The organism is Streptomyces sp. NPDC050164 (assembly GCF_044459945.1).
Taxonomy (GTDB): Bacteria; Actinomycetota; Actinomycetes; order Streptomycetales; family Streptomycetaceae; genus Streptomyces; species Streptomyces coeruleorubidus_A.
Window position 1 is genome coordinate 282,550 of sequence record NZ_JBITJK010000004.1, and the last position, 53,286, is coordinate 335,835.

Below are 53,286 nucleotides of genomic sequence, written 5' to 3' on the forward strand. Positions count from 1 at the left end.
AGCGCTCCTGGATCTTCTTCATCTCGGGCTGGAGCGTCTGCATGGCCCGGGTCGCCTTGATCTGCTTCACGAAGAGCGGGATCAGGCAGATACGGATCAGGATCACCAGGGACACGATCGACAGGCCCCAGGCCCACCCGGTGTCAGGCCCGAAGAGGGCGCCGTACACCGAGTGGAACTGGACGATGACCCAGGAGACGGGTGTGGTGATGAAGCTGAAGAGGCTGGCAATCGTGTCCACTAATCATGCTCCTTGGGCATGGGACGGTGTCTCTGCGGCCGGGCTCGAAGGACTGGTCCGACTTGTGGGAGAAGTCTGTCCCTCGGTGGCCGGGACGGCGACGGAGGGCCCGCCCTTGCGTGCACGCCACGCGTTACGCAGCATTTCGTGCCACCGCGGGCGCTTGCGCGGCGGGACATGGTCCACACCGCCCAGCGACCACGGATTGCAGCGAAGGATGCGCCAGGCCGTGAGTGCCGTTCCCTTGATGGCACCGTGCCGGTCGATGGCCGTGAAGCCGTAGTGGGAGCACGACGGGTAGTACTTGCAGACCGGCCCGAGCAGCGGACTGATCGTCCACTGGTAGAGCTTGATCAGAGCAAGCAGCGGGTACTTCATCGCGCGCCCCCTCCCAGCAGCCGCTGGAGGGCGGCATCCAGGTCTCGGGCCAGCTGTGCATGGTCGGCGTCGCCCGCACCGGGCAGCGCTCGTACCACTACCAGGCTACCGGGGGGCAGCTGGGCGACTCGGTCGCGCATCAGGTGGCGAAGCCTGCGCTTCACTTTGTTGCGTACGACCGCACCGCCCACGGCTTTGCTCACGACGAAACCCGCACGCGTCGGGGGAGCGCTCTCCCCAGGCGCATGCGGGTCCGTGGCACCGCTTCGAAGGTGGACGACGAGGTACGGGCGTCCTGCCCGGCGTCCTCGCCGTACCGCGGTCGCGAAGTCCTCGCGCCGCCTCAGCCGGTTCTGGGTGGGCAGCACGATGTCATGACCTGACCGGGATCAGGCGGACAGACGGGCGCGACCCTTGCTACGGCGGGACGCGAGAATCGCGCGGCCGGCACGGGTGCGCATACGCAGCCGGAAGCCGTGGGTCTTCGCGCGACGACGGTTGTTCGGCTGGAAGGTGCGCTTGCTCACTCGGGGGCTCCAGAAAATCGGTAGTTGCGGGGTGCCGTCCTGGCTGTCACCGTGCGCCCACGAGTAGCTCGCGGTTACGCCCGAGTGCACCGCTTACCGATCACCCAAATGATCTGTGCCCATCGGAGGCAGGCGGCAGCAGCCATCGACAACTCGACCTGGTTACGGTACGCGCGGCTACGCCATCCGGTCAAACCAGCAGCGGCCCGGAGACACTTGTCCACAGGCTGGGGACAACAACTTGAACCGCAGCCACCGCCCTGACTACCGTGACGGAACTCCGATTCGTTCCCTTATCCCTGCCCCACCCGATTTACATCCCGAGCCGTCCCAGAACCACACGTTCGTGGGACCTGTGAGAGAGCGTGCCCTGTGGCTGACGTACCTGCCGATCTTGCCGCAGTGTGGCCACGCGTATTGGAGCAGCTCCTCGGGGAGGGCCGCGGCCAGGGTGTCGAGGCGAAGGACGAGCACTGGATCCGGCGCTGTCAGCCGCTCGCGCTGGTCGCGGACACCGCCCTGCTCGCCGTACCGAACGAATTCGCGAAGGGCGTACTCGAGGGCCGCCTGGCGCCCGTCGTCAGCGAGACCCTGAGCCGCGAGTGCGGCCGCCCGATCCGGATCGCGATCACCGTCGACGACTCCGCGGGCGAACCCACGCCGGCGCCCCCGGCCCGTCCCCAGTCGCGTTACGAGGAGCCCGAGCTGCCGGCCGCGCGCCAGGACCGCGACGGTTATGAGGGGTACGGCCGTCACCGCGCCGACCATCTGCCGGGAACGGCCGGCGACCAGCCGCCGCCTGCGCGCGGAGATCAACTTCCCACCGCGCGTCCCGCGTACCCCTCCGAGTACCAGCGCCCCGAGCCCGGCTCCTGGCCGCGGCCGGCGCAGGACGAGTACAGCTGGCAGCAACAGCGCCTCGGCTTCCCCGAGCGTGACCCGTACGCGTCACCGAACCAGGACACCTACGGCACCCAGGACTCGTACGGATCCCATGGGTCGTCGCAGGACTCGTACGGAACGCAGGGATCACACAGATCACATGGGTCGCAGGACTCGTATGGATCGCGCGGTTCGCAGGATTCGTACGGCTCGTCCCCCCAGGACGCCTACGGCTCCCCGTCCCAGGACTACCGCCCGCAGTCCATGGAGCGCGCCTCCTACGAGTCGCCGCGCTCCGACTACGACACGTCACGCCCCGACTACGACCAGCGCGACCCGGTCCGCCGGGAGCTGCCCGAGCCGCCGGCCGGCTCGGGGCACGTGCACCGCGGCGGCCCCGTCGGCCCGAACCTGCCCACGACCGGTGCGCCCGGCCCGCTGGCCGCGCAACCCGCGCCGGCAACCGGCCCGGGCGAGCCCACCGCGCGTCTGAACCCGAAGTACCTCTTCGACACGTTCGTCATCGGCGCCTCCAACCGCTTCGCGCACGCCGCCGCGGTCGCCGTCGCCGAGGCACCGGCGAAGGCGTACAACCCGTTGTTCATCTACGGGGAGTCCGGGCTCGGCAAGACGCACCTGCTGCACGCGATCGGGCACTACGCGCGCAGCCTCTACCCGGGCACGCGGGTGCGGTACGTGAGCTCGGAGGAGTTCACCAACGAGTTCATCAACTCCATCCGCGACGGCAAGGGCGACAGCTTCCGCAAGCGCTACCGCGAGATGGACATCCTGCTCGTCGACGACATCCAGTTCCTGGCGGACAAGGAGTCGACGCAGGAGGAGTTCTTCCACACCTTCAACACCCTCCACAACGCCAACAAGCAGATCGTGCTGTCCTCCGACCGGCCGCCCAAGCAGCTGGTGACGCTGGAGGACCGGCTGCGGAACCGTTTCGAGTGGGGTCTGATCACCGACGTGCAGCCGCCCGAGCTGGAGACGCGGATCGCGATCCTCCGCAAGAAGGCGGTGCAGGAGCAGCTGAACGCACCGCCGGAGGTGCTGGAGTTCATCGCGTCCCGGATCTCGCGCAACATCCGCGAGCTGGAGGGCGCGCTGATCCGGGTCACGGCGTTCGCCTCGCTCAACCGGCAGCCGGTGGACCTGGGCCTGACGGAGATCGTCCTCAAGGACCTGATCCCCGGCGGCGAGGACTCGGCCCCCGAGATCACGTCCACGGCCATCATGGGCGCGACGGCGGACTACTTCGGGCTGACCGTCGAGGACCTGTGCGGCACCTCGCGCGGCCGCGCCCTCGTCACCGCCCGGCAGATCGCCATGTACCTGTGCCGCGAGCTCACGGACCTGTCACTGCCGAAGATCGGCGCACTGTTCGGCGGCCGCGACCACACGACGGTCATGCACGCGGACCGCAAGATCCGCAATCTGATGGCCGAGCGCCGCTCGATCTACAACCAGGTCACCGAGCTGACCAACCGCATCAAGAACGGCTGACAGCGCCGGCCGTACGACGCCGAGGGCGCCCCTGGAGCGGATTTCCGGGGGCGCCCTTCGTCATGTCGCGGCCACCGGCTGTTCGAATTACCTGCCGGGTTACGGCCCCTCTCCACAGATTCGGCGACTTTCTCCCGTCCACACCCTGGGGACTGTGAAGTTGTCCAGACTGTGTCCACAGAGGTCTCTGTTGAAGGACCATCAGACCAGGTCACCTGCGTGTGGATTCGTGGACGAACGATCTCCACAGGCTGTGGACAACGAGAGCGTCCACAGGCTGTGCATCGAGTTGTCCACCGGCAACCCACAGGCTGGGGCCGGTTGTCCCCAGCGATCCCCAGTTTCTCCACATCGCTGTCCACTGTTCGGCAACGCGACGCGCCTCATCACCGCGTCGAGTGAAAGGCGTCACACGAAGGTGCCGGGTTGGGCTGTGGGAAAGGTGGGTAAACCTGGGGACGGCACTGGGGAGAACTCGCCTCACCCTGTGCACGGGGTGTGCAGAACTTTCCGTTCTCCACAGAAACCTCTGGTTGTCCACTGCCGTCACCCACAGGACCGGTGGACAAAATTCCCGCTCTGAGCTGGGCAAACGGGGTTATCCACGGTATCCACAGGCCCTACTACTACTCCCGACTAGAGAGAGCTGGGAATTCGTTTCGAAGCGGGCCCTGTGCACAACTCGCCCTCCGGCGCCCGACCGCCCCTCGTCACGACTTGACCCCGAGAGGCACCTACTGTCAGTGCGGTGCGTCAGACTGGTCCCCGGTGTCCTCCCCATCCCGGGGACCGTCGACACCGAGACAGACGACGAGGGCCAGGCAGAGCGAGAAGCGCCGGCAACAGCAGGAGGCGGCAACAGTGAAGATCCGGGTGGAACGCGACGTACTCGCGGAGGCAGTGGCCTGGGCGGCACGCAGCCTCCCGGCCCGTCCGCCGGCGCCTGTCCTCGCCGGCCTGCTGCTGAAGGCCGAGGACGGCCAGCTGAGCCTGTCCAGCTTCGACTACGAGGTCTCCGCGCGCGTGTCCGTGGAGGCCGAGGTCGACGAGGAGGGCACGGTGCTCGTCTCCGGCCGTCTCCTCGCGGACATCTGCCGCGCCCTCCCCAACCGACCGGTGGAGATCTCCACAGACGGTGTACGGGCGACGGTGGTGTGCGGCTCCTCCCGGTTCACACTCCACACCCTGCCTGTGGAGGAGTACCCGGCGCTGCCGCAGATGCCGAACGCGACGGGCACGGTCCCCGGCGAGGTCTTCGCCTCCGCGGCCGCCCAAGTGGCCATCGCCGCCGGCCGTGACGACACGCTGCCCGTCCTCACGGGCGTCCGCATCGAGATCGAGGGCGACACGGTCACGCTGGCGTCCACCGACCGTTACCGCTTCGCGGTCCGTGAGTTCCTGTGGAAGCCGGAGAACCCGGAGGCCTCCGCGGTCGCCCTGGTGCCCGCCAAGACGCTCCTGGACACCGCCAAGGCTCTTACGAGCGGCGACCAGGTGATCCTGGCGCTGTCCGGCTCGGGCTCGGGCGAGGGCCTGATCGGCTTCGAGGGTGCCGGCCGCCGTACGACGACCCGCCTGCTGGAGGGCGACCTCCCGAAGTACCGCTCGCTGTTCCCGACCGAGTTCAACAGCGTCGCCGTGATCGAGACCGCCCCCTTCGTGGAGGCCGTCAAGCGCGTGGCCCTGGTCGCCGAGCGCAACACTCCGGTGCGGCTCAGCTTCGAGCAGGGCGTGCTCATCCTGGAGGCCGGCTCCAGCGACGACGCACAGGCTGTGGAGCGGGTCGACGCCCAGCTGGAGGGCGACGACGTGTCGATCGCCTTCAACCCGACCTTCCTGCTGGACGGCCTGAGCGCCATCGACTCCCCGGTCGCGCAGCTGTCCTTCACGACGTCCACGAAGCCCGCGCTGCTCAGCGGCAAGCCGGCGCTGGACGCCGAGGCGGACGAGGCCTACAAGTACCTGATCATGCCGGTGCGCCTCAGCGGCTGAGCTCCGAGGGTTGTCCACAGGCTGGGGGCAAACCCGCAGGTGGGGGCGTACGACTGAGCGCGTATGCCCACAGATGTGCGCGAGCGTCCGGGTTTAGGCTCGGACGCGGGTACGAAAGTGCCGCAACGCCACGTCGGACACCTGCAAACCTAAGGAACACAACTGATGGAGCTCGGTCTCGTCGGCCTCGGCAAGATGGGCGGCAACATGCGCGAGCGGATCCGCCGCGCGGGCCACACCGTCTTCGGATACGACCGCAACCCGGACCTCGCCGATGTCCACAGCCTGCCGGAGCTTGTGGGCAAGCTCAGCGGCCCGCGTGTGGTCTGGGTGATGGTTCCGGCGGGCGAGCCCACGCAGTCCACCATCGACGAGCTCGCCGAACTGCTGGAGCCCGGTGACGTCGTCGTGGACGGCGGCAACTCCCGCTGGACCGACGACGAGAAGCACGCCGAGGAGCTGGCCGCCAAGGGCATCGGCTTCGTCGACTGCGGTGTCTCCGGCGGCGTCTGGGGCCTGGAGAACGGCTACGCGCTGATGTACGGCGGCGACGCGGAGAACGTCGCGAAGGTACAGCCGGTCTTCGACGCGCTCAAGCCGGAGGGCGACTTCGGCTCGGTGCACGCCGGCAAGGTCGGCGCGGGCCACTTCGCGAAGATGGTCCACAACGGCATCGAGTACGCGATGATGCAGGCCTACGCCGAGGGCTGGGAGCTCCTGGAGAAGGTCGACTCCGTGACCGACGTCCGGGAGGTCTTCCGCTCCTGGCAGGAGGGCACGGTCATCCGCTCCTGGCTGCTGGACCTCGCGGTTAACGCGCTCGACGAGGACGAGCACCTGGACAAGCTCCGGGGTTATGCACAGGACTCCGGTGAGGGACGCTGGACTGTGGAAGCCGCCATCGACCACGCGGTGCCGCTGCCGGCGATCACGGCGTCGCTGTTCGCGCGGTTCGCCTCCCGTCAGGAGGACTCGCCCCAGATGAAGATGATCGCGGCGCTGCGGAACCAGTTCGGCGGCCACGCGGTCGAGACCAAGTAAGCAACACCCGACGGTTGGGGAGGTCGGCGAAACGACCATGCACGTCACGCATCTGTCGCTGGCCGACTTCCGCTCGTACCCCCGGGTCGAGGTCCCGCTCGACCCGGGAGTGACGGCCTTCGTCGGCCCGAACGGGCAGGGGAAGACCAATCTCGTCGAGGCCGTCGGCTATCTCGCCACGCTCGGCAGCCACCGGGTCTCCTCCGACGCCCCCCTGGTCCGCATGGGCGCCGAGCGCGCGATCATCCGGGCCCAGGTGCGGCAGGGCGACCGGCAGCAACTGGTCGAGCTGGAGCTGAACCCGGGGCGCGCCAACCGGGCCCGGATCAACCGGTCCTCGCAGGTCAAGCCTCGTGACGTGCTGGGGATCGTACGGACCGTGCTGTTCGCCCCCGAGGATCTCGCCCTGGTCAAGGGCGACCCCGGTGAGCGGCGCCGCTTCCTCGACGAGCTGATCACCGCCCGCTCCCCGCGCATGGCCGCGGTCCGCTCCGACTACGACCGGGTCCTCAAGCAGCGCAACACCCTCCTCAAGTCGGCCGCGCTCGCCCGCCGGCACGGTGGGCGCAGCATGGACATGTCCACGCTCGACATCTGGGACCAGCATCTCGCCCGCGCGGGCGCCGAGTTGCTCGCCCAGCGCCTGGACCTGATCGCCGCCGTCCAGCCGCTCGCCGACAAGGCGTACGAGCAGCTCGCCCCGGGCGGCGGGCCGATCGCGCTGGAGTACAAGCCGTCAGCGCCGGGCGAGGCACACACGCGCGATGACCTGTTCGAGCAACTGATGGCCGCGCTCGCCGAGGCCCGCAAGCAGGAGATCGAGCGGGGCGTCACCCTGGTCGGCCCGCACCGGGACGACCTGCTGCTCAAGCTCGGCCAGCTGCCCGCCAAGGGGTACGCCTCGCACGGCGAGTCCTGGTCGTACGCCCTGGCGCTGCGTCTCGCCTCGTACGACCTGCTGCGCGCGGAGGGCAACGAGCCGGTGCTGGTGCTCGACGACGTCTTTGCCGAACTGGACACCCGCCGCCGTGAGCGCCTCGCCGAGCTGGTCGCGCCCGGTGAGCAGGTCCTGGTGACGGCCGCGGTCGACGACGACGTGCCGCATGTGCTGTCCGGGGTGCGGTTCGCCGTGTCCGAGGGGACGGTGGAGCGCGTATGACGGAGAACACACCGGAGAGCACACCGGAGAATCCGTCCGGGAAAACACCCGGGCCCCGGTCGCCCGAGCCGTCCGGCGTCGACCTCGCGCGCGTGGCGCTGCGCGCCGCCAAGGATGCCGCACGCGCGCGTGGGGATGCGGCGCAGCAGAAGAAGCAGGCGCGCCGCGGCGGACTGCGCTCCGGCGCGCGCGCCGACGGCCGCGACCCCATGGCGCTCGGCTCCGCGATCAACCGGCTGATCACCGAGCGCGGCTGGGAGGCCCCGGCCGCGGTGGGCGGGGTGATGGGCCGCTGGCCGCAGATCGTCGGCGAGGACGTGGCCAAGCACTGTGTGCCGGAGAGGTACGACGAGGAGGAGCACGTCCTGTCCGTGCGCTGCGACTCGACGGCCTGGGCGACGAACCTCCGGCTGCTCGCCCCGACCCTGGTCGCGCGCCTCAACGAGGACCTGGGCCACGGCACGGTGAAGCTGATCAAGGTGCAGGGCCCGGGCGCCCCCAACCGCCGCTACGGCCCGCTGCGGGCTCCCGGCAGCACCGGTCCCGGCGACACCTACGGCTGACGGGAGCCCCTCCCCGGGGCTGTCCCAAGGCCCCGCGAGGGCCCGATCGGCGCCCGTTTCCCACCGGTCGGCAACAAGTGACTGACATCACAAAAGTGGGCGTCGGCGGCCCGCTCGGGGTCCCGGCGCCTGACTCTTCGCACCACCGCACGCGGTTGCGAATCGCGACCTGACTCCGAAGTAGCCAAGGGTTGACGGCCGGAAGCGCTGAGTGCCTCCGTGAGCCCCTTGGAGCCCCCATCCGCATATCGGGAGTCGGGCAAGACCCATCGAGGGCGGCACATGCGGACTCAGGTACCGGCAAACCCCCATCAGTGTCAGTGCTACCGGTAGACTGGAAGCAATCCCGCCCCAATCGTGGGGACCGTCCGGGAAAAGCTGAGCAACGCTGATCAAGGCTTACCAACGCAACATGCCGCAGCCGCTCCGGCAACCCGCCGACGAGCCTGGCTTGTGCTGTGCCAGAAAGGGCGCTTCGTGGCCGATTCCGGCAACCCCAACGAGAACATCCCGTCCACCGATGCAGGCGTGAACAGCGAGGCGATCACCTCCAACGGCGAGGTCACCGCCTCGTACGACGCCAGTGCCATCACAGTCCTCGAGGGTCTGGACGCGGTCCGCAAGCGACCCGGTATGTACATCGGCTCGACCGGTGAGCGCGGACTGCACCACCTCGTGTACGAGGTGGTCGACAACTCCGTCGACGAGGCGCTGGCGGGCCACGCGGACACCATCGAGGTGACGATCCTCGCCGACGGCGGCGTGCGCGTCGTCGACAACGGCCGTGGCATCCCGGTGGGCATCGTCCCCTCCGAGGGCAAGCCGGCGCTCGAGGTCGTGCTGACCGTGCTGCACGCGGGCGGCAAGTTCGGCGGCGGCGGCTACGCGGTCTCCGGTGGTCTGCACGGCGTGGGCGTCTCCGTGGTGAACGCGCTGTCGTCGAAGGTCGCCGTCGAGGTCAGGACGGACGGCCACCGGTGGACGCAGGACTACAAGATGGGCGTCCCCACGGCACCGCTCGCCCAGCACGAGGCCACCGAGGAGACCGGCACGTCGGTCACCTTCTGGGCCGACGGCGACATTTTCGAGACCACTGACTACTCCTTCGAGACGCTCTCGCGGCGCTTCCAGGAGATGGCGTTCCTCAACAAGGGTTTGACCATCAAACTCACTGACGAGCGCGAGTCGGCGAAGGCCACCTCGGGGGCGGACGAGGCCGGCGCGGACGAAACCGCCGAGGTCAAGACGGTCACCTACCACTACGAAGGCGGCATCGTCGACTTCGTGAAGTACCTCAACTCCCGCAAGGGAGAGGCGGTGCACCCGACGGTGATCGACCTCGAGGCCGAGGACAAGGACAAGGGCCTCTCCCTCGAAGTCGCGATGCAGTGGAACAGCGGTTACAGCGAGGGTGTGTACTCCTTCGCCAACATCATCCACACCCACGAGGGCGGTACGCACGAAGAGGGCTTCCGGGCCGCGCTGACCTCGCTCATCAACAAGTACGCCCGCGACAAGCGGCTGTTGCGCGAGAAGGACGACAACCTCACCGGTGACGACATCCGCGAGGGTCTGACCGCGATCATCTCGGTCAAGCTGGGCGAGCCCCAGTTCGAAGGCCAGACGAAGACGAAGCTGGGCAACACCGAGGCCAAGACCTTCGTCCAGAGGGTCGTCTACGAGCACCTGAACGACTGGCTGGACCGCAACCCCAACGAGGCCGCGGACATCATCCGCAAGGGCATCGCGGCGGCCACCGCGCGCGTGGCGGCCCGCAAGGCCCGCGACCTGACCCGCCGCAAGGGCCTGCTGGAGACCGCGTCCCTGCCGGGCAAGCTCTCCGACTGCCAGTCGAACGACCCGACCAAGTGCGAGATCTTCATCGTCGAGGGCGACTCCGCCGGCGGCTCGGCCAAGTCCGGCCGCAACCCGCAGTACCAGGCGATCCTCCCGATCCGCGGCAAGATCCTCAACGTCGAGAAGGCGCGCATCGACCGGATCCTGCAGAACCAGGAGATCCAGGCGATGATCTCCGCGTTCGGCACCGGTGTGCACGAGGACTTCGACATCGAGAAGCTCCGCTACCACAAGATCATCCTCATGGCGGACGCCGACGTCGACGGCCAGCACATCAACACCCTGCTGCTGACCTTCCTGTTCCGCTTCATGCGGCCCCTGGTCGAGGCCGGCCACGTGTACCTCTCCCGTCCGCCGCTCTACAAGATCAAGTGGGGCAAGGACGACTTCGAGTACGCGTACTCCGACCGCGAGCGCGACGCCCTGATCGAGATGGGCCGCAACGCCGGCAAGCGCATCCGCGAGGACTCGGTCCAGCGCTTCAAGGGCCTCGGCGAGATGAACGCCGAGGAGCTGCGCATCACGACCATGGACCAGGAGCACCGCGTCCTCGGCCAGGTCACGCTCGACGACGCCGCCCAGGCCGACGACCTGTTCTCGGTCCTCATGGGCGAGGACGTCGAGGCCCGCCGCGCGTTCATCCAGCGCAACGCCAAGGACGTCCGCTTCCTCGACATCTGAGTCGGTCTCAGCTGACCGCACCAGGAAGGACCTTCACCAGCAATGACCGACGAGAACACTCCCGTGACGACGCCCGAGGGTGACGCCCTGGCCATGCGCGTCGAGCCCGTCGGGCTCGAGACGGAGATGCAGCGCTCGTATCTCGACTACGCGATGTCCGTCATCGTCTCGCGTGCGCTGCCAGACGTCCGTGACGGCCTCAAGCCAGTCCACCGCCGCGTGCTGTACGCCATGTACGACGGCGGCTACCGCCCCGAGCGCGGCTTCTACAAGTGCGCCCGCGTCGTCGGCGACGTCATGGGCAACTACCACCCGCACGGCGACTCCTCCATCTACGACGCGCTCGTGCGTCTCGCCCAGTCGTGGTCGATGCGCATGCCGCTCGTCGACTCCAACGGCAACTTCGGCTCCCCGGGCAACGACCCGGCCGCGGCGATGCGGTACACCGAGTGCAAGATGGCGCCGCTGTCGATGGAGATGGTCCGTGACATCGACGAGGAGACCGTCGACTTCACGGACAACTACGACGGCCGCTCCCAGGAGCCGACCGTCCTGCCGGCCCGCTTCCCGAACCTGCTGATCAACGGCTCGGCCGGGATCGCGGTCGGCATGGCGACCAACATTCCGCCGCACAACCTGCGCGAGGTCGCGGCCGGTGCCCAGTGGTACCTGGAGAACCCCGAGGCCTCGCACGAGGAGCTCCTGGACGCTCTGATCGAGCGCATCAAGGGCCCCGACTTCCCGACCGGCGCCCTCGTCGTCGGCCGCAAGGGCATCGAGGAGGCGTACCGCACGGGTCGCGGCTCCATCACCATGCGTGCGGTCATCGAGGTCGAGGAGATCCAGAACCGCCAGTGCCTGGTGGTGACGGAATTGCCGTACCAGGTCAACCCGGACAACCTCGCCCAGAAGATCGCCGACCTGGTCAAGGACGGCAAGGTCGGCGGCATCGCGGACGTCCGCGACGAGACGTCCTCCCGCACCGGCCAGCGCCTGGTCATCGTGCTGAAGCGGGACGCGGTCGCCAAGGTCGTGCTGAACAACCTCTACAAGCACACCGACCTCCAGACGAACTTCGGCGCCAACATGCTGGCGCTGGTGGACGGCGTACCGCGCACGCTCTCGCTCGACGCGTTCATCCGCCACTGGGTGACCCACCAGATCGAGGTCATCGTCCGCCGCACGCGCTTCCGGCTGCGCAAGGCGGAGGAGCGCGCGCACATCCTGCGCGGTCTGCTGAAGGCCCTGGACGCCATCGACGAGGTCATCGCGCTGATCCGGCGCAGCGACACCGTCGAGATCGCGCGCGGGGGCCTGATGAGCCTCCTGGAGATCGACGAGATCCAGGCCAACGCCATCCTCGAGATGCAGCTGCGCCGACTGGCCGCCCTGGAGCGCCAGAAGATCGTCCAGGAGCACGACGAACTCCAGGCGAAGATCACCGAGTACAACGAGATCCTGGCCTCCCCGGTCCGTCAGCGGGGCATCGTCAGCGCGGAACTGGCCGCGATCGTCGAGAAGTACGGTGACGACCGCAAGACCAAGCTGATCCCGTACGAGGGCGACATGTCCATCGAGGACCTGATCGCCGAGGAGGACATCGTCGTCACGGTCACCCGGGGCGGCTACATCAAGCGCACCAAGACCGACGACTACCGCGCCCAGAAGCGCGGCGGCAAGGGCGTGCGCGGCACGAAGCTCAAGGAAGACGACATCGTCGACCACTTCTTCGTGTCCACGACGCACCACTGGCTGCTGTTCTTCACCAACAAGGGCCGCGTCTACCGCGTCAAGGGCTACGAGCTGCCCGACGCCGGCCGGGACGCGCGCGGTCAGCACGTGGCGAACCTGCTCGCCTTCCAGCCCGACGAGGCGATCGCCGAGATCCTGGCGATCCGCGACTACGAGGCGGTTCCGTACCTCGTCCTCGCCACCAAGGCCGGACTTGTGAAGAAGACGCCTCTGAAGGATTACGATTCGCCCCGTTCCGGCGGTGTGATCGCGATCAACCTTCGTTCCATGGAGGACGGTTCGGACGACGAACTGATCGGAGCCGAGCTGGTATCGGCCGACGATGATCTGCTTCTGATCAGCAAAAAGGCACAGTCGATCAGGTTCACCGCCTCGGACGAAACCCTGCGCCCCATGGGCCGTGCCACCTCGGGTGTCAAGGGCATGAGCTTCCGCGAGGGCGACGAGCTGCTCTCGATGAATGTTGTTCGACCCGGTACGTTCGTGTTCACTGCCACCGACGGCGGGTACGCGAAGCGGACCAACGTCGACGAGTACCGCGTCCAGGGCCGCGGCGGCCTCGGCATCAAGGCCGCCAAGATCGTGGAGGACCGTGGATCTCTCGTCGGCGCGCTGGTGGTCGAGGAGACCGACGAGATCCTCGCCATCACGCTGGGCGGTGGTGTGATTCGTACGCGAGTCAACGAGATCAGGGAAACCGGCCGTGACACCATGGGCGTCCAACTGATCAATCTGGGCAAGCGCGATGCCGTTGTCGGCGTCGCACGCAACGCCGAGGCGGGACGCGAGGCGGAGGAGGTCGACGGCGACGTGGTCGTCGACGAGACCGCCGAAGGTGCCGCGACCACCGGCACGGACGAGGGTGAGGTGCCCTCGGCCGAGTAGGCACGAGGAGTGAGTCAGCGTGAGCGGAGCCACGGGCGCCGGACCGAGGGGTACCTCGAAGGGTACGGACACGGACGACGGCGGCCGTGGCTCCGCCGCGCGTGCGGCGGACCCGCACACGACCAACCTGAAGGCGATCAAGTCCCCGGCCAAGGACTCGCCCTCGCCTGACACGCATGGATCACAGGGGAGAACTGTGACGGACACCAAGGGTCCGCAGACCCAGCAGCACACCGCTGGAGCGGGCCCGTCCGCATCCGGCGCCCAGCCGCAGCCGCAGCCCGAGCCGGCCGCGCAGGAGCAGGGCACCGCCGCGCAGACGGCCTCCCCCTTGCCGGGGGAACGGCAGGCACAGCAGCAGGCCGGGCCGTACCACCCGCCGCAGGCCTACCCGGCCCAGCCGGCGGCGGCCGGTGCCGGAGCCGGTACTGCCGCCGGTGCCGTACGGCGTCCCCGCACAGGCGCCCGCACCACGCCGCGTGTCCGCAAGGCCCGTCTGCGCGTGGCCAAGGCCGACCCGTGGTCGGTGATGAAGGTCAGCTTCCTGCTCTCCATCGCCCTGGGCGTCTGCACGATCGTGGCGTCCGCCGTGCTGTGGATGGTGATGGACGCGATGGGCGTCTTCTCCACGGTCGGCGGCACGATCTCCGAGGCGACCGGCTCGAACGAGTCGAACGGCTTCGACCTCCAGGCCTTCCTGTCGCTGCCCAACGTCCTGATGTTCACGTCGGTCATCGCGGTCATCGACGTCGTCCTGGCGACGGCCCTCGCGACGCTCGGTGCGTTCATCTACAACCTGTCCGCCGGCTTCGTGGGCGGTGTGGAGCTGACGCTCGCCGAGGACGAGTAGATCCCTCGAGGATCCGTCGCTGACGGCGGATGTCGGTGTCCCGACAACCGATTTTGGGACTGCCCATGTCGTGCGCTAATCTTCAGGAGTCAGCGCGCGGGACACACACCGCACAGCGCGGCGGGGCTATAGCTCAGTTGGTTAGAGCGCATCCCTGATAAGGATGAGGCCACAGGTTCAAATCCTGTTAGCCCCACAGCGGCAAAGTGCCAGGTGAGAAGCCCGGTAGGTCCTCAGGATCTACCGGGCTTCTACATGTGTTGATCTTGTTACCCCGCTACTACCCCGTAACCTCTCCGGCTTGAGCGGGCGTCAGCACTTCAGCGCCGATGTCGGACCCTCGGTCTACGCTTGCAGCGCACCCCCCTGCCGATTCACGCGGCAGGGGGGTGTCTGTCATCCAGCCGGGACCTCCCGTTCCCGACCGGAGTCTGCCCGGCAGTCTAATCGAACGTGCATCCGAATACGTGAGTCCCTGTACCTCGTGGTGCACGCCGACGGCGCTCCGCTCGAGAAAGAGGGCAACCGGTCGGATTTTTTGTCTTGATCTACTCGGTAGTAGCGGGTGCATAAATGCACAAGCCCGGTCGAACTCCCTGTGTAGAGCCGGTGCAACCGCTTCCTGCCGCCTGTAAAACCGGCCACGCGTGGGTAGAGTGCCCGCTGGGGAGACGGACGTGACAGTTCCGCCGTCTGACGCACAACCCCAGAACAGAGCCCGGTCGGAGAGCTCGGGAGGCCTCCGGCCGGAAGGGCGCCCCCTGCCGTCTTCATCGGCAGGGGGCGTCACGCGACACAGTAAACCGCCCCACCCTCCAAATGCGGAGAGTGGGGCGGCGGCGCTCAGCCATATTCGGCCAGCGCCCTGCGAGGGCAGCGGACGCACATCACACCGCCCCCGCGCTGAGGGGGCCCACAGAGAGAAGCGGGCCCGTCGTGCCATCCCGTCACAGACGTCGGCGAAGGCCGGTGACGAGGGTCAGCGCGCGTGGGGGGCGGCTGCTTAGTTCAGTTCCCGCCCTCACCAAGATCACGCAAATTAGGGTGGACCCTAATCCCTTTTGATCATGGCACCGAGACTGTGGACGGGTGCCCCGCCCCACCCCACCCACCGAACGGGTACTCACCCGCCGACGCGAGGTGGGCGAGCAGATCCGGCGCGTGCGCGAGGAGCTGAACCTGACGCAGCCGGACGTGTGCGGCCGGTCCGGCATCGACATCGCCACGTACAGCCGTATCGAGCAAGGCCACTCGTCTCCTCTGCTGGACACCCTCATCCGCATCGCCGACGCGATGGGCGTAGACCTCGCCGAGCTCGTACGCCGCCAGGCGGCCGCCCCCGACGGGGGATGACGAGGGCGGCCGCGGCAAGGAACCCGCTATCAGCGTCGGCGCCAGCCGATAGCGGGGGCTCGGGATCCGCTGGGCGCGGACTGGCGGAACTTGCTCTTGCAGTACACCGGGCACACGGGGATGTCGCCGCCGGCGTTGGAGGCTCCCGGGTTGCTGATGGTGTCGTAGGAGCCCTTGAGCGGCTTGTCGCAGCGGGCGCAGTTCACTTGGCGTCCCCTTCCGGGGCCCTCGCGGGCCCCAAGCGGATGCCGACGGCGATCGTCTCGTTGCCGGCCAGCCGCAGGATCGCCCGCAGCATGATCTGAAGCTGGCGCTCGTCCAAGGCCTGTACGGCCGCGACGGTGGTAAGTCCGATGCCGACCATCGACAGGACCAGGCCGAGGAAGGACTGCTGCGCCCTGTCGAGGCCGAGGCCGTACTGGTGGCCGCGCAGCCCTTCGAAGTGGACCATCTCACCGTCGTCGGTGTGGATGATCAGGGCGTGCCGTACGGCTGGCACCGACAGGATCGTCCGCTCCTCTACCAGTGTCTGGACAGCCAGCCGGTCCCGGGATGTCTTCGCCGTGCGCAGTAGCTGCTCGCCGAGGGCCTGGAGCTCATCTTCCTCGGTGGGGGCCTCGTCCTCGGGCTCGGCGGGGGTCACGCCGAGACCTCCGCAGGGTGGCGGCGAGCGAGTCGAGCCGCGGAGGCGCGGGCGAGTAGTGCACGGTACGCCTCGTACAGCCTGCTCTCCTCCTCGCAGGGGAGTCCGGCGTTCCAGCCCTTGTCGTCAACGGCCCGGCACGTCCGGCACTTCAGGCAGTGGTCCGCCAGGCGCACGAACGCCCTCTGCTCGGACGTCACTTCGATCCCCGCGCTGACGATCTCGTAGTGGTCGCACAGGGCGGCCAGGACTCGGGCGAGGCGTCGGGCGTACATGACGGTGCCGGCCAGCCGGGCGAAGCTGAGCGTGGGGGCTCGGAGCTTGCCTCCTGCCTCCTCGACGCAGGCGAGGGCGCTGTAGCGGGTGGGGCTGTTCTCCGACAGCAGCCCGGCCGCCTGCTCGACCTCGGGGGCCAGCAGCTCGATGTGGCCGCGCAGTGTCGCGGTGAGCGTGTCCAGCTCGTCACCGGCCGGCGGTACGGCATCCGGGGCGTTGTCCGGGCCGAGCACCCGGTGTGCCGTCTCGCGCATCGTCGCGAGGTCAGGTGGGTCTTCGACGACTGATGTCGGGGCTGTAGCGTTCATGGTGTCGACGCTCCTCGCAGCGTGGGCCACGCCCCGGGAGGCCTCCACCTCGCCGGGGTTTTGTCGTACTGCCAGACGCTAAGAGCGTGACGTGTGCCACTTCCATTGATGTTCACGAATGTTCACACCAAACGCCTACCTCGCGGCGGTCAGGTCACGGGCGTCTTGACCGTGAAGCTCTGGGGCCGGAGGGTGTGTACATCCGTGCACACGCTGAGCGCTGGAGGCCGCAGTGGCACTACGGTTCATCGGAATCGACCCGAACACCGGACAAGGCGAGAGCCCGACCGTGTGGGTCGACGAGACCAGAGGCGAAATCGTCATCCAAGGATGGAAGCCCGACGCGGCCACCGAGGCGGAGTGTGCCGCCTTCGAGGTGCCTGGCCACGCAGTCGGGATCCCCGAGCACGAGCAGGTAGTGCGGGTGCCGGCCCGCATGGTGTCGATCCTGAGGGAGGCGTGCGATGCAGCAGAAGCTGCCCAGCTTCGCTGAACTCCTGGACGATGCCACGGAGTCGGCCGTCCATCTGGAGATGCGGGACTCCTACGGCGTCGCAGCCGAGGCCGAGGCGTTCGCCCGCTGGAAGGAGACGGGCGAGGTCGACACCGACCCCGAGTCGGCGTACTGGCTGCCGTGGACCCAGCTGATCCGCCGCACGGTTGCCCGCGGTGTCCAGGTGCGACGGGCGCGCATCGTGTCCGAGCCGGTCAGCGACTACATCAGGTACGAGCACGCCGGGACCGTCGTCAACGTGACGGCCGGCGAGCAGGTGCGATGGCTCCCCCGTCGTCAGGCCAGCGACATCGCCCTGCCGGGCAACGACTTCTGGCTGATCGACGGGCGCCTCATCCGGTGGAACCACTTCACCGGGGACGGCGCCAGCGCGCCCGGAGAAATCAGCGAGGACGGGGCCGCGGCTCAGCTGTGCGTGGCAGCGTTCGAGGCCGTGTGGGCGCGAGCCATCCCGCACGACGACTACAAGATCCACTAACGCGAAGGGCCCGGCCGCACCACATGGCTACCTCCCCGTCCTCCTCGGCCCAGGAAGCGCGCGAACGCGTCGCGCGCCGCCTCCGAGACCTGCGCGCTGACGCAGGCCTCACTGGGACCGAGCTGGCCACGCGGTGCGGCTGGACCCACCCCAAGACCTCTCGCCTGGAGAACGCCCGTACCCCGCCCACTCCGGACGACATCCGCCGGTGGTGCGAGGCCTGCGGATTCCCCGAGCAGGCTCCCGACATCATCGCCCAGTCCAGAGACGCCGAGTCGGCCTATATGGAGTGGCAGAGGCAGGTCCGCGCAGGCCTGAAGCGACTCCAGGACAGTTACCTGGACCTGTACCGCAGCACGGAGCTCTTTCGGGTCTACTCACCCACCCTGGTACCTGGCCTCCTCCAGACCGAGGGATACGCCCGGGCCGTGCTGTCCGGGGTGGCCGAGTTGTTGGCCATCCCCAACGATGCCGACCAGGCCGCGGCCGCCCGGATGGAGCGCTCGAAGATCGTGCACGAACCCGGCCACCGGTTCGTGATGGTGATCGAGGAGAGCGTCCTCTACTACCAGCTGGGTGACGCCGACGCGATGGCCGCTCAGCTCGGCTACCTCCTCACAGCCGGCGCCCTGCCGTCCGTGTCCCTCGGCATCATCCCGAAGGGCGTGCGACGGACACTGTGGCCGCAGGAGGTGTTCCACGTCTACGACGACCGGCTGGTCTCCGTGGAACTCATGTCCGCCCGTGTCCGCGTCACTCAGCCGTCGGAAGTGGCTCTCTACGTGAAGGCCTTCGAGCAACTGCGTACCATGGCCGTGTACGGCAGCGACGCCCGCGCGCTGATCCTCCGCGCGATCGAAGCCCTGCACTGAGCCCGGCGACGACGAAGAGGCCCCCTCCCGCCCGAAGGCGAGAGGGGGCAAACCGGTTCAGCGGAGGAACAGAGCCACGGCGCCGGTCGCCGCGCCGGCAATGCCGGTCACAGCAGCGAGGGACGGCAGCGGCCAACGGCTCTTCTTCAGCGCTTCAACCTCGGCGCGCAGTTCGCCGAGCTCCTTGTCCGTGTCGGCCCGCAGCTGCTTCACGTCGGCGTCCGTGCGGTTGGTCCGTTCCACCAGGACAGCGAGCGTGCCCTTAATGTCGGCGAACCCCGTGTTGATCTCCCCTCGCAGCTGCGCCAGTTCGACCGCGACGGCCGTCGACTCCGGCGGGGTCACCGCAGCGTCCCGCCGCCCCGCTCCACGACACCAGCGACGTGGCGGGCGAGCTCGTCCGCGTCGAAGCTGAGCCGAACCTTGAGCGGGACCGTGGCCGGCTGCTCGTACTGCGGCGGCTTGGCCCAGCCCAGCAGCAGCCCCGCGAGCGTCCGCAGCGGCTCCCACCCGATCCGGTCGGCCAGTTCCTCCAAGGCGCGCCACAGCGCGTAGTACCCGGCGGTGAGCCCCGCGGTGACGTACGCGGCCGCGGTGGCGTCGTCGAGGTCCAGGCCGACGCGGGCCGCCAGACCGAGGACGAGGCCGGCCACGATCGGGACGACCGTGCGCATGAGAGAGGTGAACAGGTTCATGGACTACTCCGTGACGTCGAAGCCGCGGCGAGCGCCGAGCTTGGTGAGACTGGACTTGCCGGGGATGCCGTCGGCGTCGTCGCCGCGCCAGCCGCAGCGGCGCTGCCACGCCGCGTAGGCCGTAACGGTGGCCGTGCCGAAGTGGCCGTCCGCGAGCGAGCGCGCGAGCAAGCCCTCCTTCACCAGGGCGTCCTCGACGGTCTTCACGCCCGCGTACGACACGGGCGTGCCCTTCCTCGGCGGATCGGCCAGCGCGGCGGCGCGGACCTTCGAGCAGTCGACTACCGGCCGGGCTGGGGCGGAAGGCTTCGGGGCCGTCGGCTTCCCGCCGCCCGGGCGGGGCGCGCCCGCCTTCACCCAGGCGTACAGCGGGCCGCCCGGGCACGCGGTCGGATACCCGTCCTTGTGGCCCTTGGTCTCCGGGCCGGCGCCGTGCTCCTGGAGCTGCTCGATCGCGTCCCGGATCGCGTTGAGCAGCTCGTCGGTCGGCTCGGTCAGCCCGCCGGAGCCGATCAGCCCCAGCACGGCGTAGTGCGCCTTGTTCAGGGCCTGGTTGCCGTTGGCTCCGGTGCGGCGGCCGACGCCGCGGCCCTCCAGGACGTAGCCGTGCACGCAGGCCGCGTAGTTGTAGGCCACGTCCGAGTAGCCCTCGGCGACGTTGGCGAGGTGGGCGGCCCGGATGTCCCGCCACAGCTGGAGGCACCCGGAGTGGTCCTTCAGCAGGCTGGTCGGGACGTGGCCGCCGGTGTAGTGGACCTTGACGCCCTTCGCGGTGGGCTGGGTCGGCGCGGCCGAGGCGGGCCAACCCAGCTGCTTCCGGGTGATGAGGTGCATGGACCCTCCTGGGCATGAAAAAACCCCGGCCGGGCGGCGCGGGGCGTACGAGGGGGGAGCGGGGTCAGGGAGTCGGGGTCATCGACTCCGAGTACGAGTACGACCGAGTCGCGGACAGCAGCCGGAAGCGCGGCGAGGCCGCGAGCAGGTCGACGAACTGCTGGACGATCGCGGCCACACCAGGCGCGTCGGGGTTGTCGGTCGTCGCCGTCACGCTGAACGTCACCGGATAGTCGGCGACCGTCTCGACGCTGCTGACGGCCACCTGCCACTCACTCCGAGATGGTCCTTCAGGGGTGCCGAGGGGCACGAGCGCCTCCTAGTTGTCGATGATGAAGTCCACGTGCAACCGCAGGTTGCGGTTGTTCGTGATGTCGCTGGACGCGGTGCGCAGGGTGACGATGCCGTCCGTGCCGATGACGAACCCGCCCTCGCTGGAGCCGTCGTCCCAGTCCCCGTTGATGGTCCCGTTGGTGGGCCGCCACCCGGCCGGCACGGTGCAGACCTGGGTGTCGCCGATGTTGCCGGTGGTGGCGGTGATCGTGCCGCCCGTGCGGAGCATATAGATGTCCAGCACGATGTTCCGGCCGGTCCGGTAGCCGCGGAAGTCGTTCACCGCGAACCCCGCCGCCGCCACGAGACCGGCGTCCGTGGTGATCGTCGGCGGGCCGTCGTTCAGCCGCGTGTCCGTGATGATCATGCCGGGCTGGAACAGCGTCACAGAAGCCTCCTCACAGTGCCACGACGGCAGGTTGAGCGAGATTCACCAGCGTGCCCACGGAGTGGGCCTTGACGATCCCGTTGACGCTGCGTTCGACGATCCATCTCTGCGGAGTGCGCAGATGGAAGTTGTCATACCGCGTCTGCGGGTTGGTGTTGGTGTTCGCCGAGCTGAGGATCGATCGGACCCCGATCACTCCGGCGGCAGTCAGGTCGGTGTCGGTCGCTGTCACCTGCCAACCGGGCTCACCGGCACCAACGGCCCAGATCTTGGCGCGCAGTACACTGCCGGCCACCGCGAACCGCAGCCGCACGAAAGCCCCAGCGGCGTGCGTCAGCGCGGTGGTGACCTCCGCCAGTTCAGTCTCGGTGCCGCCCACGCGCTTGCGCAGGCTGAGGATGACCTGCTGGCTGGCACTGAACGCGAGCCGAGCGGTGTAGAGGTTGTTGCCGTCGGAGCACCGGGCCATCAGCCCGCCGGACTGGTAACCCCCCGTGGACAGCACGCTGGTGGCGATATCCACGCACAGGTCGACGTCGGCGGACGGCGCCGGGAGAGTGCAGCGCCTGCTGACGTTCACCGAGGTCATCGTGTGAGTGCCGGTGCCAGAGCTGACCGCGTAGTCAGAGGCACCGCCGCCGATCATCGTCCACGTTCCGCCCGCGTCCGCGCTGCCCCAGTCCCCCGAGGCAGTGCGGCCGAAGGTGTCCCACACGGCCGGTTCGATGCCCGTCGCCCGCACTACTTCGCCGCCCAGGCGGACGTCGAAGGGGAACTCGCTTGGGAGGTTGGGATAGCTGGCCGGGGCGCCGTTGGAGTAGATCCACGGCTGGCGCTCGACGATCTCCCCGTTGGGCGGGACGTGGGTGAGCAGCGTGGTCGCCGTGTCCGTCACGGCCGACACAAGCTCGGTGCGATCGCTATCGACGCGACCCAGCTGGTCGTCGCCCACCACCGCGACCGTCCAGGGCGCCCCCGGGGTGCAGTTGAAGACGATGTCCCACTGGAACTCACTGCTGAACGTCTCCTCGTAGCCCTGCACGATCAGCTCAATATCGCCCGGGGCCAGCCACGGTGGCGGGTTCCGGATGACGATCTTGTCGCCGACATCCACCGCGAGGATCTGGTCCGCGAGCTGCGGCGCCTGGTGCACCATTACGTGTACCTGCGGATAGCGGCGCCCCTCGTACGTCCCGTGATGCAGGCGCCAATACGCCTGGGGCTCGGTCTGGTCGTCGCTGTGCAGGTTCAGCGTCACCGACGTGTCGTACGGTCCCACGCCGTTCGGCGGGGCCTGCATGGACAGCGCCCCCTCCTCAAGCACCGCACGCGCCGAAGAGCCGCCCGTGCGGGACACCGTGACATCGTTCGCCGTGGCGTCATCGTCACCCGTGGGCTCCAGAGGCGGGGCCAGCCCGGGCGCCGTGTAGTCCAGCACCAGTGCGGGCGTCTGGTTGTACATGCTGGCCCGGTCGCGGTAGCGCAGCGCGGGCCGCTCGCGGTCCTCGTAGAGGATTCCGCCGTCGGCGTCGGCCGCGTCGTGGAGCAGGGTGAGCATGGCGTCCGGGCGTTGCGGGCCGACTAGTTCCTGCTCGGAGACGACACCGCACACGGTCAGCGGGAGGTTCTCCTCGGTGGCCAGGCGTTGCATGCGCTCGCCCGCGGTCTCACCCGTCCACGCCTCGATCGCTCCCTCGTAGGCGGTGGTGCCGTTGCCGCCGATCCACGGCGCCCAGGCGGAGATGTGCCCGAGTGCGAGGCCGTTGAGGTTCGGAGAGTAGCCATCCGGCGGTGAAGCGACAGCGGTGGGGCGGCCCACGGTCCCGGCGAAAGTGCCGTCAGCTTGGCCGGCATCGCCGCCGACGTCGGTGAACACCACCCTCCAGTCGACGTTGCTGCCGTCCTGGTTCACCTCGAAACGGACCTGGATCCACTGGCCGAACAGGTCCGGGCCGGTGGAGAAGCTGTTGGTGAAGACGGTGCCGCCGTCGTCGTCCTTGCCGATGATGCGGATCTCGGTATCGCGTTGCTGGATGTACCACTCGCGTACGGTGCCGGTGCTCAAGATCCTCATGTAGGTGTTGAGCGTGGTGTTGGCCTGGTCCAGGCGGTAAATCCACTGCACCTGCCACGACGTCTGCGTGGTGGCGGGGGCGGGGATCCGGCCGTACATCATGGGCAGCTTGCCCCCACCGGAGGCGAGCACGGGCAGCGGGTTCGACGAGGGCAGGCTGTCCGCGCTGGCCCAGTCCACGCGCGACAGGGACAGCGGCCGGACACCGGCGATCGGCGAAGCGGCCTGGGTGGCGGTTTGGCCGTCCTCGAGCGGCCAGTACGCCAGCGGCCCGTACGAGGGGATCCGGCGACGCAGCGTGGAGTCCAACGCCTTGGTGCCACGGCCCAGGCGGCGCAGGATTCCCGCAGTCTGCGCCTCCACCCACACGTGCGTGCCGGAGGGGTGCCAGCGAGTCGGGTAAGCGGCCAGCTCGTGCGACAGGCGCACGCGCCGGTTGCTGATCGACGCGGGGCTGCCCACCGTCCACGTCAGCCCCGCAGCGTCCACAAAGGAGGCTGCACCGACCGCCTGAGCGGTGAAGTCCGGGCTGGCCACGACCAGGCCGCCGATGCCGTTGCGGACCTCCGCCTTGTGGACACGGCCGATGGGCTGCGTGAAGTTGACGTCCGTCGCGCGGCCGATCCGCAGCGGCAGCGTGCTGTTGAAGATGCTGGTGGTCCCGGCCTGCACGACGGAGCCCGGCATCTGCGTCCAGGGCCCGGCCAGCGTCGGCGCCGTATAGAAGGTGATCGTCCGCCCGCCCGCGCCGTTGTTGACATCCAGCGTCGCCCGCAGCGCCATGCGGCCACTGGCCGGGACTGGCAGCGGCACCAGCGACGACGCCGATAGTGCAGCAGACCCGTCGGCCGACCACTCGAAGTAGGCGGACCCGTTCCGCGTTCCCAGGAACCAGCTCTTCGTGCCGGCCGCGAGGCCCAACTTGCCGATGAGCTGGGTGGTGTTGAGGCTCGTGTCGTAGGCCGTCCAGTTGCTGAGGGTCGCGTCCACCCGGACGTCAATGTCGCCGGTGATGTCCAGGGCCGCAGTGTCCGGGGTGGAGGCCAGGGCGTTGACGGAGCCGGGCAAGTCGAGCGCCGGTGACCCGGCCCCGATCGACAGGCGGAACGGGGTGTTGCGCCCGAACTGGCCGTAGTACGGGCCCATCGGATTGTCCGGGCTGAACTGGCCGTTCGTGTTGTTCAGCAGCGGCTGGCAGGAGGAGGGGTCCACGCGGGCGCCCTGGTCCTGGCGCCCGCGCGTGTGCGTGAGGGCCTGCCGCTGGAGCAGGTTGCCGGTCGCGTCCACCCACACGCCACCGATCTGGAGCTCACCACGCAGGTCCAGTTCCACGACTCCTCCTATCCACGTCCTCGCCCGTAGGTCCTCTGCACGGAGCCGCCGCCCTTGACCGCGACCGTTTCCCGGATGATGTGCGTGAGCAGCGCCTCGACCCTGCCGCTCGAACCGGGGCGCACTTCCAGCACGATCGGCTCCCGCCGCGGCGTCCCGCCCGGCGCGTAACCGCCCGGCACTGCGCCGAGGCCCGGGCCAGCCAGGTCCGGCACGGTCGGGGCCGGCAGGGTGTCCATGACCTTGCGCAGGTACGGCAGCTGGTCCGTGATGCCGCGGCCGAAGTCCGTCGCCAGGGCCCGGCCGGAGTGCAGGGTGTAGCCCTTGCCCGAGAACGGGCCCTCCTTCGCCGGGCTGAACGGGAAGAAGTTACGGGCCGCGGACACGACGCTGCTGGCCGCGTTCTTCACGCTGCCGATCATCGACTTGATGCCGTTGATGAAGCCCTGGATCAGCGCCCGTCCAGCCCCGGCCAGCATGCCGGCGAGGTTGCCGAGCGCCGAGCGTGCCCGTCCGGGCATGCCCCGCACCAGGGAGACGAACGCGAGGGCCTTTTGAGCTGCGGCGTCCCGGAAGCGCTGGAAGGCGTTCGACGCGGCATTCCGCAGGGTCCCCGCCAGGCCCGCGATCGCCGAGCCCACGCGGCGCGGCAGCCCGGTCAGCCATGAGACCAGCTCCAGCGTCTTTCGGATCGCCCAGTCCTTCGCCTGCCCGAACCAGCCCGCGATCTTTCCGGGGATCTTCGACAGCCAGTCGATCGCGGCGAGGATCCCGTCGACCGCCGTCAGGATCGCGACCTTCACGGCAGCCCACACGGCCTGCACGACCGCGCGGAAAGTCTCGCTCTTCTGGTAGGCGACGACGACGATGGCGACCAGGGCCACGATCGCGGCGATGACCAGCCCGACGGGGTTCATCATCATGACCGCGTTGAGGATCCCCTGCGCGATCGCCCACCCGCGGGTCACGGCTGCGGCGATCCGCGTGTACAGCGTGTAGGCCTTGACCGCCAGGCCGATGGCTACGAACCCGGTGGCGATGCCCGTCAGCACGCCCGGAGGAATCTGGTTGATCAGCGTCGCGAGCCCTACCGCGATTGTGGCCGTGATGCCGATCAGCGGAGAGAGCGCCGAGATCACCTGGAGTGCGGCCGACGCGAGCGTGCCGAGCGTCTGCCCGCCCTCGCGCGCGAGGTCCATGAAGATCTTGAAGCCCTGGCTGTCGCCCAGCGAGGAGCCCCAGTCGGCGAAGGCCTGCGTCATCTTGACCAGGCCGCCGGTCATGCCGTCCGAGACCGGAAGGAACGCCCCGAGCAGGCCGCCGAACCCGACGGCCAAATTCTTGATCACCTGGAGGAAGTTGGACAACGCGGGACCGGCGGCCTTCGCCATGTCGGCGGCCCACTCCTTGAAGCCCGCGCTCTTGACGCCCTTGCCCACGTCGTCCAGGAACCCGGAGAACGCGGACGCTGCGGCCTTCACGAACGGCGTCAGGGTCGGCAGCAGAGACCGGAGGATCTGGATGCCCTTGGTGAAGACGGGCATGGTCGTGCTGGAGAGGCTGTCCGACCACTTCTGGTGGTCCGTCTTCAGCCCTTGCAACTCCTTGGCGTACGCCTGCGTCGCCGGGGGCAGCCCCTTCAGCTGCTGCTCGTACGCGGCGTCGGCCTCCTTGGCGGCCTTGGTCGCCGACTCCGCCTCCCGCAGCGCCGCCTTGTACTCGTCGCCGCCCTTCTTCGCCAGCCTCTGCGCCGCGGCCTTCTTCAGCGTCGCCTTCTCGTGAGCCGCCTCCGCCTTCTCAGCGGCCGCCGACGACTCCGCCACCGCGTCCAACTGCGGCTTGGCCGCCAACTGGAACGCCTTCACCGCCAGACCGGCCGCAGCCGCTCCGGCAGCGATCCCGCCGAGCGCCGCACCGGCCGCAGCCGCCGCAGGCACCCCCACCCCGAGCGCAGCCAGCGCCGCACCGACCCGGCGGACCGCGGGCGCGGCCATCTCTGCGTGCGCCCGGATGCCGTCAGCCAGGCCCCGGCCGGCCGCCTCGCCCTCGGAGACGAAACGCCCCCGGATGTCGCGCAGGCGGCCGTCGGTGTCGCGCTGGAGGCCGCGCATGCGTAGCCGGGCCGCGTCGAGACCCCGGGTGAAGCCGGAGTCGTCGGCCCGGATGAAACCGACCAGCTCGCCGATGGTCAGGGCCACGGTGCACCCCCCATCAGCGCCCGGCCGGGCGCGCTATTCAGCTGTCGTGCTGATCACCTGTGCAGGGCCGCCCGAATCTGGGCGTCGTCGTCGATGACCGAGACGTAGTCCTTGGCGACCTGCCGCCACAGCGACTCTGGCGAGAGGCCACCGAGCAGGGTGTAGAAGCGACGCCGGGTCAGGCGCGCGATGTCTTGCGGGCCGAGGCGGTATTCCCGTTGGAAGTCCGCTTCGAGCGCCCACCACCAGCGGCGGACCGCTTCGCGGGTGCGCCAGCCCTCCTCGCTGCCCGGTTCGGCCCCTTCGGGCCGGTCTGTTTTCCCTCGCCGTCACCAGACCGCACGAGTTCCAGCGCCTCCGCGAAGGTGAGGTCCCGGCCGCCGGCCTGCGCCATGCCCCACGTGAGGACGGTCTGGAACTCCATGGCGCCCATGCCGTTGTCGATCCAGGCGGCCAGGATGTCGTCGCCGAACAGCAGCGCCACGAGTTCGGCTACGTCCTCCTCGGCCTCGGACTCGCGCAACTCGTCGATGCGCTTTTCCATCGCCAGAGGCATGTCGGTGGGGACCTGCACCTCGACGCCGCGGATGACCTCCGTGCGGCCGCCGGAGACCTCTGCCCAGAACGCATCCCACGTGTCGTGCCCGGGGGTGCCCGTGCGTGCGGGGCTCATACCTTGGCCGCCGTGGTGTTCGCGCCGGAGCGGGTGAACGTCGCCGACCACGAGGTCTTGTCGTTGTTGCCGCCGCCCTCGTCGCCGAGGTTGACGTGCGCCGTCCACACCTGCCACGAGGTGTCGTCCTTGTGGGCGAAGCGGACCCGGCCGAGGGAGTCCTCGCCGAGCCGCTCCGACAGGGCCTCCACCTTCGCCTGCCCGGGGTCGAGTGCGCCCGTGGTGTCGTCGCGCAGCCGGAAACCCTCGATCTCCAGTTGCTTGCCGAGCTGCATCTTCTGCGACTCGGCCTGGCCCTCCGAAGCGAACGTGGTGGTGTCGGTGGTCTCCTCCTCGTGGCTCTTGGAGAAGGTGTTGATGCCGCCGATGGGGATCCAGGTGTTGGGCGTCGCGAAGTCCTCGATCTCGAATTCGACGTCCCTGGCGTTGTACTTCTGAAGTGCCATGGCTCCTCCGGGCATGACGAACTGCCCGCAGCGGTCACCGCTCGGGCCGAAAGGGAAGGGGGGTTGCTCAGACGCGGTGCGTCGAGATGTTCCGGACCTCGATCCGGAAGTTGCACACGTGCTCGTGTCGGCCGTTCTCATCCCGGCCGAGGGACGCAGGGCCGCCCTGGAGCGCGATGGACAGGACCAGCTTGGTGCCGTCCGGCAGGGTGATCGGGCCCAGGCCGTGCAGCTCGTCACGGATCGCCTTGCAGCGCTCACGGGACACCCGCGGGTCACTGGTTCCGCGCACCCGTACCTGCACGCGCGGCTCGTCGTAGCCCAGCTTCGAGTCGGGCTCGCGGGCGTCGTCGTAGCCGGTCAGCGCTACGGCGACGTCGGGGGTCTGCGGCATGCCCTCCAGGAAGCAGTCCCCGGACGTGCCCACGGGGTCGTAGGTGAGCAGGTTCTGTGCCTGGAGGTGGAGCGCCAGGCCCTGGAGGAGGTCAGCCACGTAGCCACCTCCGTAGAGGTACGGCCATCAGCCGCAGAATGACGTCCTGAGAGTCGTTCATCGCGCTCTCCAGGTACTTTGCGCGCCGCCCCGGCAGGTGCTTCCACTCCAGCTCCTCGTGCTGACGCCGGGCGTACACCGTGTCGTAGGAGATCGAGCCGTTCAGGCCGTCGACATCGACCTTGCCGGACCGCTCCAACGTGCCCTCGTCCAGCGGCACCCGGGAGTTGGAGACCCCCAGGGTGTACTCCAGGGCCTCCCGCAGCCCCTCGGAGGCGAGGCGCCGGCCCCGGGAGGTCCACAGGCGGCTGCCCTGCCACTGCATCCGCGTGTACTGCGTCATAGGAGCTGCACCTCCAGGTGGTCCGGGAGCGGCAGCCCGCCGCCGTCATTCTCGATCTGCTCGATGACGGTGGTCTTTCTGCCGTCGGGCAGCGTGACCCGCGACTCCGGAGGGGCGTCGACCGCGCCGAGGCGGCAGTAGAACGTCGACGAGCTGGTGACCTGGCGGCCGTCCGGTGCGCTCACGAGCCGCGTCTTCTTCTCCAGCCAGCACCGCACCAGTACGGGATCCCCGTACACCTCCCCGACGGCGCTGTTCCCCTCGTACGGCTCCACGGTCACCTGGTGGCGCAGCCACATGCCGGGGAGCTTCACCGGGTCACCACCGCCCCCAACCGGAAAATGTCCGGTGTGAGGTCAGCGGAGCCGAGGACGTCTCCGACCTCGGGGGCGATCTCCCGGGCCGCCGACGCCCCGCTCGAGGTCTGCCCCTCGGGACGGGACATGGACGCCGAGCCGAGCTTGACGCTGCCCCACCCGGCCACCGCTGCGCCTGTGGAGTCACCCAGCTCGTCCCACCACGCCACCTGTGCACACACGGCGTCGGCAAAGGCTTGCCGCACCAGCGCGTTGGAGGGGTAGCCGTCCTCGTCCGCCTCGTACCAGCACAGCCGGAACACGGACGCCTCCAGCATCCGCGACGCCTTCCCCAGCAGCGCGTCGATGTCGGCGGGCGGGGCCTGCCCGGTGAACGTCTGGTACTGCGCTGACGTCGCGTAGATCCTCGGCACCGGACACCACCCCCTACAGGTCCAGCACGGCCACTGTGACCGACGCGTCGGCCCCGGCGTAGTCGATCCACACGGAACCGTCCGGGCGGCGGAACTCCGGCCCCAGCTCCGGCAGGAGCAGGTCCCCGCCGGCCGGGACGGTGAATTCGGCGTCGGCGACGGCGAGGGCCTGGCCGCCGACAGTGCCCGGGGTCTGCACCGTCACGGTCAGCGGGGTGGCGTCGCCGTTGACGACGTACAGGTGCCGACTGCGGGTCCAGGTGAAGCTGTTGCCGTCGGTGAGTTCGGCCGCGACAGCGACGCCGCCGGGATCAACCCCGGCGGCGCCGACGGCAGTCGCGGCGATGGCCGTCCTAGCCATCGGCGTGCTCGCCGTACTGCTCGATGAGCTGGTCCTTGGTCAGCTCATCGAGACCGCCCGTCTCCGGGGCGACGGCCGCGGCGTAGGCCACCCACTCGGCCTTGGACGCGGAACGGGCCGGACGCTGCACGTCGCCCGGCCCGTCGCCGCTTCCCTCACCATCCCCAGGCGGGTCCTCGGGCCCCTCGTCGGGGGCGCTCACCAGCTGCACGCCGTACCAGTCCGGCAGCGCGCGCAGAGCCTCCCCCAGGGCCTTGTCCTCCGTGGTGAACGTGCCGTCGGTGAAGCGCACGCGGCCGGCCACACTGGAGATGGCCAGCTGCGGGTACTTCTCGTTGCGGAACTCATAGGTCATCGCGATGCCTCAGCTCGTCGTCAGGTTCGTGATCTTGCCGTGGGTGCGCTGGTTGCCGTAGTTCAGGCCCACCTCGCCGTACAGCTGCGTACGGTCCTTCGCGCCCGTCCGCGCCAGCGGCTCGGCGAAGAAGTGCCCCTTGCCCGGGATCTCCTGGAAGACGGGCATGCACTGCTCCAGCGACACCACCGCCAGCGACGCGGCCGGCATGTGCCGGTTCAGCATCAGGTTCAGCGTGCCGAAGTCGGTCTCGATGGTCTGCACGCGGACACCACCGACCGTGCGGGACTCCTCGCGGTAGTTCTTCTGCGTGATGAAGATGTCCGTGAGCTGCCGCTTCTGGAAGGCGTTCGCCATCAGGGTCGCGGTCGCGGACTCCTGGATGCCGCCGTTCTCCCAGATCGACTGGAGCAGGTCCAGGACCATGTCCTCCGTGAGCGGCCCCGGCGCGCCCGCACCGGCGTCCACGGCGATGACGTTGGTGGTGATCGCCTCCAGGATCCCGCGGGTGCGGCGGGCCGTGGTGTTGTCCGCGGGCTTGTTGTAGGTGCCCTGGATGAAGCTGTACTCGATGTCGCGGACCATCTGCTTGAGCATCTGCTCGATCTGCCAGTCCGCCTCGTTGGTGACGGGGTTGGACTGGGCGTTGTTGATCCCAGACTTCGCCTGGACCGCGGCCAGCTTGGTGTAGGAGACCTCGACCGTCTCGTGGTGGATCTGCACGATGTTGGAGACGTTCGCCCGCACGCGCTCCTGGCCGGTCGGCGCGTCCGCGCCCTCCAGCTTCGCGTTCTGCGCCGCGGCGCGAAGGTCGAAGGTCTGCCACTCGAACTCGATGCTGTTCGTCTGCCCGCCGCCGGTCAGCCCGCCGATCGCGGAGAAGAACGGCGTGTCGGACGGGGTCAGCTGGTGCAGCATCCCCGTGTAGTTCGGCAGGTTGTACGTGGTGCCCAGCTCGGTGATCCCGGCCATGGCCACTCTCCTTCAGGTGTGATAGGGCGCGGCCATGGCCGGGCCCGGGGTTACTGCTGCTGTGCTCCGGCCAGGCCGGGCAGCTTGGAGTTCTCCAGCCGCATCGCCAGGCGCCAGTCGCCGTCCGCCTTGGCCTGCGCGATCTGCTGGTCGAGGGTGGGTCCCTGGTCGCCGGAGCCGCCGCCGAGGTCGCCACCGGAGCGGCCGGGCCCCTTGGGGGCGAGCTTGGAGAACTTCGTAACCGCCGACTTGATCGCGGCCACATTCACCTCGCCGTCCTCACCGACGAATCGGTTGACGTCGATGTACTCGGCGGCGTCGCCGAGGTCGATGCCGGCGGCAGCGACGGCTGCGCGGAACTCGGCGGCGGCGAGCTTCTGGCCGTACTCAGAGGCGGCGGCCGTGCGGCCTGCCTTCTCCGCCTCGGCTACGGCCTTCTCCTGCTCGCTCATGTTCGCGGTCCGGAGCTTCTCCAACTCGGTGTGGTTGGTCTTGGCGCGGGTCTCCCACTTGCGCGCCTCGGCCTTCCAGTCCGTGCCGTCTCCGTCCCCGGAGCCTGTGCCGCCCTGGCCGCCATCGCCGGAACCCTGGCCCGAGCCCTGGTCGCCGGAGCCGCCGTCGCCCCCGCCCTGGCCGCCTGCTGCGCCTCCGTCACCGGAGCCGCCCTGACTGCCGGTGCCGGATCCGCCTTCGCCCTCGCCGTTGCCACCCGCGATGGCGTAGATCGGCGAGCCGTTGCGGCGGTAGCCGAGCACCTCCAGCGCGTGGTGTGTGGCGAGCGGGTGCTTGAAAGGGTGCTGCATGGTGTTCTCCCGTGCGGGATCGTCCGGCGGTCGCCGTGCGGCGGATGCCGGGGAGTCTGTGGGGCGCCTACCGTGCGGCGCCAATCTGCTCGCGGGCGGGCTTGCGCCGCAGGTCCGGGTGCGCGGCCACATGCTCGCGTGCCGCCTTTTGCCACTTGCGGACGTACGCCCCCGCGCGCCTGCGCGCGGCATCGTCCATCGCCACGGCCTGCTCCCGTTTCCAGCGGCGGATGTGCCGCTCGATCGCCCGCTGCCGCTGCGTGTCCTCGTACGTCGTCCCAGGCGTCGCATGATGCGGCGGCCTGGTGGACACACCCGGCAGGTACGCAGCGAGGCTGTGACGGCAGTTCGGGTGGAACAGGCCAGCCGCGCGGGCCTCGATGAGCGACCCCGCGACGTGGACGACGACCGGCGGTGTCTCGGACCGGCGGCGCAGTAGGCCGCGGCGGGGCTGCTCGGGCGGGGCCGCGTGCTCGGCGAGGACCGTGTGCGGGCCGGGCGGCCCGTTCAGGGCGAGGATCTCGCCCTCCCACTTCTCGCATCGCTCGCACTCCAGGGGCGCGTCCGACACCATGACCAGGCCCACGCCCATCTCGGCGAGAACGTCCACGTGGCCTTCCACGGCCGCGCGGGCGGTGACGGAGCGGACGGCCATCTCGGCGTACGACGCCATGTCCCACGAGCGCCCGGAGCGGTCCACGAACCCGGTGATGCCGCGCTGCGCAAACTGGTTGAGCGCCCTTTGGCTGGCCTGCCGTCGGGTCATGGTGCCGAGGAGGACGTTCCCGGCCGGGCCGGACACGATCCGCCGGTACACGTCTACGACCGCGCGCGTGATCCGCGCGTACACAGGCCGCGTGTCGGCCGCCATCGAAGCGGCGAGCCGGTCCACGGCCGGCGCGTTGGGCAGCGTCTCCCGGGCCACCAGCTCCCGGCCGATGTCCAGCGCTCCCAGCTCGGCGACGGCGGCCTGGCGGCCGCGGTTGTACGCCTCGGTCAGGGCGCGGCGTACTGCGCCGTCGGTGTCCTGCTGGAGGGCGTTGGCGACGTCCTCCACTGCGGTGCGGAGGTTTCCCAGGGCGGCGAGCTTGAGTTCAGCCCAGTGGGGCGACTGGATGTCCGCCTCCAGGGCCTTCGCGAGGCGTTCGAGGAGCGCGGCTTCAGCGTCCTCGTACAGGCGGGCCACCTCGGCCGCCAGGTCCTCCGCCATCGCTGGGGATACCGGCATTCGGCACCCCCTCGCCCTCGGCCCCGGTCTCATCCGGGTCAGCCACGTTCCGGCCGGACTCGGTCATGATCTTGTCCACCTCGGCGGTGACCTGCTCGTCCTTCCAATCCGGATGGACCAGACGTACGAGCGTCTCGCGGGAGGCGGCCTCGGCCCGGCTGAGCAGCTCCGCTGTGGTCGCCAGCTCGCCTAGGCCCTCGCTGATGGAGTCCTGGAACTCCACCTCCGGCGGCTCCAGGTCCAGGCCGCGGACGCCGAACAGCGGCCCGGCCTCCACGGCCAGCTGCGCGGCGAGCGCATCTGCGATCGCTGGCTGCCAGTACAAGGCCTTCCGCGCCCGGGTGATCAGCGACCGGCGCTCGCGGGCCTTGATCTCCGTCGCGGTGACCGCCTGGCCCTCGCCGTGCTCGCCGAACGTGCTCGCGGAGTAGCCGGCCTGCCGGGCGGCCTCGGCGACGAGCGCGGAGCAGGTGTCCATGTGCTGCTGGACGCGGATCTCGAACTGCACGACCTCCAGCGGGTTCGGGTCGCCGGGCCGCTGAAGCATGTTCAGCCCGGAGTAGATCCGGCGTTCCTCGTTCCAGGCGGCGCCCTGCCCGGGGCCGAGGGAGTCAAGCATTGAGTTCGGGACGACGATGCGGCCCTTGCCGTTGATGATGTCCCTCATCCAGCTGGACCAGGTCTCGTCCAGGGCGTCCATGAGGGGCTCGATGCCCTGGAAGTCGGACTGCCCCCAGTAGGCGGCGGCCGGGATGTTCCTCCAGGCGCGGGCTGGGCGGACGTTGGGCGCGTACGAGGCGGTCAGGTGCTTCGGCGCCCCGGTGTCGATCCAGTCCTCGGAGGTGATCTCCCGGGCGATCGGCTCGGTGGACGGATGGTCTTGGAGCGGTACGCGGCGGCCGAGCATGCCTGGGGTGCCGACGTACAGGGCGTGGAGGATCCGGCCGCGCTCGTGGCGCTCCAGGTGCCGCCACACCGTGTTCCCGTCGACCTCCACCACTTTCCAGAACGTCGCCGCGCGCAGGCGCCCGTGCGCGAAGTCCGGCACGGCCTGGTCGGCTGGCACGGCGGTCAGCCACGGCCGATCCGAGATCTCCTCGTCCCAGACCAGCCGCAGGTACGCGCCGCCCAGGGCCGCGCACACCTCGCCGCCCTCCAGGAGCGTCGGGTGCAGCTGCTCCTGGAGCATCTCCAGCCGCTTCTTCGTGGCGTCGTTGGAGCCGGACAGGGTCGGGGGCTCGGAGAACAGCAGCATTGAGCTGGTGCGCGCGATGTCCCCGGCGAGGGGGATGTGGAGCTTCTCGCGCTTCTGGCCGGGCTCTGTGGGCTGGCCCCAGAACCACCTGGCGATGGTGCCGAGGACGCCGCCGCGGTACTGGCTGGGCCGGTTCTCGGGGAGTTCGCGGATGCCGCGGTTGAGGTAGCGGTCGCCGAGCCGGTCCGGGTCGCTGGAGTACCAGGCGTCCCAGTCGGCGAGCGCGGTCTGGACGACCGGGTCTGTGGGCGGCCACGCGATGTCGCGGTCAGGCAGAGGCATCCGTGTTCCACCTCCCCGTGAGCATGCGCCAGCGGGCCCACAGGCGGGCGCGGCGCGTCAGGCGAACGTTGACGTTGAAGATGAGGCGGCCGTCCCGCACGTGAGTGGGGCCGTCAGCTGAGGCGCGCACGCCGGTCCAGCGCGGGAAGCCCGGGACCGGGCCGAGACGAGCCATCAGGCGGCCACCTCCAGGAGCATCGGGATATGCGGCCGCCACAGGGCCTCAGTCGTACGGACGCCGTATCGCAGCGCGTCACAGCTGTGATCGTCGACCTTGATGGGCTTGTCCTCACCCTTCTCCGCCGCCTCGTCATCCCAGGAGTAGCCCGGCAACTCATCGATGAGGCCGGTGCACGAGCGGTGGATGCGGAGCCGGTCCGCGCCGAGCAGGGCGGCCACGGTGCGGATGCCGTCCAGCACGCTGTTCTCGGCCGGGACGACGCCGGGGGTGTTGTCCCGGTGCAGCTGCTCGATGAACGACGCCGCGGACGGGTCGACGACGGTGAACTCCGGCCGTACACCCTGAGCAGCGAGCCACTGGCGGCGCGCTGCGGAGTACTCGGCGTCGGTCATCTGCCGGCGGGTGGTGCGGGAGTCGTGCCGGTACTCGGACACGACGTAGAGCCGCTGGTCGCTGCCGAGCCCGATGAGCAGGTCGGCGAAGGGGTTGACCGTGCCGTAGTCGATCGCGTCGCACGGCCAGCGGGTGATGCTCGGGATGTCGTCGACGACGTGGACCTTCTCGTCGAACATCTCATAGATGGCGCCCTCGGACTGGACCCAGTGGCCCAAGATGTATCGCCGGTACCAGAGGCCGGTGAAGGCGGCCTTCATGCGGGCGACGTACTCGGCGGAGAGGGCTGGGTTGTCGTCGAGGGTGAAGTGCCAGGTGCGGATGCCGAGTTCGTCGGCCCTGTTCAACCACTCCTTGCGCAGCCAGTGGCCCGGGTTGTCCGGGTTCGTCGTCCCGAAGATCAGTGCGCCGGGGACCGACTGGCGGTCGATGAGCCGCTTGAAGAACTCCTTCGGCAGCAGCGTCATCTCGTCCACGTAGGCGCCGGCGCCGGTGAGCCCGCGCAGCCGGGCCTCGGCCTTGGCGTCATTGGCCGTGATGACTTCGACCTGGCGGCCGAGGATCCAGGCGACGCTGGAGCCGCGGGTGTACGTGACCATCTTGGCGATGTGCGGTCCGACGATGCTCGGGTCCTGGAGCGGGCCGAAGACGTTACGCGCGACGGTGTCGTAGGTCTTGCCGACGACGACCAGCTGGCCGCCGTGGGGCGCGGTGACGACGTACATGAGCCAGCGCAGCAGGCTCGCGATGGTCTTGCCCGACCGGACCGAGCCCTCCCACACGTTGAGCCACGCTGTGGAGTGCGCGATGGAGATCTCTTGCTTGTCGGACAGCCGCAGGTCAGTTGTCCCCATGGCGTTCTCGCAGCCGGTCGAAGAGGTTCGTCAGCAGCGAGCCGACCTCGCCGGAGCCGTCCTCGTCCTTCGGCGGCACGAGCTTCAGGGAGCGGTCTACGGCGGTGGCGACGGTGGCCATGAGGGCGCGCTTGTCGGCCGGGGTCGGCTCGGCGGCCTCGTAGGTGTCGAAGTCGTGTTCCTTGCCGCCCCAGTCCCAGTACAGGTGCGGCTGGGACATCTTCGCGGCCTCGCGCTCGGCGATGTCCTGGAGCGTGACGGCGAACGCGGTGCGTCGGGCTTCCAGGTCGGCCTGGCGGACCTCGGTGGCCGCCCGGACCTCTGCGGCGCGGGCGAAGGAAAGCCCGAGGTCGTCGGCGATAGCGCTGATCGTTCGTCCGGACCGCTTCAAGATCTTGGCGATCTCGTTGCGGCCCTTGCCCTCGGCGTGGAGGCTGCGGACGGCTTCGCGGTCCTCGTCGGTGACCGGGCGGGCCTTCCCCATGGCGGTCACCTCCCGGGCATGAATAGGCCCGGCCTCGCACGGGCGGGGCCGGGCCGGTCAGCGGGTGGAGCTACTGCGACAGGAGCCGCGCCTTCTGCGCCTCGAACTCGGCTGGGCTCAGGATCCCCTGGTCCCGGAGCTGGGCGAGCTTGGCCAGCTCGTCCGCGAGGGAGGCTGGCGCTGCGGCGGCCGGCGCCTGCGGTGCGTGCTGGGCGGCGATCGCCTGCTCCAGGGCCGCGCGGAGCTTCTCGAACTCTGGCTGCTGCTTCTTCGTGAAGATGACCGAGTTCTCATCCTTCGTGGCGTCCAGCGTCTGGCTGCCGAACTTGGAACGCTGCTCGATGCCGCCCGGCACGGTGAGCTGGATGAACCCGTTCACCATGGGCCCGGCGGGCTTCCACTGGACTGCGGCGATCTGCGAGACGTGAAGGCGCTTCTCACCCTTGCCGTGGGTGGCGCGGGCGAGGAATCCCTTGCGGGTGATGGTGACGTACTGGCCGTCGAACTGGATCTGTCCGCCTTGGCCGCTGATGTCGATCATGGTGTTACCCCCCTTGCTGCTGTGGGGGCATCGTGGCACGTGGGGCATGTTGCTGGGACCGGAACGACAAAGGCCCGCTCATCTGGGGCGGGCCGGTCGGTGTCCGGGCACGCCGGACTTGCCCCCCAGAATGCGGCATGATCCACGAGATTTCAACCACGTAAGTGCTCGGAGCCGAGCGGTGTTGTCGGCCGAACTCAGGGTGAGGGCGGAGGACAGCGTCTACGGTGCGTCTGTGAGTGCAGTGGACTGGGGCGACGTGCCCACCTGGGCAGCGGCGGTGTTCGCCGGGGGCGCGGCCCTCTTCGCGTACCAGACGATCAGGAGTCAGCGAGAGCAGATCGGCGAGCAGCGCCAGTTCATTGCTGAGCAGTCAGCCAACCTCCGCCTGGAGCGAGCCGAGCTGCAAGCTCAAGCGGACGAACGCCGCCGGTCCCAGGCCAACCTGGTATCGATTCAGGCTGCCCAGGTAGCAGTGGGCACCCGTCCCGATGTGGATCACCGCTGGCTCGTCCGTGTGCGCAACCTCAGCGACGAGCCGATCCATCAAGTGATGGCCACGTTCGGCGAACACCTTCAGGTGGCGACGGCTACCGCTCATCAGCTACCTGAAGGCGCGCGAGTCGTACCCGTGCTTGGCGCAGAGGACAGTGCGGAGTTCAGGTCGCACCTGGCTGATGGCGAGAACCTTAATGATCACCGACCAGCCATCCTGTTCACCGACAACGCTGGTGTGCGCTGGTGTCGGGACACGCTGGGCAATCTGAATGAGATCGATCAGCCCTGAGCCCGTCGGTACCCGCGACGGGCCGTCAGGGCCGCCGTGACGGTCTCTCCGTACCAGCGGTGCGCGCGTGTGGAGGTGTCGTCGGGGGCCGGCCACCGGTCCCGGGATTGGTCGGCGCGGATGGTGGCCGCTGTGACGCCCGTCAGGGCCTCGATCTCGCGCGCGGTGTAGAGGCGGCGGGGCTCCAGCTCGACGGCCTGGCGCTCGAAGTGCTCGGCGATGACGCGGTCCACGGCGGCGGGGTCGTAGACGTACGAGCGGCCGCGCTTCTCGGGGAGCGGGTCCGGCCAGGCGGGATGCCGGGACCACTGGTTGCGGAGGGTGTTGTACGCGCGGCCGTGGCGGGTGGCGATCTCGCGGAGTGTCTCGCCCTCGGTGGGGGGTTCTACCATGGTGGTCCGGCCCTTTCGGCTGGGTGGTGACCGGCAGGTTTTCGCGAGCGCCCCTCTGGGGGTGTCTGGGCTTCGGCTCGGGCCTGCCGGTCCTTTTGTGTCTGGGCATGGGGTCGCCCCCGGCTGGGTGCCGGGGGCGATGGTGCTGATCAGCTCTGGTGCTGGTCCTTGATCCACTCGGCGACTTCGCGTGCCGACTGCTCGGCCGTGATCAGGTTCGCGAGAGCGGACTGGGCTCGCACGCTGTGGTAGTCCTGCGTGAGGATCCCGTACAGGTCCATCGCCCCGAGCCAGAAGACGCAGGAGGCGTACAGCTCGGCCTGCACCTCCTCTGGCATCGGCTGGTCCTCAACGATCTCGGCGACCCGGCGGACGGCCGGGATGGTCTCGATGTTGGTGACCGCGCCGACGGGCAGGACGATCTCGACCGGCAGGCTCATGCAGAGCAGAGCGAGGGCGGTGTAGATCTCGCCGAGGCGAGAGGCCAGGTGGCCCATGACGAAGTCTTCGGAGTCGGCCATTTCGGCTTCCTTCCGTTGTGGGTGGTGGGTTGGGGTTCGCGGCCCCTTCCCGTTGACAGATCCATTGTGACACAGTGATGCACTGAATTACAACACTTGCGGGGAAGGAAACGGCCCCGATCCTGCACGCGGACCGGGGCCGTGACCAGCCGTCAGGCCAGCTGCCAACCCGACAGCCGATCATCCGAGCCCACCGATGCCGTCAGCGCCCTCCCGGGCAGCTCCCGGGGCGTCAGTCCGACCGCATCGGCGATCTCCCCGGCCGGGTACCGCGTCGGCTCGCTGCGCTCCTCCGGCGGCACATCGGCGACGATCTCCGCCTGATCGCCGATCAGTAGCAGCACCTTGACCTTCACACGCTCGCTCATGGTGTTCATCCTCTCTCGGGTACAGATCATCAGTCGCAGGGGAAGTGGCTCGGCGGGAAGTGGCCGGCGCAGTTGGGGCAGTAGTCCAGCGGCGGCTGCTCGTAGCCGAGGACGGCGGCGAGGAGGCGTCGGAGCATGACGATCACCCCCTCCCTCGTCCGTCGACGGGGTGGTGCAGCTGGGTATCGGCGAGGTCGTAGACGATCCGCCCATCGGTGCCGATGCGCACTACACGGAACCCCTCTCGGGCCTCGTCCCCCGAGCCGTTGTCGCTGTTGCCGTTGTCGCCTGACCTGCAACAACAACCGTCCCCATGCGCGTCGGCGACAGGGGAGGGGGCGGCCGGAATGTCGTCCTTGTGGACGCCCGGCCCGTTCCCGGCCGATGTGCGCACGGCCTTCCACGGGATGCCCTCGGCCTCGAGGAGGCGCTTCACGACCTTGGTGTCGGGCACCTTCAGGTCGTCGCGCAGGCGGGTGAGGAGGACGCCGTTGTCGTTGCCGACGAGGCGGCGCAGGGCCTCGCCGACGTCCGGCGGCGGCGCCTCCTCGGGCTGCTCCCCCTCGCCGCTGCGGCGCCCTCGGAGCCGGGCCCGGCCCTGCTGCCAGCCGACGGTGCCGAGGACGCCGACGACGATGTACGCCATGTACGGGAAGGCGGCGAGCACGCCCCACAGGGCGAGGCCGGCCACGAGCGTCAGCACCAGGCGGGCGATCCTCTCGGCCCGCTCCCCCGGCTCGGCGACCGCGGGCTGCTCCTCCGGCTCGGCGTCCTGGCCGCTCATGCGAAGGCCGCCGTGAACCACGAGCCGAGCATGTTGGCCGACGAGCCCAGCGGGACGGCAGCGACGCCAGCGACGTTCCCGGACAAGGCCACGGCGACGCCGGAGAACACGCCTGCCGCGATCTTCCAGTTGGGGACCTTCGGAGCCCACTTCCACAGTGCGATGAGCACGGCGGTGAGCAGGAAGACGATCGCGTATCCGCCCTCTGTGAGGACGAGCTGGTTCGCGCGGGTGATGTCAGGGGCCGTGCCTCCGACGCCCCAGACGAGTCCGGCGTACCCGGCGACGTTCGCGGCCCAGAGCGTGGCCCAGGTGCCGGCGCCGAGGGCGGACCAGGAGCCGAGGGCGGCGAGGGCGGCGAGCATGCCGTAGAGGTGCGAGAGGACGAACGGGACCAGGGCGGCCGGGCGATGGCCTTCCCTGAACACCCAGCGGAGGATGACGACGAGGACGACGGCAACGCCGAGGGTGACGCCACCGAGATTGATGGCCATGTAGGGCATGGGGGTGTCCTTCAGCGGACGATGGCCGCGTAAAGCGCGGCGAGGGTGACGATGAACGCGCACGTCCCGCTGATCTTGGGGACGTCGCTGGGGACCACCAGGGCCAGACCGACGAGCGCGACCAGCGCGCACGCAGCACAGAACACGCCGAACAGCACGGCGGGCATGGTGCGGTCAGGCGCTGAAGGCGACGGGCGCGGGCGGGAGCTGCGCCAAGTGCGGCTCGTGGCGCTCGATCTCGGCGCGCAGAGTGCCGCGGATGATGCCGTCAGAGCAGTCGGCGAACCCGGCGGCGATGATCGCGGCGCGCATGGCCTTGGTGCCCGGGCGGAGGCCGGTGTCGTACAGCGGGCGGATCGCCTCGCACCGAGGGTCGTCGTACTTGATCCGCTGCGGGGGCGCCGCGGTGGGTGCCGGGACAGTGGCAGGCGCCGTCACCGGGGGCACGATCGCCAGGAGTCGCGCGCCCTCGGGTACGGCGTGCGCCCAGACGTTGGCGGGCGGTGCGGCCTCGATCGCGGGTGACTCGGTGGGCGCGGGCGGGATGACGGGGGCCGTCTCGGGCTGCGCGTGGGCGGCGACGGGCGTCACGCGCACGGGCGTCGCGGCCAGGTGCAGAAGGTGACCGAGGACGAGCGGCGGGATGCACGAGACCGTGACGACCAGCCACACGGGCGGGCGCGGCTCGGCGGTCCAGTGCCCAGTCACGAACATGTGGCTCACAGGCTGGGCACTCATGGCGGTGGCGAGGGACAGCCACGCACCGAGTACCGCGGACTTCTTGCCGGGGGCGCCCTTGGGGCGCTTGGAGGCGACGGCGGCCGCGATGCCGGCGTACGCGGCGAGGACTCCGGCCATGCCCCAGGCGAGGGTGTCGTTCCACCCGGCGAGCTTGCCGAGGTGGTGCTCACCGGGGGCACACATGATCATGACCCAGGCGGCTACGACGGGCCGGCCAACATCGGTCAGGAGGGACACCCATCGCGGGGTCGGGGTGTCGTATGAGGGGGCGGGCGCACTAGGGTGCAGCTCAGCCATAGGAGGTCACTCTCCTGTGGTCAGAGCCCTGGCGGGAGTTGGAGTCTCCTTGCCGGGGCTCGCTTCGTTGGAGGTGACGCCCTACGGGGGGCATCTGCCGTCCGTGACGGTACCGCGCGGTGCGCGGGTAGTGCTACGTGTTCAACGAGCAACGGGGGCTGACGGGCGTCACGCCCCCTGGGTTTGTGTGGATCCCTCGGACGCGGAGGGTTATCCACAGGCCCCCACAGAGTCCTGTGGATTGTCGTACCGTGCTGCCCCTTGATCACGAGCACGGGGGTGCACGATGCCGTACAGAGTGGATCTCGCTGTCCGGGCGGAGGACGTGCTGGCCGACCTCACCGAGGACGGCCGCCGCGAAGTGATGGAGCTGATCGCGGCCGCCCTGGTCCGCCGGGAAGCGTGGCCGGCCCCGGGCGGGTGGGACGCCGCCACGCTGTTCGGGCCCTGGTCGTGGATCACCATCGCGGCGTACCCGGACGGGATCGACGTCCTGGACATCGGCTGGGCGGGCTGACGGGCGTCACGCCACGTCAGCGGCCGCTTCCGTCCAGGTGCGGCCGCAGTCCTCGCACCGCACGACCGGCGGCGCGCCGTCTCCGCCTTCGACGACCAGCTGGCCGCCGCACGGTTGCGGGCACGGGTGCGGCACAGCCTCCTTGCGGCGGGCTTCGCCGAGGGTGCGCCGGAGCAGCTCCACACCCATCCGGGCGACGTTCTCCACGGCCTGGCGCTCGCCCTCGTCGAGCGCGCGGAACGGCCCAGGCGCGTTCCGGAGCCGGAGCGACAGCCACTCCGCCGCGGTGGGTGCGTCGCGCTGGCCCGTGTACTTCCAGCGGCGCGGGTCCGCGGCGTCCTTGGCGGCGAGGAGGACGACCTGGCGGTGGACGTCGTCGCTCCAGCCGCGTCCCGTGGTGGCGCGGAAGGCTGGCCGCTGTACGCGCTCGGCGAGCCAGTCGGCGGTCGTCAGGAGGCCCGTCTCGATGGTCGTCATGACGTCCAGGACGTCGACGTCGATGGGCGTGGGGCGGGGGCCGGGGGCGTCGGGGTTGGTGTCGGCTCGTTCCGCGGCCTGCTCCTGGCGCTCCTCTTCGGTCATGAGGCGGGTGATGCCCATGGCGGGGGGCCAGGTGGTGGTGGGGCGGGTGCCGGCGGCTTCGTGGAGGGTGGGCCAGCGTTCGGTGATGGTGTCGAGGTCGTCGGCGGCGGTGGTCACGGTGCTGCTCCTGTGGTGTGTGGGGCGGTACGGTGATCTCCACCTGGGGGCGTGCGCCTGGTCCGGCAAGACGTTGTGGCGCACGCCCCTTCGTCATGCTCAGGTGTCCTCGGCCCACTCGATGCGGGCGCGGTGGTAGCCCTTCAGCAGCTCGTCCACCGAGGTCGCGACCGTGGCGAGGCCGTACTCGGGGTCGTCGATCACGACCGCCCGGCCGGACGGGAAGGCGGCGCCGTCGAGGACCTGGCCGTCGCGCAGGTGCAGCTTGAAGCCGCGGGTGAACCCCGTCATGACGCCCCCTGGGCTTCCGGGTCGTGCAGTCGGGCCTCCGCCGCGAGCCACTCCGGCCACTCGGCGAGGTCGCCGTGGAAGTGCCGGCCGACGGCCTCGGCGTGGACGCGCGCGCCGTTGTGCATCCACCAGCCCTTGACGTACGCGTGGACGCGGCCGAGCTGGCTGTCCGGGGTCGCGCGGTAGGTGAGGGTGATCTCGGTCGGTGCGACGGTGCGGGTCTCGTTGTACTCGTCCGGCACATCGGGCGCGCCTCGGACGATGTACCGGACGGAACGGGCGAGGGGGATGCGGTCGAGGTCCGCGAGGGCGGTGTCAGGGGCGGGCGGTGTCAGGCCGACCATACGGAGCAGCTCGTCGACCGCCCGGGTCACGCCCTCCGCGGCCTTCTGGCCCATGTCGTCGTACACCGCGCTGAAGAGGGTGGTGCGCAGGTGGTGGGCAGCGATCCTGAGGGTGGCCTCGCGGATCTCGGCGCGCTCCTGGGCCTTGGCCGCGCGGACGGCCTTCTCCAGTGGGGCGATGGCGCGGCGGGCTTTCTCCTCGGCGGCGGCCTGCTCGGTCTCGTCGGGGAGGTTGGCGGCGACGTGCCCGAGGAGGGCGTCGAGGGCAGCGGGGCGTTCGGTCACGGTTTCCTCCAGGGCTCGTGCGACCAGTGGGCGAGGGGAAGGCCGGCGGCGACGACGACCAGGACGACGAAGGCGAAGACCTCAAGCACTGCGCGCCTCCGGCTCCGTCGCGACGGGCGTTGACGGGGCGTCCTCGAGCGCCAGGAGCCGGACGTGCTGCCGGATCCGCTGGTACTTCTGCTCCGTGCCATGCCCATCCCACTGCGCGCGCGGGTCGGCGAAGTCGACGTGCTCAACGTGCTCGAAAAGCGCGGCATCGGTCGGGGCGATGTGCCAGGACATCTGCCAGCCGCCGGCCACGAGGAACAGCAGCTGCCAGCCGTCCTCGCCGTCGACATCGAGGGCGGGCGCGATGACGGCCGATGACGGGTGCAGCGCAGCAAGCCAGGCGAGGAGCTGCGCGCGCTCGCGGTACGCACCGTCACGCTCCCTCGTACGGTCCTCCGCCTCCAGCACCTTCGCGTTGAAGGCCTTCACGGCAGTGTCCCGCTCGTCGGCGTACGTGTCCGCGTGACGCTTCCAGCGCGCGGCCTCGTCCTTCGAGTCCAGGAGGTCCCGGGCGAGGACGGTGAGCGGGCTGGGCGCCAAGTCGGTGGACAGGCGCGCGGGGGCGGGGCGAACCGGTTCCGGTTCCTGGTTCCTTCGGAGCCAGCGTGGCATGGACATGGGGTGCCTCCGGGTGGTGTCCGGGGCGGGTCCCTGCGTGGGGCCCCTGTCCGTGGTGGTTACTGCTGGGGTGTGGGGAGTGTGTCGAGGGCGTCGCCGAAGTCGTTGGCGAGGTTGCGCCAGCGGTCGGCCAGCTCGGGGGCGTGGGCCTCTTTGGCTTCGGCTGCGGTCACGAGCGCTTCGACGATTTCGGCGAGGTCGTCAGGGCCCGTCAGGTGTACGACGACGGCCATGTCAGCTCCGTTCGGCTGGTGGCGTCGGTGGTGCTTGTGGCGCCGGGGTCGGTTCGCGCTGGGTGTCGCTGCATCCGGTGAGGAGTGTTGCTGCGAGGAGCGCGGTGGCGATGGTGCGCATTAGAACGGGGGTTCGTTGCCGTTGGGGCCGGTGGCCCAGGGGTCGTCCTGGGGCGGGGCCTGGCGGTTCTGGACCTGGGGGCGTTGCTGGGGTGCCGGCCGCTGCTGCTGTGCGCCGTTCTGCTGGGTGCTGGCCTTGGTCACCTGGGCGGTGGCGTAGGCAAGGTTTGGGCCGATGGAGCGGATGAGGAGGGCGGGGCGGCTGTTCTTCTGGCCGTCCTTCTCCCACTGCTCGGTGCGGAGTTCGCCGGTGACGACGACTTCCATGCCCTTGGCGAGGGTCTCGGTGGCGTGCTCGGCGAGCTTCTCCCAGACGGTGCCGTGGACCCAGAAGGTGTCACCGTCCTCCCACTGCTGGGTCTGCTGGTTGAGACGGCGGGAGTTGAAGGCGAGCCGGATGTTGGCGACGGCTTTGCCGGACTGGGTGAAGCGGAGCTCGGGGTCGTCGACGAGGCGTCCGACGCCCGTCATGGTGGGCAGAGACAAGGTCAGTTCTCCTTGCAGTGGCCGCTGAGGCAGCGGGATTCGTTGCTGGCGACGTAGTGGACGTGGTGGCCGAGCGCGACGAGGCGCTGGGCGGCTTCGAAGGCGGCGTTCCGTCTGCCGCTGTTCCGTGGGGCGGTGTGGTGTCCGTCGTAGAGCGACACGGTCACTCCTCGGGGAGGGTGGGTTGGACAGGGATGGCGGTCTGGTCGGGGTGCACGTCGGGCGTCGTGACGGCCGTGACGGGCGTGGGCTGGCGGCTGCGGCGGGGCGTCGGCGGTGGGAGGAGGCCGTTCTTCCGCCCGCAGACCGGGCCGTAGCCGCGGGCCCGGGACTCCGGTGTCAGCAGGAGCTGCGGGCAGTACCGGCACCGGATGGCCTTCACGCGGTGGCTCCGGTGGCGCTGTAGCCGCGGACGTCGGTGTCGATCGGGGTGTACGGGACCCAGGGCCAAGATCCCTTCTGCCCCTGCCGGAGAAACGGCGGAAAGGATCGGTCGTCACGCAGGCCTCGCCACGGCACCAGGCGGCGGGCCCGGTCCTCTTCCGCGCTCTTCTCGTCTTCGACGGGGCGGAGGCCGAAGCCGAACTCTGGCCACCGCAGCCACAGTGAGGAGCCGGCGGGGCGGAGGGCGCGCGGGCCGAAGCCGTTGCCGTGCGGGGCGTGGGCCTCCATGACCATCGCGCAGTTGGCGGTCACCCGGGCCTCGTTCAGGGCCGTTGTGACGCGGCGGGCGTGGTCCTCGGAGGAGGGGTCGCCGGTGTGGAGCTGGTAGATGGGCCCGATGACGAGCAGGTCGGGCTGGACGGTCTCGACTCGGCGCATCAGCCAGGCGCGGCCCTGGGCCTTGGTGAGGTCGACGCCTTCGGGGCGGCAGTCGATGTGGATCTGGCCGCGCTTGACGGGCATGTGGGCGCGTGCGGCGGCGTTCATGAGCGGCCGGTAGTGGCGCCGGTTCTGGGGTTCGCTGTTCTCGCAGTCGAGGACGAGGACCTTCTGCGGGCCGTACTCGGACGGCTGGATCGTGAACGGGTTGACTCCGGCCGCGGTGGCGACGGCGATCTGGCGGAGGAGGACGGATTTACCGCCTCCCTCGCCTGCGGTGAGGATCAGCCGGTCGCCGCGCTCCAGGAGGCCGGGGATGACCCAGTCGTAGGTGTCCTGGACCTGGAGGAAGTCGTGCATGTCGACGACGGGGGAGTCTTCGGCGGCGCGGCCTTGGTCGCGTACGTTGCGGGCGAGGGCGACGGCTTCCTCGGCGAGGTCGGCGGGGTCGCCGGCGGTGGGGTCGTAGCCGCGCTGCATGATCTGCTGTCCGGCGTCGATGAGAGCGCGGCGTTGGGCGAGTTCTCGGATGCGTTCGGCGTAGTGCTCGGCGTGGCTGAGGTCGGGGAGGACGCGGACGAGTTCGTGCAGGTAGGGGGCGCCGCCGACCCTGGAGAGGGTTCCAGCGGCCTGGAGGGCGGCGGTGAGGGTGATCGGGTCGACGGGCTCTCCGCGGTCGATCAGGGCGCCAGCGGTGGCGTGGATGGTGGCGTGTGCGGGCCGGTAGAGGTCGGCGCTGGCCACGAGCTGGTGGATGCGGCGGGCGTCGCGGCCTGCGATGCCGAGGGCGCCGAGGTAGGCCTGCTCGGCATCGAGGTCGTGCGGCTGGGCGCGGGCGAACAGGTCCTCGTTGTCCGGTGCGTGGTCGTGCGTCATCAGAAGATCCCTCGTTCTGCGGGGTCGGTGTATCGCGATGGGGCGCCGGGCAGCGTGGGCTGGTTGGGCTGGACGGGTTCGAGGGCGTCGTCGTAGCGCTCGCCGTTCAGCCAGGTCGCCGGGTACGGGATGTACTGCGGCGAGGTGTTGAGGGCGCGCCACTGGGCTGCGTGGCGGGTGGCGGCCGCGGTGATGGCGGCGGGGTCTGCGCCGCGCTTCAGCGCCTTGGACCAGGCGGTGCGGGCGGTGCCCTTGGCGACCTTGCGGGGGTATGCGGCCCAGAACTCGTCGAAGCCTTCTGGGACCGGTGGGGCGGGAGTGTGTGTATTAACACTCTCTGTATTTAGGGGTCCGGGATTTCCGGACACTGAGACCGGTTCAGTGTCCGGGTTTTCGGGACACTGAGGGGTTTCGGCGGTCTCAGTGTCCGGTTTCTCGGGACACTGAGCGGATCGGTCAGTGTCCCGGATTCCGGGACACTGAGAATCGTCAGTGTCCGGGTGTTCCGGACCCTGAGACCGGTCAGTGTCCGGAGTTTCGGGACGCTGAGATTGGGCGTCAGCGTCCTGGATTCCGGGACGCTGAGCGGGCGCCTGCACGGTGATCTTGTACTTGGCGGCGGCGTGCTTCTGGCCGGCCGTTACCCGCTCCAGCACCCCCTTCGCGACGAGTGCCTTCAGCACGTCGTAGAGGCCGGAGCGGGACACCATGGCGCGGCGGAGGATGACCGGGTCCTCAACGCGGCTCCACGTCACGCGCGTCTCATCACGGGCATCTTCCGCCAGCACCGCGAGGAGCAGGCGCTCCCGGTGCGTCAGCGTTGAGGGTGCGTGATCGAGCACCTCAACGTACAGGCGGTGTCCCACGTGCTGCCCTTCGGTTGGTGGTTCGGTTCGCGCTGTGGCCGGTGGCCCGGCGGCCGGTCTCATCCGCCGGGCCACGGCGGCTTACCGGGCGGGCACGCTGGTGGATCCGGTGCGCCGGTACTGCTTCTCGCCCCGGGCGTTGGCCCGCTTGCAGTCGTCGCAGGCCTGCTCGCCCTTCTTGCGATGCAGCTGGTAGCCGGACCGCGTACCGCATGCGGCGGGCTCGCGGCAGCCCGGCGCGGCCTTCCGCTTCGGGGTCTTCTGCTGGGCCTTCCGCTCCTGGTCCTGCTTGCGGGAGAGCGACCACCGCTCGGCGCCCGTCAGGCCAGCGACGATGCCGTAACGCTGCGACCTGGGCAGCCCGTGCTCGCGGCCGAGGGCGGCCGCCAGGCAGGCCTCCTGCACAGGACAGAACCCGCAGATGACCCTGGCCCTGTCCGCCTTGCTGTCGTTGAACCAGATGGCCGGGTTGCGGTCGCGGCAAGCGGCCTTCAGTTCCCACTCCCTGCTCATGACCACTCCTTCGGGCTGTGCGGGGCGTCGGGCCAGATCTCCCGGCAGGCGTCGAGATCCGGGGTGGGGCCGCCGGGCTCGGTCTCGCGGTGGGCTTCCTCGAGGGCCGCGCGCATCCGCGCCAGGCCCTCGGCGTACGACGGGCGCCGCGGCGTGGCCGCCGGGCGCGGCCGGCGGATGTGGAACGGGCCGAGGGCCCACCAGGCCAGGAACACGGCCCAGGCCATGAGCAGGGCGGCGGCGAGGAGGTTGACGGCCGTCATGCAGCCACCGCCTTCACGTCGTCCACCCACGCCAGCGCCCGGTCGTCCAGGACCTTCCGGGCTCGGGTGACGGCCACGTACGCCAGCCGGGCCTCCTCGCGACGGATCGTCACCAGGCCCGTCACGGGGTCCGCTGACGGGGGCCGGAAGTCGTGGTGAATCTTCACCTCGGGCCACTCACGGCCCTTCGACCGGTGCGCCGTCGACACGATCAGCTCCGCCTGAGATTCGCTCACGAGCCGGTCCGTCGCGGCGATGATGACCTCGGGCCCGTGGTCGTCGACCAGGCGGACCAGGACGCGAAGGTCGGCACCGTCGGCCTCTTCCTCGGCGTACTGGCGGACCTGGTCCCAGGTGGCGAAGCCACACAGCTCCGGATGGTCGGTGTCCCGGCCGGCCTGGAGGGACGCGGCGGCCTCGGCGAGGCGCTTCATGTCGTTGCCGCCACCGACCAGGGCCACCTTCACGTGGCGGGCCAGGGCATCCATGACGACCTCTACGGCGCCCGCGTTGGTGCGGCACAGGATGGCGTCCGGCGCGTCCAGGGAGCCGAGGCGGGAATCGGCCTGCTCGAAACCTTTCAGCCGCAGCTCGGTGCCCACGATGTACAGCCATGTGTTCGCGGCCTCGGCGATCGCCGGACCGAAGCGGAACGACTGGGAGAGGGTCTGCACCTGGGCGCCGGCTCGCTCGAACTTGGCCAGGGCGTCGTTTGCGCCGCGCCACTCGTAGATCTGCTGCGCCGAGTCGCCGACCACGATGCGCTGCGCGTGCTCCTGGCGCTGGATGACGTCGGCCACCACGTCGTTGGTGTCCTGCGCCTCATCTAGGAGGACGACGTCCGTGTCCAGCTTCGGGCCGCCGAGCTGCCACATTTTCAGGTAGTGGTCGTGGGCGAACTTCAGGACGCCGTCGGGCTTGAGGAGGTCCTTCCACGCGGCCCGGGCCACGGGAAGCACCAGCTCGGCGATCTGCTGGATCGTCGCCGCCTTCTTCAGGTTCGGCTTCCTGGGGATGTGCCGCGCGGCGACCTCGGGGTCGGCCGAGTAGCACCAGTTCGTGATGGTCTCCAGCGCGTACCGCATGATCCGCTTGGAGGGCATGCCGACCTTGGCTCCGTCGTCGCCCATGATCTTGGGGACGCCGGAGAAGAAGCCAATCAGGCCGGGCACGTCGAGCAGTTGAGCGGCCCTGTGGGCGGTCTGGCGGGGGCCGGAGAGTCGATGCGCGTAGTCCTTGCCGATCGCGCGGAAGGCGAGGCTGTGCGCGGTGGAGCAGCTGGCGTTGCTGGGGAAGCTGCGGGCCGCGTCGGTCGCGATGGACTTGTTGTAGGCGACGTACAGCATGGTCGCGCGGGGGTCGGCCTTCGCGATCATCTTGAGCGTGGAGCTCTTGCCGCATCCGGCGCCGGCCTGGAGGACGAGGTCGGTTCCGTCGCCGTAGGCGTCGATGGCCTCGCGCTGTTCCTTCGTGGGGCTCACCACTGGGGTGCACCTCCTTTCTGGGGGTGCGGGCCCGCCCCGCATGGGGGAAGTCGGGGCGGGCCCGCGGTCAGTGGTGAATCAGGCGGCGGCCTGGCCGGAGGAGGCGGCCTCCTTGGCGAGGCCCTCGACCATGGCGGCGAAGTCGGAGGCCGCGGTCTCCCCGCGCTCGCCGAAGTTGCCGAGGGTGTCGAGCAGCGCCTTGGCCTCGTCCAGGGTCAGGTCGTTCGCCGAGCCGATCTGGCGACCGATGATCAGTGAGGTCGCGCGGAGCCGCTGCTCCCTGTCCTCCTTCGCTCCGAGTCCGACTCGGGTGAAGAGGGCGTGCATCATGCGCATCTGCGGTGCCGTCACCCGGCCGGACCCGGAATCGGCGACGTTGGCCGGGGGCTGCTCCCGCCCGGGCGACGGGGGCGGACCCGACGGCGTGGCACCCGTCGTGACGGGCGTCGGCTGCGGCTTGACGGCCTGCCCGTACTCCCGGATCAGCTCCCCGAGCATCGTCGGCTCACCGGACTCCGGGTGCATCACACCGGAGTCGAGGACGCCCCGGCTCTTCGCCCGGCCGTGCAGCTCCAGCGCCCGCTCGTACGTCAGACCGTCGCCGACCAGCTCGTCCACGATGACCTGCACCGGGTCCACGCCCTGGCCGAGCTGCTCCAGGATCAGCTCGGCGACGTCCTCGCCCGGGTGGTGGATGACCTGCCCGTTCAGCGGCTCGTACCGGGTCTTCGTGACGGTCGCGGTGCCCTCCACCATGTCCATCACGACGTCGAGTTCGTACTCGGCGCCCTCGCGCTGGACGGCCTTGACGCCGACCTTCGTGACCTTCTTGCCCTCGATCACGTAGTCGCCCTTGGTCCGCATGGTCACGATGAGGTGGCCGCGGAAGTTGAGGAGGGCGTCGAGCATTTCCTGCTCGATCGGGTTGCCGGTACGCCAGCCGCCGAAGGTGCCCCCGGCGCCCTTCTGCGAGCCGGCCTCTTCGACGATCTCCAGGAGACCGCCGCGGCCGTTCCAGAAGTGGCTCCAGGAGTCGACGATCAGGACGGCCAGCTTCGCCTCTTCGGCGGCCCGGACGACCTTGATCAGGTCGCGGGGGTCGTGCCGGTCCATCGGCAGATGACCGAAGACGTGTCCCCCGAGCTCCGGCTTGCCCGGGACGATCGCGTACTTGAGGGCGGAGCCACGCTCCGTGTCGGCCAGGCCGATCTGGCCGCCCTGGGCGAGGCCCTCGGCGATCCGCAGCGCGGTCTTGGTCTTGCCGGACCCGGCCGGGCCCTGGAGACCGATGCGGGCGCGGGCCTGCTCGCGGGTCGCCGGCGCGAAGGTGAAGGTCGTCATGACGTGCTCCGGTTGTTGCTCTGCGGCGGGATGGTGGCTCGGAAGGGGCTGGCGGCGATCTCGCGGGCGAGGTTGGCGGCGCGCATCACGGCGCCGTACGCGCGGCGCTTTCGGCGGTCGTCGGCCTTGCTGTCCGTGGGCTTCGGCCGGTACTGCTCCGTGGCGTGCTTGCCGAGGGCGTCGGCGAGCTCGTCACCGTGCTCCTTGCGGAGGTCGGCGAGCAGCTGCGCGGCCTCCTCGGGCCGCAGGGCTCGGCCGCTGGTGAGCGCCTGGTAGGCGCGGCTGTAGGCGCTCACTCGTCGGCCTCCGGGTCGTACTTGGAGGCGATCTCCAGGGCGGTCACGGTGTAGCCGGTCGGGCCCTCGTCGCCGTCGACGGTGGCGACGAGCTCGGCGACGCCGTCCTCCTCGTCCTCGATCCAGTCGAAAACGGCGGAGGGGAGGTCGCGGCGGGCGTGGTCCTCGCAGTGCTTCCGCGCCTCGGCATCCGTCGTGTACCGACCGAGGCGCATCGTGTCCCAGGAGGCGCGGTAGATGACGAGCGCCGGCGCCTTGTCCTGGTCTCCGTCACGGAGGGCCTGCGTGGGGGCGATCCGCCGGGTGATCCCGTCCGCTCCGGTCAGGGCTTCACGGAACGACCGAATCACCTCGTGGATCTGCTCGATCGCCTCGTCCATCGGCTCGTGCTCCGTCGCCGACCCGAGTGTGATCAGGAAGTTGTCCAGGCTTTTCGCGTCGAGCTGCTCGGCCCACGCGAGCGGGCTGGACTCCAGCTCGGCGGCCGTCTCCGGCGACTGGAGCAGCTGCGCCGACTCCAGCGCCTCGGCGGCCTGCGTCGCAAGGTCGTACGCCTCGCCGTTCAGCCAGGCGGCTTCGATCCTCTTCTTCGCCAGCATGGCGAGCTTCGAGATCATCGGTCGGCGCCCTCTCCGGTGGCCGTGTGGTGGTAGATGCGGCCCTGGTCGGTGTCGACCGGGACGAGGTGGCCGCCGTGGGCCAGGCCGCGGAGGTCCTTGCGGGCGGTGTTCCGGCCGGTCGTCGGCCACGGCGAGTCCGCCATCAACTCCTCGGCGATCTGCGTGGTGACCGGGCGGCCGTATTCCTTCACGGCAGCGAGGAGGTAGGCGCGGCGGGTGGTCAGCTCAGGCATCCGCGGCACCGCCCTGCGCGGTGACGGGCGTCGCCGCACCCTTGACGGGCGTCAACGGGCCCACCTGCGCAACGATGTTCGCCAGCGAGCACCGCTCCGACCGACCGTCGATCGACAGCATCGGCATCCCGTCGTCGGACCGCTGCCCCTGGAAGAACCAGACGTCACCCTCCGCGTCCTGCTGCGGCAGAGCCAGGTCGTACACGACCCCGCCGAGCTGGAACGGACGCTTCGCGGACTGCGCCGCCCGGTCCCGAACCTGCGGCAGGTCGTACGCCACGACCGACACCCGGACACCGTCCCGGTAGCCGTCCCCGGCCACCGCGTACGGCAGCGGCCGCTCCACGTTGTGGGTAATCCCGAAGTACTGCCGCCACTGCACCCACTGGGCCTGATCCGTGATGTGCAGCGCGACCAGGACCCGGTCCTTGTCGACCTGCACGTTCTGGAACTCGGGGTGCTGGCCGATCTGCGCCTTGATGGCGGCCGCGACCTGCTGCGCCCTCTGGCACGACCGGTCCCATTCGAGGGCCTGCTGCTCCAACTCCGTGGGCTGCGGTTGCTGCTTGCTCGTCCATCCGCCGGCGGGCGTGCGCTGAAGCACCGCGCCGAACGACTTCTCCGGGTCGACCAGGAGCAGGTTGTCGTTGAGGGCGTGGGCGATCGCGGCCGCCGGGTCGCTGGCGGTGGAGGCCAAGGCGGCACGGATCACGCGGACGGCGTGGGGAAGGTTCTTGTTCACGCCTCGGCCCCTTCCTGCTTGGCGGCGAACAGCGCGAAGGCGTGGAACTCGACACCGTTGACGTCGGCGTCGAACCCGACCCGCATCTGACCGCTGACGCCGACGCTGAAGTCCACGTCCTCGGTGGGAACGTGCAGGGCCTCGCGCCACGCCTCGATGTCGGTGGCGCCGTCCATGCAGAGGC

General features: G+C 69.8%; 69 protein-coding genes and 1 tRNA gene (2 of these 70 cut by a window edge). 15 read left to right on the forward strand and 55 right to left on the reverse strand.

Annotated elements, in window-relative coordinates; all coding sequences use genetic code 11:
- The 4 genes in view from yidC to rpmH are tightly spaced (at most 21 nt apart) and all read right to left on the reverse strand, a layout consistent with a single transcriptional unit that may run on beyond the window.
- Nucleotides 1-241, reverse strand: the start of a protein-coding gene (gene yidC / locus ACIBNA_RS09160; protein WP_399164577.1) for a membrane protein insertase YidC. Its footprint begins 1,034 nt before the window's first position; 241 of the gene's 1,275 nt are visible here — the first part of the coding sequence; its start codon is at nucleotides 239-241; its stop codon lies off the left edge, out of view.
- Nucleotides 242-244: 3 nt separating this feature from the next.
- Nucleotides 245-619: a membrane protein insertion efficiency factor YidD gene (yidD, locus tag ACIBNA_RS09165; protein WP_399164578.1), complete on the reverse strand. Its 375-nt coding sequence runs from the start codon at nucleotides 617-619 to the stop codon at nucleotides 245-247.
- A complete protein-coding gene (gene rnpA / locus ACIBNA_RS09170; protein WP_399164579.1) occupies nucleotides 616-987 on the reverse strand; it encodes a ribonuclease P protein component in 372 nt (123 codons plus the stop codon). The genes yidD and rnpA overlap by 4 nt, the downstream gene beginning before the upstream one ends.
- A gap of 21 nt (nucleotides 988-1,008) precedes the next feature.
- A complete protein-coding gene (rpmH, locus tag ACIBNA_RS09175) occupies nucleotides 1,009-1,146 on the reverse strand; it encodes a 50S ribosomal protein L34 (RefSeq protein WP_003956500.1) in 138 nt (45 codons plus the stop codon).
- Between the two features lie 372 nt (nucleotides 1,147-1,518).
- On the opposite strand from rpmH, the gene dnaA reads away from it, so the two are divergent.
- The 10 genes from dnaA (at nucleotide 1,519) to ACIBNA_RS09225 (ending at nucleotide 15,673) form a co-directional block, all read left to right on the forward strand.
- Nucleotides 1,519-3,540: a chromosomal replication initiator protein DnaA gene (gene dnaA, locus ACIBNA_RS09180; RefSeq protein ID WP_399164580.1), complete on the forward strand. Its 2,022-nt coding sequence runs from the start codon at nucleotides 1,519-1,521 to the stop codon at nucleotides 3,538-3,540.
- Nucleotides 3,541-4,401: 861 nt separating this feature from the next.
- Nucleotides 4,402-5,532: a DNA polymerase III subunit beta gene (dnaN, locus tag ACIBNA_RS09185; RefSeq protein WP_399164581.1), complete on the forward strand. Its 1,131-nt coding sequence runs from the start codon at nucleotides 4,402-4,404 to the stop codon at nucleotides 5,530-5,532.
- Between the two features lie 165 nt (nucleotides 5,533-5,697).
- The gene (gene gnd, locus ACIBNA_RS09190; protein WP_150481915.1) at nucleotides 5,698-6,573 is read left to right on the forward strand and encodes a phosphogluconate dehydrogenase (NAD(+)-dependent, decarboxylating); all 876 of its coding nucleotides are present in this window, start codon (nucleotides 5,698-5,700) and stop codon (nucleotides 6,571-6,573) included.
- Nucleotides 6,574-6,610: 37 nt separating this feature from the next.
- The gene (gene recF / locus ACIBNA_RS09195) at nucleotides 6,611-7,732 is read left to right on the forward strand and encodes a DNA replication/repair protein RecF (protein ID WP_399164582.1); all 1,122 of its coding nucleotides are present in this window, start codon (nucleotides 6,611-6,613) and stop codon (nucleotides 7,730-7,732) included.
- On the forward strand, nucleotides 7,729-8,295 hold the full coding sequence (locus ACIBNA_RS09200) for a DUF721 domain-containing protein (RefSeq protein ID WP_399164583.1): 567 nt from the start codon (nucleotides 7,729-7,731) through the stop codon (nucleotides 8,293-8,295). Before recF ends, ACIBNA_RS09200 begins: the two co-directional genes overlap by 4 nt.
- A gap of 477 nt (nucleotides 8,296-8,772) precedes the next feature.
- Nucleotides 8,773-10,833 (forward strand): DNA topoisomerase (ATP-hydrolyzing) subunit B, encoded by a 2,061-nt coding sequence (gene gyrB, locus ACIBNA_RS09205; RefSeq protein ID WP_274817620.1) that lies wholly within the window; start codon nucleotides 8,773-8,775, stop codon nucleotides 10,831-10,833.
- A 42-nt stretch (nucleotides 10,834-10,875) separates the two neighbouring features.
- On the forward strand, nucleotides 10,876-13,470 hold the full coding sequence (gyrA, locus tag ACIBNA_RS09210; protein WP_399164584.1) for a DNA gyrase subunit A: 2,595 nt from the start codon (nucleotides 10,876-10,878) through the stop codon (nucleotides 13,468-13,470).
- Nucleotides 13,471-13,489: 19 nt separating this feature from the next.
- The gene (locus tag ACIBNA_RS09215; RefSeq protein WP_399164585.1) at nucleotides 13,490-14,320 is read left to right on the forward strand and encodes a DUF3566 domain-containing protein; all 831 of its coding nucleotides are present in this window, start codon (nucleotides 13,490-13,492) and stop codon (nucleotides 14,318-14,320) included.
- A gap of 122 nt (nucleotides 14,321-14,442) precedes the next feature.
- Nucleotides 14,443-14,516 (forward strand) — tRNA-Ile (locus tag ACIBNA_RS09220).
- Between the two features lie 893 nt (nucleotides 14,517-15,409).
- Nucleotides 15,410-15,673 (forward strand): helix-turn-helix domain-containing protein, encoded by a 264-nt coding sequence (locus tag ACIBNA_RS09225; protein WP_399164586.1) that lies wholly within the window; start codon nucleotides 15,410-15,412, stop codon nucleotides 15,671-15,673.
- A gap of 29 nt (nucleotides 15,674-15,702) precedes the next feature.
- On the opposite strand, the gene ACIBNA_RS09230 is transcribed toward ACIBNA_RS09225, so the two are convergent.
- The 3 genes from ACIBNA_RS09230 to ACIBNA_RS09240 are packed head-to-tail and all read right to left on the reverse strand — an operon-like array spanning nucleotide 15,703 to nucleotide 16,900.
- Complete coding sequence (locus ACIBNA_RS09230; RefSeq protein ID WP_399164587.1) at nucleotides 15,703-15,879, reverse strand: hypothetical protein; 177 nt, start codon at nucleotides 15,877-15,879, stop codon at nucleotides 15,703-15,705.
- On the reverse strand, nucleotides 15,876-16,316 hold the full coding sequence (locus tag ACIBNA_RS09235) for a hypothetical protein (RefSeq protein ID WP_399164588.1): 441 nt from the start codon (nucleotides 16,314-16,316) through the stop codon (nucleotides 15,876-15,878). The genes ACIBNA_RS09230 and ACIBNA_RS09235 overlap by 4 nt, the downstream gene beginning before the upstream one ends.
- Nucleotides 16,313-16,900, reverse strand: coding sequence for a DUF6415 family natural product biosynthesis protein (locus ACIBNA_RS09240; protein ID WP_399164589.1), 588 nt, complete (start codon nucleotides 16,898-16,900; stop codon nucleotides 16,313-16,315). The genes ACIBNA_RS09235 and ACIBNA_RS09240 overlap by 4 nt, the downstream gene beginning before the upstream one ends.
- Before the next feature lie 232 nt (nucleotides 16,901-17,132).
- Here ACIBNA_RS09240 and ACIBNA_RS09245 point away from each other — a divergent pair, with 232 nt between their 5' ends.
- From ACIBNA_RS09245 to ACIBNA_RS09255, 3 genes are read left to right on the forward strand one after another with little or no spacing between them, the layout of a single operon-like run.
- Nucleotides 17,133-17,393, forward strand: a complete 261-nt coding sequence (locus ACIBNA_RS09245; protein ID WP_399164590.1) for a hypothetical protein — start codon at nucleotides 17,133-17,135, stop codon at nucleotides 17,391-17,393.
- Nucleotides 17,365-17,892 (forward strand): DUF6879 family protein, encoded by a 528-nt coding sequence (locus tag ACIBNA_RS09250; protein ID WP_399164591.1) that lies wholly within the window; start codon nucleotides 17,365-17,367, stop codon nucleotides 17,890-17,892. The genes ACIBNA_RS09245 and ACIBNA_RS09250 overlap by 29 nt, the downstream gene beginning before the upstream one ends.
- 23 nt (nucleotides 17,893-17,915) lie before the next feature.
- Nucleotides 17,916-18,764, forward strand: coding sequence for a helix-turn-helix domain-containing protein (locus ACIBNA_RS09255; RefSeq protein WP_399164592.1), 849 nt, complete (start codon nucleotides 17,916-17,918; stop codon nucleotides 18,762-18,764).
- 57 nt (nucleotides 18,765-18,821) lie between these two features.
- Here the strand turns inward: ACIBNA_RS09255 and ACIBNA_RS09260 are convergent, their stop codons facing one another.
- The 22 genes from ACIBNA_RS09260 to ACIBNA_RS09365 form a co-directional block, all read right to left on the reverse strand.
- Complete coding sequence (locus ACIBNA_RS09260) at nucleotides 18,822-19,109, reverse strand: hypothetical protein (protein WP_399164593.1); 288 nt, start codon at nucleotides 19,107-19,109, stop codon at nucleotides 18,822-18,824.
- Nucleotides 19,106-19,459, reverse strand: coding sequence for a hypothetical protein (locus ACIBNA_RS09265; protein ID WP_399164594.1), 354 nt, complete (start codon nucleotides 19,457-19,459; stop codon nucleotides 19,106-19,108). The genes ACIBNA_RS09260 and ACIBNA_RS09265 overlap by 4 nt, the downstream gene beginning before the upstream one ends.
- Nucleotides 19,460-19,462: 3 nt before the next feature.
- Nucleotides 19,463-20,293 (reverse strand): N-acetylmuramoyl-L-alanine amidase, encoded by an 831-nt coding sequence (locus tag ACIBNA_RS09270; protein ID WP_399164595.1) that lies wholly within the window; start codon nucleotides 20,291-20,293, stop codon nucleotides 19,463-19,465.
- A gap of 64 nt (nucleotides 20,294-20,357) precedes the next feature.
- Entirely contained in the window at nucleotides 20,358-20,558 is a 201-nt protein-coding gene (locus tag ACIBNA_RS09275; RefSeq protein ID WP_399164596.1) for a hypothetical protein, read from the reverse strand.
- A gap of 54 nt (nucleotides 20,559-20,612) precedes the next feature.
- Complete coding sequence (locus ACIBNA_RS09280; protein WP_399164597.1) at nucleotides 20,613-21,014, reverse strand: hypothetical protein; 402 nt, start codon at nucleotides 21,012-21,014, stop codon at nucleotides 20,613-20,615.
- A 10-nt stretch (nucleotides 21,015-21,024) separates the two neighbouring features.
- A complete protein-coding gene (locus tag ACIBNA_RS09285; RefSeq protein WP_399164598.1) occupies nucleotides 21,025-24,420 on the reverse strand; it encodes a hypothetical protein in 3,396 nt (1,131 codons plus the stop codon).
- 8 nt (nucleotides 24,421-24,428) lie between these two features.
- Entirely contained in the window at nucleotides 24,429-26,618 is a 2,190-nt protein-coding gene (locus ACIBNA_RS09290; protein ID WP_399164599.1) for a hypothetical protein, read from the reverse strand.
- 178 nt (nucleotides 26,619-26,796) lie between these two features.
- Entirely contained in the window at nucleotides 26,797-27,291 is a 495-nt protein-coding gene (locus ACIBNA_RS09295; RefSeq protein ID WP_399164600.1) for a hypothetical protein, read from the reverse strand.
- On the reverse strand, nucleotides 27,288-27,737 hold the full coding sequence (locus ACIBNA_RS09300) for a phage tail tube protein (protein WP_399164601.1): 450 nt from the start codon (nucleotides 27,735-27,737) through the stop codon (nucleotides 27,288-27,290). The genes ACIBNA_RS09295 and ACIBNA_RS09300 overlap by 4 nt, the downstream gene beginning before the upstream one ends.
- Nucleotides 27,738-27,804: 67 nt before the next feature.
- Entirely contained in the window at nucleotides 27,805-28,230 is a 426-nt protein-coding gene (locus ACIBNA_RS09305) for a minor capsid protein (protein ID WP_399164602.1), read from the reverse strand.
- Nucleotides 28,223-28,573, reverse strand: coding sequence for a hypothetical protein (locus ACIBNA_RS09310; protein ID WP_399164603.1), 351 nt, complete (start codon nucleotides 28,571-28,573; stop codon nucleotides 28,223-28,225). The genes ACIBNA_RS09305 and ACIBNA_RS09310 overlap by 8 nt, the downstream gene beginning before the upstream one ends.
- Complete coding sequence (locus tag ACIBNA_RS09315) at nucleotides 28,570-28,887, reverse strand: hypothetical protein (RefSeq protein WP_399164604.1); 318 nt, start codon at nucleotides 28,885-28,887, stop codon at nucleotides 28,570-28,572. The genes ACIBNA_RS09310 and ACIBNA_RS09315 overlap by 4 nt, the downstream gene beginning before the upstream one ends.
- The gene (locus ACIBNA_RS09320; protein WP_399164605.1) at nucleotides 28,884-29,303 is read right to left on the reverse strand and encodes a hypothetical protein; all 420 of its coding nucleotides are present in this window, start codon (nucleotides 29,301-29,303) and stop codon (nucleotides 28,884-28,886) included. The genes ACIBNA_RS09315 and ACIBNA_RS09320 overlap by 4 nt, the downstream gene beginning before the upstream one ends.
- Before the next feature lie 13 nt (nucleotides 29,304-29,316).
- A complete protein-coding gene (locus ACIBNA_RS09325) occupies nucleotides 29,317-29,664 on the reverse strand; it encodes a hypothetical protein (protein WP_399164606.1) in 348 nt (115 codons plus the stop codon).
- A complete protein-coding gene (locus ACIBNA_RS09330) occupies nucleotides 29,657-30,019 on the reverse strand; it encodes a hypothetical protein (protein ID WP_399164607.1) in 363 nt (120 codons plus the stop codon). Before ACIBNA_RS09330 ends, ACIBNA_RS09325 begins: the two co-directional genes overlap by 8 nt.
- Before the next feature lie 9 nt (nucleotides 30,020-30,028).
- The gene (locus tag ACIBNA_RS09335; protein WP_399164608.1) at nucleotides 30,029-30,991 is read right to left on the reverse strand and encodes a DUF5309 family protein; all 963 of its coding nucleotides are present in this window, start codon (nucleotides 30,989-30,991) and stop codon (nucleotides 30,029-30,031) included.
- 50 nt (nucleotides 30,992-31,041) lie between these two features.
- Entirely contained in the window at nucleotides 31,042-31,794 is a 753-nt protein-coding gene (locus ACIBNA_RS09340; protein WP_399164609.1) for a hypothetical protein, read from the reverse strand.
- 67 nt (nucleotides 31,795-31,861) lie between these two features.
- Complete coding sequence (locus tag ACIBNA_RS09345; protein ID WP_399164610.1) at nucleotides 31,862-33,022, reverse strand: phage minor capsid protein; 1,161 nt, start codon at nucleotides 33,020-33,022, stop codon at nucleotides 31,862-31,864.
- On the reverse strand, nucleotides 32,955-34,559 hold the full coding sequence (locus ACIBNA_RS09350; protein ID WP_399164611.1) for a phage portal protein: 1,605 nt from the start codon (nucleotides 34,557-34,559) through the stop codon (nucleotides 32,955-32,957). The genes ACIBNA_RS09345 and ACIBNA_RS09350 overlap by 68 nt, the downstream gene beginning before the upstream one ends.
- Before the next feature lie 174 nt (nucleotides 34,560-34,733).
- Nucleotides 34,734-35,987, reverse strand: coding sequence for a PBSX family phage terminase large subunit (locus ACIBNA_RS09355; RefSeq protein ID WP_399164612.1), 1,254 nt, complete (start codon nucleotides 35,985-35,987; stop codon nucleotides 34,734-34,736).
- Entirely contained in the window at nucleotides 35,974-36,471 is a 498-nt protein-coding gene (locus tag ACIBNA_RS09360) for a helix-turn-helix domain-containing protein (RefSeq protein ID WP_399164613.1), read from the reverse strand. The genes ACIBNA_RS09355 and ACIBNA_RS09360 overlap by 14 nt, the downstream gene beginning before the upstream one ends.
- A gap of 70 nt (nucleotides 36,472-36,541) precedes the next feature.
- A complete protein-coding gene (locus tag ACIBNA_RS09365; RefSeq protein WP_399164614.1) occupies nucleotides 36,542-37,012 on the reverse strand; it encodes a DUF4429 domain-containing protein in 471 nt (156 codons plus the stop codon).
- Nucleotides 37,013-37,247: 235 nt separating this feature from the next.
- Here ACIBNA_RS09365 and ACIBNA_RS09370 point away from each other — a divergent pair, with 235 nt between their 5' ends.
- The gene (locus ACIBNA_RS09370; protein ID WP_399164615.1) at nucleotides 37,248-37,799 is read left to right on the forward strand and encodes a hypothetical protein; all 552 of its coding nucleotides are present in this window, start codon (nucleotides 37,248-37,250) and stop codon (nucleotides 37,797-37,799) included.
- Here the strand turns inward: ACIBNA_RS09370 and ACIBNA_RS09375 are convergent.
- The 7 genes from ACIBNA_RS09375 to ACIBNA_RS09405 all read right to left on the reverse strand — a co-directional run bounded on the left by ACIBNA_RS09375 (nucleotide 37,790) and on the right by ACIBNA_RS09405 (nucleotide 41,405).
- A complete protein-coding gene (locus tag ACIBNA_RS09375; protein ID WP_399164616.1) occupies nucleotides 37,790-38,191 on the reverse strand; it encodes a helix-turn-helix transcriptional regulator in 402 nt (133 codons plus the stop codon). The genes ACIBNA_RS09370 and ACIBNA_RS09375 overlap by 10 nt on opposite strands.
- 149 nt (nucleotides 38,192-38,340) lie before the next feature.
- Entirely contained in the window at nucleotides 38,341-38,712 is a 372-nt protein-coding gene (locus ACIBNA_RS09380; RefSeq protein WP_399164617.1) for a hypothetical protein, read from the reverse strand.
- Nucleotides 38,713-38,864: 152 nt separating this feature from the next.
- Nucleotides 38,865-39,080 carry a hypothetical protein gene (locus ACIBNA_RS09385; RefSeq protein WP_399164618.1) on the reverse strand — a complete coding sequence of 72 codons (216 nt, stop codon included), beginning with the start codon at nucleotides 39,078-39,080 and terminating at the stop codon, nucleotides 38,865-38,867.
- Between the two features lie 142 nt (nucleotides 39,081-39,222).
- Entirely contained in the window at nucleotides 39,223-39,864 is a 642-nt protein-coding gene (locus tag ACIBNA_RS09390) for a hypothetical protein (RefSeq protein ID WP_399164619.1), read from the reverse strand.
- Complete coding sequence (locus tag ACIBNA_RS09395) at nucleotides 39,861-40,367, reverse strand: hypothetical protein (RefSeq protein ID WP_399164620.1); 507 nt, start codon at nucleotides 40,365-40,367, stop codon at nucleotides 39,861-39,863. The genes ACIBNA_RS09390 and ACIBNA_RS09395 overlap by 4 nt, the downstream gene beginning before the upstream one ends.
- Before the next feature lie 11 nt (nucleotides 40,368-40,378).
- Nucleotides 40,379-40,525 (reverse strand): hypothetical protein, encoded by a 147-nt coding sequence (locus ACIBNA_RS09400; protein ID WP_399164621.1) that lies wholly within the window; start codon nucleotides 40,523-40,525, stop codon nucleotides 40,379-40,381.
- 16 nt (nucleotides 40,526-40,541) lie between these two features.
- On the reverse strand, nucleotides 40,542-41,405 hold the full coding sequence (locus ACIBNA_RS09405) for a hypothetical protein (protein WP_399164622.1): 864 nt from the start codon (nucleotides 41,403-41,405) through the stop codon (nucleotides 40,542-40,544).
- A gap of 298 nt (nucleotides 41,406-41,703) precedes the next feature.
- On the opposite strand from ACIBNA_RS09405, the gene ACIBNA_RS09410 reads away from it, so the two are divergent.
- On the forward strand, nucleotides 41,704-41,922 hold the full coding sequence (locus ACIBNA_RS09410; RefSeq protein WP_399164623.1) for a hypothetical protein: 219 nt from the start codon (nucleotides 41,704-41,706) through the stop codon (nucleotides 41,920-41,922).
- Between the two features lie 6 nt (nucleotides 41,923-41,928).
- Here ACIBNA_RS09410 and ACIBNA_RS09415 read toward each other — a convergent pair whose 3' ends face one another.
- From ACIBNA_RS09415 to ACIBNA_RS09505, 19 genes are all read right to left on the reverse strand, one after another.
- Nucleotides 41,929-42,621: a hypothetical protein gene (locus ACIBNA_RS09415; RefSeq protein ID WP_399164624.1), complete on the reverse strand. Its 693-nt coding sequence runs from the start codon at nucleotides 42,619-42,621 to the stop codon at nucleotides 41,929-41,931.
- 99 nt (nucleotides 42,622-42,720) lie between these two features.
- On the reverse strand, nucleotides 42,721-42,912 hold the full coding sequence (locus ACIBNA_RS09420) for a hypothetical protein (RefSeq protein ID WP_399164625.1): 192 nt from the start codon (nucleotides 42,910-42,912) through the stop codon (nucleotides 42,721-42,723).
- The gene (locus ACIBNA_RS09425) at nucleotides 42,909-43,541 is read right to left on the reverse strand and encodes a hypothetical protein (protein ID WP_399164626.1); all 633 of its coding nucleotides are present in this window, start codon (nucleotides 43,539-43,541) and stop codon (nucleotides 42,909-42,911) included. Before ACIBNA_RS09425 ends, ACIBNA_RS09420 begins: the two co-directional genes overlap by 4 nt.
- A gap of 81 nt (nucleotides 43,542-43,622) precedes the next feature.
- Nucleotides 43,623-44,207 carry a hypothetical protein gene (locus ACIBNA_RS09430; RefSeq protein WP_399164627.1) on the reverse strand — a complete coding sequence of 195 codons (585 nt, stop codon included), beginning with the start codon at nucleotides 44,205-44,207 and terminating at the stop codon, nucleotides 43,623-43,625.
- A gap of 59 nt (nucleotides 44,208-44,266) precedes the next feature.
- The gene (locus ACIBNA_RS09435) at nucleotides 44,267-44,440 is read right to left on the reverse strand and encodes a hypothetical protein (RefSeq protein ID WP_399164628.1); all 174 of its coding nucleotides are present in this window, start codon (nucleotides 44,438-44,440) and stop codon (nucleotides 44,267-44,269) included.
- Nucleotides 44,441-44,560: 120 nt separating this feature from the next.
- Entirely contained in the window at nucleotides 44,561-45,046 is a 486-nt protein-coding gene (ssb, locus tag ACIBNA_RS09440; protein WP_399164629.1) for a single-stranded DNA-binding protein, read from the reverse strand.
- 2 nt (nucleotides 45,047-45,048) lie between these two features.
- A complete protein-coding gene (locus ACIBNA_RS09445; protein ID WP_399164630.1) occupies nucleotides 45,049-45,207 on the reverse strand; it encodes a hypothetical protein in 159 nt (52 codons plus the stop codon).
- Nucleotides 45,208-45,209: 2 nt separating this feature from the next.
- Nucleotides 45,210-45,428, reverse strand: a complete 219-nt coding sequence (locus ACIBNA_RS09450; RefSeq protein ID WP_399164631.1) for a DUF6011 domain-containing protein — start codon at nucleotides 45,426-45,428, stop codon at nucleotides 45,210-45,212.
- Entirely contained in the window at nucleotides 45,425-46,744 is a 1,320-nt protein-coding gene (locus ACIBNA_RS09455) for an AAA family ATPase (RefSeq protein ID WP_399164632.1), read from the reverse strand. Before ACIBNA_RS09455 ends, ACIBNA_RS09450 begins: the two co-directional genes overlap by 4 nt.
- Entirely contained in the window at nucleotides 46,744-47,610 is an 867-nt protein-coding gene (locus ACIBNA_RS09460) for a hypothetical protein (protein ID WP_399164633.1), read from the reverse strand. Before ACIBNA_RS09460 ends, ACIBNA_RS09455 begins: the two co-directional genes overlap by 1 nt.
- Before the next feature lie 81 nt (nucleotides 47,611-47,691).
- A complete protein-coding gene (locus ACIBNA_RS09465; RefSeq protein WP_399164634.1) occupies nucleotides 47,692-48,123 on the reverse strand; it encodes a WhiB family transcriptional regulator in 432 nt (143 codons plus the stop codon).
- Nucleotides 48,120-48,386, reverse strand: a complete 267-nt coding sequence (locus tag ACIBNA_RS09470; RefSeq protein ID WP_399164635.1) for a hypothetical protein — start codon at nucleotides 48,384-48,386, stop codon at nucleotides 48,120-48,122. The genes ACIBNA_RS09465 and ACIBNA_RS09470 overlap by 4 nt, the downstream gene beginning before the upstream one ends.
- Nucleotides 48,383-49,867 carry a UvrD-helicase domain-containing protein gene (locus tag ACIBNA_RS09475; protein WP_399164636.1) on the reverse strand — a complete coding sequence of 495 codons (1,485 nt, stop codon included), beginning with the start codon at nucleotides 49,865-49,867 and terminating at the stop codon, nucleotides 48,383-48,385. The genes ACIBNA_RS09470 and ACIBNA_RS09475 overlap by 4 nt, the downstream gene beginning before the upstream one ends.
- An 81-nt stretch (nucleotides 49,868-49,948) precedes the next feature.
- A complete protein-coding gene (locus ACIBNA_RS09480) occupies nucleotides 49,949-51,211 on the reverse strand; it encodes an AAA family ATPase (RefSeq protein ID WP_399164637.1) in 1,263 nt (420 codons plus the stop codon).
- A complete protein-coding gene (locus ACIBNA_RS09485) occupies nucleotides 51,208-51,507 on the reverse strand; it encodes a hypothetical protein (RefSeq protein ID WP_399164638.1) in 300 nt (99 codons plus the stop codon). Before ACIBNA_RS09485 ends, ACIBNA_RS09480 begins: the two co-directional genes overlap by 4 nt.
- Entirely contained in the window at nucleotides 51,504-52,124 is a 621-nt protein-coding gene (locus tag ACIBNA_RS09490) for a hypothetical protein (protein WP_399164639.1), read from the reverse strand. The genes ACIBNA_RS09485 and ACIBNA_RS09490 overlap by 4 nt, the downstream gene beginning before the upstream one ends.
- Nucleotides 52,121-52,360: a hypothetical protein gene (locus tag ACIBNA_RS09495; protein ID WP_399164640.1), complete on the reverse strand. Its 240-nt coding sequence runs from the start codon at nucleotides 52,358-52,360 to the stop codon at nucleotides 52,121-52,123. The genes ACIBNA_RS09490 and ACIBNA_RS09495 overlap by 4 nt, the downstream gene beginning before the upstream one ends.
- The gene (locus tag ACIBNA_RS09500; protein ID WP_399164641.1) at nucleotides 52,353-53,102 is read right to left on the reverse strand and encodes a BN159_2729 family protein; all 750 of its coding nucleotides are present in this window, start codon (nucleotides 53,100-53,102) and stop codon (nucleotides 52,353-52,355) included. Before ACIBNA_RS09500 ends, ACIBNA_RS09495 begins: the two co-directional genes overlap by 8 nt.
- Nucleotides 53,099-53,286, reverse strand: partial view of a hypothetical protein gene (locus ACIBNA_RS09505; RefSeq protein WP_399164642.1) — the 3' portion only. The gene runs 127 nt beyond the window's last position; 188 of the gene's 315 nt are visible here — the last part of the coding sequence; its start codon lies beyond the right edge, outside the window — the gene reads right to left on this strand; its stop codon occupies nucleotides 53,099-53,101. The genes ACIBNA_RS09500 and ACIBNA_RS09505 overlap by 4 nt, the downstream gene beginning before the upstream one ends.

Excerpts from the sequence above, each read along its gene's own strand:
- ACIBNA_RS09495 (WP_399164640.1), bottom strand. The coding sequence starts at position 52,360 with ATGCCTGAGCTGACCACCCGCCGCGCCTACCTCCTCGCTGCCGTGAAG.
- recF (WP_399164582.1), top strand. The coding sequence starts at position 6,611 with ATGCACGTCACGCATCTGTCGCTGGCCGACTTCCGCTCGTACCCCCGG.
- ACIBNA_RS09390 (WP_399164619.1), bottom strand. The coding sequence starts at position 39,864 with ATGAGCGGCCAGGACGCCGAGCCGGAGGAGCAGCCCGCGGTCGCCGAG.
- ACIBNA_RS09360 (WP_399164613.1), bottom strand. The coding sequence starts at position 36,471 with ATGGGGAAGGCCCGCCCGGTCACCGACGAGGACCGCGAAGCCGTCCGC.
- ACIBNA_RS09455 (WP_399164632.1), bottom strand. The coding sequence starts at position 46,744 with ATGACGCACGACCACGCACCGGACAACGAGGACCTGTTCGCCCGCGCC.
- ACIBNA_RS09240 (WP_399164589.1), bottom strand. The coding sequence starts at position 16,900 with ATGAACGCTACAGCCCCGACATCAGTCGTCGAAGACCCACCTGACCTC.
- ACIBNA_RS09325 (WP_399164606.1), bottom strand. The coding sequence starts at position 29,664 with ATGGCTAGGACGGCCATCGCCGCGACTGCCGTCGGCGCCGCCGGGGTT.
- ACIBNA_RS09335 (WP_399164608.1), bottom strand. The coding sequence starts at position 30,991 with ATGGCCGGGATCACCGAGCTGGGCACCACGTACAACCTGCCGAACTAC.
- ACIBNA_RS09430 (WP_399164627.1), bottom strand. The coding sequence starts at position 44,207 with ATGTCCATGCCACGCTGGCTCCGAAGGAACCAGGAACCGGAACCGGTT.
- ACIBNA_RS09365 (WP_399164614.1), bottom strand. The coding sequence starts at position 37,012 with ATGATCGACATCAGCGGCCAAGGCGGACAGATCCAGTTCGACGGCCAG.
- ACIBNA_RS09375 (WP_399164616.1), bottom strand. The coding sequence starts at position 38,191 with ATGGTAGAACCCCCCACCGAGGGCGAGACACTCCGCGAGATCGCCACC.
- gyrA (WP_399164584.1), top strand. The coding sequence starts at position 10,876 with ATGACCGACGAGAACACTCCCGTGACGACGCCCGAGGGTGACGCCCTG.
- ACIBNA_RS09385 (WP_399164618.1), bottom strand. The coding sequence starts at position 39,080 with ATGAGCGAGCGTGTGAAGGTCAAGGTGCTGCTACTGATCGGCGATCAG.
- ACIBNA_RS09295 (WP_399164600.1), bottom strand. The coding sequence starts at position 27,291 with ATGAGCCCCGCACGCACGGGCACCCCCGGGCACGACACGTGGGATGCG.
- ACIBNA_RS09265 (WP_399164594.1), bottom strand. The coding sequence starts at position 19,459 with ATGAACCTGTTCACCTCTCTCATGCGCACGGTCGTCCCGATCGTGGCC.
- ACIBNA_RS09380 (WP_399164617.1), bottom strand. The coding sequence starts at position 38,712 with ATGGCCGACTCCGAAGACTTCGTCATGGGCCACCTGGCCTCTCGCCTC.
- ACIBNA_RS09310 (WP_399164603.1), bottom strand. The coding sequence starts at position 28,573 with ATGACGCAGTACACGCGGATGCAGTGGCAGGGCAGCCGCCTGTGGACC.
- gnd (WP_150481915.1), top strand. The coding sequence starts at position 5,698 with ATGGAGCTCGGTCTCGTCGGCCTCGGCAAGATGGGCGGCAACATGCGC.
- ACIBNA_RS09355 (WP_399164612.1), bottom strand. The coding sequence starts at position 35,987 with ATGGGGACAACTGACCTGCGGCTGTCCGACAAGCAAGAGATCTCCATC.
- ACIBNA_RS09340 (WP_399164609.1), bottom strand. The coding sequence starts at position 31,794 with ATGCAGCACCCTTTCAAGCACCCGCTCGCCACACACCACGCGCTGGAG.
- ACIBNA_RS09300 (WP_399164601.1), bottom strand. The coding sequence starts at position 27,737 with ATGGCACTTCAGAAGTACAACGCCAGGGACGTCGAATTCGAGATCGAG.
- ACIBNA_RS09395 (WP_399164620.1), bottom strand. The coding sequence starts at position 40,367 with ATGCCCTACATGGCCATCAATCTCGGTGGCGTCACCCTCGGCGTTGCC.
- ACIBNA_RS09490 (WP_399164639.1), bottom strand. The coding sequence starts at position 52,124 with ATGATCTCGAAGCTCGCCATGCTGGCGAAGAAGAGGATCGAAGCCGCC.
- ACIBNA_RS09405 (WP_399164622.1), bottom strand. The coding sequence starts at position 41,405 with ATGGCTGAGCTGCACCCTAGTGCGCCCGCCCCCTCATACGACACCCCG.
- ACIBNA_RS09345 (WP_399164610.1), bottom strand. The coding sequence starts at position 33,022 with ATGCCGGTATCCCCAGCGATGGCGGAGGACCTGGCGGCCGAGGTGGCC.
- ACIBNA_RS09350 (WP_399164611.1), bottom strand. The coding sequence starts at position 34,559 with ATGCCTCTGCCTGACCGCGACATCGCGTGGCCGCCCACAGACCCGGTC.
- ACIBNA_RS09470 (WP_399164635.1), bottom strand. The coding sequence starts at position 48,386 with ATGACGGCCGTCAACCTCCTCGCCGCCGCCCTGCTCATGGCCTGGGCC.
- yidD (WP_399164578.1), bottom strand. The coding sequence starts at position 619 with ATGAAGTACCCGCTGCTTGCTCTGATCAAGCTCTACCAGTGGACGATC.
- ACIBNA_RS09435 (WP_399164628.1), bottom strand. The coding sequence starts at position 44,440 with ATGGCCGTCGTCGTACACCTGACGGGCCCTGACGACCTCGCCGAAATC.
- ACIBNA_RS09255 (WP_399164592.1), top strand. The coding sequence starts at position 17,916 with ATGGCTACCTCCCCGTCCTCCTCGGCCCAGGAAGCGCGCGAACGCGTC.
- ACIBNA_RS09330 (WP_399164607.1), bottom strand. The coding sequence starts at position 30,019 with ATGACCTATGAGTTCCGCAACGAGAAGTACCCGCAGCTGGCCATCTCC.
- ACIBNA_RS09420 (WP_399164625.1), bottom strand. The coding sequence starts at position 42,912 with ATGACGGGGTTCACCCGCGGCTTCAAGCTGCACCTGCGCGACGGCCAG.
- ACIBNA_RS09250 (WP_399164591.1), top strand. The coding sequence starts at position 17,365 with ATGCAGCAGAAGCTGCCCAGCTTCGCTGAACTCCTGGACGATGCCACG.
- ACIBNA_RS09480 (WP_399164637.1), bottom strand. The coding sequence starts at position 51,211 with ATGACGACCTTCACCTTCGCGCCGGCGACCCGCGAGCAGGCCCGCGCC.
- ACIBNA_RS09465 (WP_399164634.1), bottom strand. The coding sequence starts at position 48,123 with ATGAGCAGGGAGTGGGAACTGAAGGCCGCTTGCCGCGACCGCAACCCG.
- ACIBNA_RS09270 (WP_399164595.1), bottom strand. The coding sequence starts at position 20,293 with ATGCACCTCATCACCCGGAAGCAGCTGGGTTGGCCCGCCTCGGCCGCG.
- ACIBNA_RS09200 (WP_399164583.1), top strand. The coding sequence starts at position 7,729 with ATGACGGAGAACACACCGGAGAGCACACCGGAGAATCCGTCCGGGAAA.